Origin of the sequence: Pseudomonas sp. Z1-29, from assembly GCF_051131995.1 — a bacterium.
Lineage (GTDB): Bacteria > Pseudomonadota > Gammaproteobacteria > Pseudomonadales > Pseudomonadaceae > Aquipseudomonas.
In genome coordinates, this window is record NZ_CP071645.1 from 284,098 (window position 1) to 339,300 (window position 55,203).

At 61.5% G+C, this 55,203-nt stretch carries 56 protein-coding genes and 1 other RNA gene (2 of these 57 cut by a window edge); 33 read left to right on the top strand and 24 right to left on the bottom strand.

Annotated elements, in window-relative coordinates; all coding sequences use genetic code 11:
* On the top strand, positions 1–619 hold the 3' portion of the coding sequence (rhtB, locus tag J3P84_RS01355) for a homoserine/homoserine lactone efflux protein (RefSeq protein WP_305497986.1). It extends 14 nt beyond the left edge of the window; 619 of the gene's 633 nt are visible here — the last part of the coding sequence; its start codon lies beyond the left edge, outside the window; its stop codon occupies positions 617–619.
* Positions 620–759: 140 nt separating this feature from the next.
* Here the strand turns inward: rhtB and J3P84_RS01360 are convergent, their stop codons facing one another.
* The 4 genes from J3P84_RS01360 to J3P84_RS01375 all read right to left on the bottom strand — a co-directional run bounded on the left by J3P84_RS01360 (position 760) and on the right by J3P84_RS01375 (position 3,977).
* Positions 760–1,503 (bottom strand): penicillin-binding protein activator LpoB, encoded by a 744-nt coding sequence (locus tag J3P84_RS01360; RefSeq protein ID WP_434627185.1) that lies wholly within the window; start codon positions 1,501–1,503, stop codon positions 760–762.
* 3 nt (positions 1,504–1,506) lie between these two features.
* Positions 1,507–2,094 carry a penicillin-binding protein activator LpoB gene (gene lpoB / locus J3P84_RS01365; protein ID WP_305497989.1) on the bottom strand — a complete coding sequence of 196 codons (588 nt, stop codon included), beginning with the start codon at positions 2,092–2,094 and terminating at the stop codon, positions 1,507–1,509.
* 98 nt (positions 2,095–2,192) lie between these two features.
* Positions 2,193–2,564, bottom strand: a complete 372-nt coding sequence (locus J3P84_RS01370; protein ID WP_434627189.1) for a DUF1425 domain-containing protein — start codon at positions 2,562–2,564, stop codon at positions 2,193–2,195.
* A gap of 18 nt (positions 2,565–2,582) precedes the next feature.
* The gene (locus tag J3P84_RS01375; protein ID WP_434570992.1) at positions 2,583–3,977 is read right to left on the bottom strand and encodes a COG3014 family protein; all 1,395 of its coding nucleotides are present in this window, start codon (positions 3,975–3,977) and stop codon (positions 2,583–2,585) included.
* A 313-nt stretch (positions 3,978–4,290) separates the two neighbouring features.
* On the opposite strand from J3P84_RS01375, the gene J3P84_RS01380 reads away from it, so the two are divergent.
* Positions 4,291–6,189 carry an FTR1 family protein gene (locus tag J3P84_RS01380; RefSeq protein WP_434627191.1) on the top strand — a complete coding sequence of 633 codons (1,899 nt, stop codon included), beginning with the start codon at positions 4,291–4,293 and terminating at the stop codon, positions 6,187–6,189.
* A 110-nt stretch (positions 6,190–6,299) separates the two neighbouring features.
* A complete protein-coding gene (locus J3P84_RS01385; protein WP_434627193.1) occupies positions 6,300–6,755 on the top strand; it encodes a YaiI/YqxD family protein in 456 nt (151 codons plus the stop codon).
* A gap of 119 nt (positions 6,756–6,874) precedes the next feature.
* Here the strand turns inward: J3P84_RS01385 and elbB are convergent, their stop codons facing one another.
* Complete coding sequence (elbB, locus tag J3P84_RS01390; RefSeq protein WP_434570998.1) at positions 6,875–7,543, bottom strand: isoprenoid biosynthesis glyoxalase ElbB; 669 nt, start codon at positions 7,541–7,543, stop codon at positions 6,875–6,877.
* Positions 7,544–7,665: 122 nt separating this feature from the next.
* On the opposite strand from elbB, the gene J3P84_RS01395 reads away from it, so the two are divergent.
* Positions 7,666–8,901, top strand: a complete 1,236-nt coding sequence (locus tag J3P84_RS01395) for a sterol desaturase family protein (RefSeq protein ID WP_434627196.1) — start codon at positions 7,666–7,668, stop codon at positions 8,899–8,901.
* On the opposite strand, the gene J3P84_RS01400 is transcribed toward J3P84_RS01395, so the two are convergent.
* Positions 8,882–9,505 carry a DedA family protein gene (locus J3P84_RS01400; RefSeq protein ID WP_305498000.1) on the bottom strand — a complete coding sequence of 208 codons (624 nt, stop codon included), beginning with the start codon at positions 9,503–9,505 and terminating at the stop codon, positions 8,882–8,884. The two genes, J3P84_RS01395 and J3P84_RS01400, sit on opposite strands and share 20 nt — an antisense overlap.
* A gap of 204 nt (positions 9,506–9,709) precedes the next feature.
* On the opposite strand from J3P84_RS01400, the gene hemB reads away from it, so the two are divergent.
* Both hemB and ppk1 read left to right on the top strand, forming a co-directional pair.
* Positions 9,710–10,723 (top strand): porphobilinogen synthase, encoded by a 1,014-nt coding sequence (gene hemB / locus J3P84_RS01405; RefSeq protein ID WP_434571002.1) that lies wholly within the window; start codon positions 9,710–9,712, stop codon positions 10,721–10,723.
* 17 nt (positions 10,724–10,740) lie between these two features.
* A complete protein-coding gene (gene ppk1 / locus J3P84_RS01410) occupies positions 10,741–12,957 on the top strand; it encodes a polyphosphate kinase 1 (RefSeq protein WP_434602202.1) in 2,217 nt (738 codons plus the stop codon).
* A gap of 183 nt (positions 12,958–13,140) precedes the next feature.
* Here ppk1 and ppx read toward each other — a convergent pair whose 3' ends face one another.
* From ppx to J3P84_RS01435, 5 genes are all read right to left on the bottom strand, one after another.
* A complete protein-coding gene (ppx, locus tag J3P84_RS01415) occupies positions 13,141–14,643 on the bottom strand; it encodes an exopolyphosphatase (RefSeq protein ID WP_434627199.1) in 1,503 nt (500 codons plus the stop codon).
* Between the two features lie 258 nt (positions 14,644–14,901).
* Positions 14,902–15,636: an amino acid ABC transporter ATP-binding protein gene (locus tag J3P84_RS01420; RefSeq protein ID WP_039590243.1), complete on the bottom strand. Its 735-nt coding sequence runs from the start codon at positions 15,634–15,636 to the stop codon at positions 14,902–14,904.
* Entirely contained in the window at positions 15,623–16,273 is a 651-nt protein-coding gene (locus J3P84_RS01425) for an amino acid ABC transporter permease (RefSeq protein WP_434627201.1), read from the bottom strand. The genes J3P84_RS01420 and J3P84_RS01425 overlap by 14 nt, the downstream gene beginning before the upstream one ends.
* Positions 16,270–16,938 (bottom strand): amino acid ABC transporter permease, encoded by a 669-nt coding sequence (locus J3P84_RS01430; protein ID WP_181288088.1) that lies wholly within the window; start codon positions 16,936–16,938, stop codon positions 16,270–16,272. Before J3P84_RS01430 ends, J3P84_RS01425 begins: the two co-directional genes overlap by 4 nt.
* Positions 16,939–16,959: 21 nt before the next feature.
* The gene (locus tag J3P84_RS01435) at positions 16,960–17,745 is read right to left on the bottom strand and encodes a transporter substrate-binding domain-containing protein (protein ID WP_305498011.1); all 786 of its coding nucleotides are present in this window, start codon (positions 17,743–17,745) and stop codon (positions 16,960–16,962) included.
* Positions 17,746–17,999: 254 nt separating this feature from the next.
* On the opposite strand from J3P84_RS01435, the gene J3P84_RS01440 reads away from it, so the two are divergent.
* From J3P84_RS01440 to J3P84_RS01465, 6 genes are all read left to right on the top strand, one after another.
* A complete protein-coding gene (locus tag J3P84_RS01440) occupies positions 18,000–18,707 on the top strand; it encodes a FadR/GntR family transcriptional regulator (RefSeq protein WP_434627203.1) in 708 nt (235 codons plus the stop codon).
* A 121-nt stretch (positions 18,708–18,828) separates the two neighbouring features.
* Positions 18,829–19,158, top strand: a complete 330-nt coding sequence (gene trxA, locus J3P84_RS01445; RefSeq protein ID WP_003206727.1) for a thioredoxin TrxA — start codon at positions 18,829–18,831, stop codon at positions 19,156–19,158.
* A 241-nt stretch (positions 19,159–19,399) separates the two neighbouring features.
* A complete protein-coding gene (gene rho / locus J3P84_RS01450) occupies positions 19,400–20,659 on the top strand; it encodes a transcription termination factor Rho (RefSeq protein ID WP_003206716.1) in 1,260 nt (419 codons plus the stop codon).
* Positions 20,660–20,778: 119 nt separating this feature from the next.
* A complete protein-coding gene (gene ubiD / locus J3P84_RS01455; protein WP_434571014.1) occupies positions 20,779–22,245 on the top strand; it encodes a 4-hydroxy-3-polyprenylbenzoate decarboxylase in 1,467 nt (488 codons plus the stop codon).
* Positions 22,245–23,213: a CDP-6-deoxy-delta-3,4-glucoseen reductase gene (locus J3P84_RS01460; protein ID WP_434627205.1), complete on the top strand. Its 969-nt coding sequence runs from the start codon at positions 22,245–22,247 to the stop codon at positions 23,211–23,213. The genes ubiD and J3P84_RS01460 overlap by 1 nt, the downstream gene beginning before the upstream one ends.
* Positions 23,214–23,522: 309 nt before the next feature.
* Complete coding sequence (locus tag J3P84_RS01465) at positions 23,523–24,191, top strand: gamma-glutamylcyclotransferase (RefSeq protein ID WP_434602199.1); 669 nt, start codon at positions 23,523–23,525, stop codon at positions 24,189–24,191.
* On the opposite strand, the gene glpT is transcribed toward J3P84_RS01465, so the two are convergent.
* Complete coding sequence (gene glpT, locus J3P84_RS01470) at positions 24,167–25,516, bottom strand: glycerol-3-phosphate transporter (protein WP_434627207.1); 1,350 nt, start codon at positions 25,514–25,516, stop codon at positions 24,167–24,169. The genes J3P84_RS01465 and glpT overlap by 25 nt on opposite strands.
* A gap of 215 nt (positions 25,517–25,731) precedes the next feature.
* Positions 25,732–26,709, bottom strand: coding sequence for an NADPH:quinone oxidoreductase family protein (locus J3P84_RS01475; protein ID WP_434627209.1), 978 nt, complete (start codon positions 26,707–26,709; stop codon positions 25,732–25,734).
* A gap of 150 nt (positions 26,710–26,859) precedes the next feature.
* Here J3P84_RS01475 and J3P84_RS01480 point away from each other — a divergent pair, with 150 nt between their 5' ends.
* Positions 26,860–27,276 carry a flagellar basal body-associated protein FliL gene (locus J3P84_RS01480; protein ID WP_434571024.1) on the top strand — a complete coding sequence of 139 codons (417 nt, stop codon included), beginning with the start codon at positions 26,860–26,862 and terminating at the stop codon, positions 27,274–27,276.
* A gap of 167 nt (positions 27,277–27,443) precedes the next feature.
* On the opposite strand, the gene J3P84_RS01485 is transcribed toward J3P84_RS01480, so the two are convergent.
* Complete coding sequence (locus J3P84_RS01485) at positions 27,444–27,896, bottom strand: EVE domain-containing protein (RefSeq protein WP_434627211.1); 453 nt, start codon at positions 27,894–27,896, stop codon at positions 27,444–27,446.
* Between the two features lie 194 nt (positions 27,897–28,090).
* Here J3P84_RS01485 and J3P84_RS01490 point away from each other — a divergent pair, with 194 nt between their 5' ends.
* Positions 28,091–28,237, top strand: coding sequence for a hypothetical protein (locus tag J3P84_RS01490; RefSeq protein WP_305498028.1), 147 nt, complete (start codon positions 28,091–28,093; stop codon positions 28,235–28,237).
* 32 nt (positions 28,238–28,269) lie between these two features.
* On the opposite strand, the gene J3P84_RS01495 is transcribed toward J3P84_RS01490, so the two are convergent.
* The 4 genes from J3P84_RS01495 to J3P84_RS01510 form a co-directional block, all read right to left on the bottom strand.
* Positions 28,270–28,875 carry a 5-formyltetrahydrofolate cyclo-ligase gene (locus tag J3P84_RS01495; RefSeq protein ID WP_434627214.1) on the bottom strand — a complete coding sequence of 202 codons (606 nt, stop codon included), beginning with the start codon at positions 28,873–28,875 and terminating at the stop codon, positions 28,270–28,272.
* A gap of 119 nt (positions 28,876–28,994) precedes the next feature.
* Positions 28,995–29,174, bottom strand: a non-coding RNA gene (gene ssrS / locus J3P84_RS01500) — 6S RNA.
* 30 nt (positions 29,175–29,204) lie between these two features.
* Complete coding sequence (locus J3P84_RS01505) at positions 29,205–29,522, bottom strand: cell division protein ZapA (protein ID WP_039590276.1); 318 nt, start codon at positions 29,520–29,522, stop codon at positions 29,205–29,207.
* Positions 29,519–29,728 carry a TIGR02449 family protein gene (locus J3P84_RS01510; protein WP_003177365.1) on the bottom strand — a complete coding sequence of 70 codons (210 nt, stop codon included), beginning with the start codon at positions 29,726–29,728 and terminating at the stop codon, positions 29,519–29,521. Before J3P84_RS01510 ends, J3P84_RS01505 begins: the two co-directional genes overlap by 4 nt.
* Positions 29,729–29,858: 130 nt before the next feature.
* On the opposite strand from J3P84_RS01510, the gene J3P84_RS01515 reads away from it, so the two are divergent.
* From J3P84_RS01515 to gcvH, 8 genes are all read left to right on the top strand, one after another.
* Positions 29,859–30,413: a YecA family protein gene (locus J3P84_RS01515; protein ID WP_047226083.1), complete on the top strand. Its 555-nt coding sequence runs from the start codon at positions 29,859–29,861 to the stop codon at positions 30,411–30,413.
* A gap of 27 nt (positions 30,414–30,440) precedes the next feature.
* Complete coding sequence (gene pepP / locus J3P84_RS01520; RefSeq protein ID WP_434627216.1) at positions 30,441–31,775, top strand: Xaa-Pro aminopeptidase; 1,335 nt, start codon at positions 30,441–30,443, stop codon at positions 31,773–31,775.
* Positions 31,772–32,959 (top strand): 2-octaprenyl-6-methoxyphenyl hydroxylase, encoded by a 1,188-nt coding sequence (ubiH, locus tag J3P84_RS01525; RefSeq protein WP_434627218.1) that lies wholly within the window; start codon positions 31,772–31,774, stop codon positions 32,957–32,959. The genes pepP and ubiH overlap by 4 nt, the downstream gene beginning before the upstream one ends.
* A gap of 61 nt (positions 32,960–33,020) precedes the next feature.
* The gene (locus J3P84_RS01530; RefSeq protein WP_434631127.1) at positions 33,021–34,238 is read left to right on the top strand and encodes a 2-octaprenyl-3-methyl-6-methoxy-1,4-benzoquinol hydroxylase; all 1,218 of its coding nucleotides are present in this window, start codon (positions 33,021–33,023) and stop codon (positions 34,236–34,238) included.
* 216 nt (positions 34,239–34,454) lie between these two features.
* Positions 34,455–35,459, top strand: a complete 1,005-nt coding sequence (locus tag J3P84_RS01535) for an extracellular solute-binding protein (protein WP_434627220.1) — start codon at positions 34,455–34,457, stop codon at positions 35,457–35,459.
* 187 nt (positions 35,460–35,646) lie between these two features.
* Positions 35,647–37,269, top strand: coding sequence for an ABC transporter permease (locus J3P84_RS01540; protein ID WP_434627222.1), 1,623 nt, complete (start codon positions 35,647–35,649; stop codon positions 37,267–37,269).
* A gap of 161 nt (positions 37,270–37,430) precedes the next feature.
* Positions 37,431–38,513 carry a glycine cleavage system aminomethyltransferase GcvT gene (gene gcvT, locus J3P84_RS01545; protein ID WP_305498035.1) on the top strand — a complete coding sequence of 361 codons (1,083 nt, stop codon included), beginning with the start codon at positions 37,431–37,433 and terminating at the stop codon, positions 38,511–38,513.
* Between the two features lie 52 nt (positions 38,514–38,565).
* Positions 38,566–38,949, top strand: a complete 384-nt coding sequence (gcvH, locus tag J3P84_RS01550; RefSeq protein WP_434627224.1) for a glycine cleavage system protein GcvH — start codon at positions 38,566–38,568, stop codon at positions 38,947–38,949.
* Positions 38,950–39,119: 170 nt separating this feature from the next.
* Here the strand turns inward: gcvH and J3P84_RS01555 are convergent, their stop codons facing one another.
* From J3P84_RS01555 to J3P84_RS01565, 3 genes are all read right to left on the bottom strand, one after another.
* Positions 39,120–39,440 (bottom strand): DUF2388 domain-containing protein, encoded by a 321-nt coding sequence (locus J3P84_RS01555; protein WP_186707601.1) that lies wholly within the window; start codon positions 39,438–39,440, stop codon positions 39,120–39,122.
* Positions 39,441–39,526: 86 nt separating this feature from the next.
* Positions 39,527–41,311, bottom strand: coding sequence for a GspE/PulE family protein (locus tag J3P84_RS01560; protein ID WP_305498037.1), 1,785 nt, complete (start codon positions 41,309–41,311; stop codon positions 39,527–39,529).
* A 151-nt stretch (positions 41,312–41,462) separates the two neighbouring features.
* Complete coding sequence (locus J3P84_RS01565; RefSeq protein WP_434602191.1) at positions 41,463–41,801, bottom strand: hypothetical protein; 339 nt, start codon at positions 41,799–41,801, stop codon at positions 41,463–41,465.
* Between the two features lie 126 nt (positions 41,802–41,927).
* On the opposite strand from J3P84_RS01565, the gene J3P84_RS01570 reads away from it, so the two are divergent.
* On the top strand, positions 41,928–42,398 hold the full coding sequence (locus J3P84_RS01570; protein ID WP_434627227.1) for an Lrp/AsnC family transcriptional regulator: 471 nt from the start codon (positions 41,928–41,930) through the stop codon (positions 42,396–42,398).
* Between the two features lie 105 nt (positions 42,399–42,503).
* Here J3P84_RS01570 and J3P84_RS01575 read toward each other — a convergent pair whose 3' ends face one another.
* A complete protein-coding gene (locus J3P84_RS01575) occupies positions 42,504–43,871 on the bottom strand; it encodes an inorganic triphosphatase (protein ID WP_434627229.1) in 1,368 nt (455 codons plus the stop codon).
* Between the two features lie 159 nt (positions 43,872–44,030).
* Between J3P84_RS01575 and argE the strand changes: the two genes are divergently transcribed.
* The 3 genes from argE (at position 44,031) to J3P84_RS01590 (ending at position 48,366) form a co-directional block, all read left to right on the top strand.
* Positions 44,031–45,188, top strand: a complete 1,158-nt coding sequence (gene argE, locus J3P84_RS01580) for an acetylornithine deacetylase (protein WP_434627231.1) — start codon at positions 44,031–44,033, stop codon at positions 45,186–45,188.
* A gap of 132 nt (positions 45,189–45,320) precedes the next feature.
* Positions 45,321–46,619, top strand: a complete 1,299-nt coding sequence (argA, locus tag J3P84_RS01585) for an amino-acid N-acetyltransferase (protein ID WP_434571047.1) — start codon at positions 45,321–45,323, stop codon at positions 46,617–46,619.
* A 418-nt stretch (positions 46,620–47,037) separates the two neighbouring features.
* Positions 47,038–48,366, top strand: coding sequence for an OprD family outer membrane porin (locus J3P84_RS01590; RefSeq protein ID WP_434602188.1), 1,329 nt, complete (start codon positions 47,038–47,040; stop codon positions 48,364–48,366).
* 84 nt (positions 48,367–48,450) lie between these two features.
* Here J3P84_RS01590 and hepT read toward each other — a convergent pair whose 3' ends face one another.
* Together hepT and mntA are read right to left on the bottom strand one after the other, a co-directional pair.
* Entirely contained in the window at positions 48,451–48,879 is a 429-nt protein-coding gene (hepT, locus tag J3P84_RS01595; protein WP_434627234.1) for a type VII toxin-antitoxin system HepT family RNase toxin, read from the bottom strand.
* Entirely contained in the window at positions 48,869–49,264 is a 396-nt protein-coding gene (gene mntA, locus J3P84_RS01600; RefSeq protein ID WP_434627236.1) for a type VII toxin-antitoxin system MntA family adenylyltransferase antitoxin, read from the bottom strand. Before mntA ends, hepT begins: the two co-directional genes overlap by 11 nt.
* A 335-nt stretch (positions 49,265–49,599) precedes the next feature.
* Here mntA and J3P84_RS01605 point away from each other — a divergent pair, with 335 nt between their 5' ends.
* The 7 genes from J3P84_RS01605 to J3P84_RS01635 all read left to right on the top strand — a co-directional run.
* On the top strand, positions 49,600–50,238 hold the full coding sequence (locus tag J3P84_RS01605; protein ID WP_434627238.1) for a peroxiredoxin: 639 nt from the start codon (positions 49,600–49,602) through the stop codon (positions 50,236–50,238).
* 311 nt (positions 50,239–50,549) lie between these two features.
* The gene (ssuE, locus tag J3P84_RS01610; protein ID WP_305498044.1) at positions 50,550–51,143 is read left to right on the top strand and encodes an NADPH-dependent FMN reductase; all 594 of its coding nucleotides are present in this window, start codon (positions 50,550–50,552) and stop codon (positions 51,141–51,143) included.
* Between the two features lie 91 nt (positions 51,144–51,234).
* The gene (locus tag J3P84_RS01615) at positions 51,235–52,200 is read left to right on the top strand and encodes a sulfonate ABC transporter substrate-binding protein (protein ID WP_434627240.1); all 966 of its coding nucleotides are present in this window, start codon (positions 51,235–51,237) and stop codon (positions 52,198–52,200) included.
* 24 nt (positions 52,201–52,224) lie between these two features.
* Positions 52,225–53,373, top strand: coding sequence for an FMNH2-dependent alkanesulfonate monooxygenase (ssuD, locus tag J3P84_RS01620; RefSeq protein ID WP_434627242.1), 1,149 nt, complete (start codon positions 52,225–52,227; stop codon positions 53,371–53,373).
* A gap of 7 nt (positions 53,374–53,380) precedes the next feature.
* Positions 53,381–54,163, top strand: coding sequence for an aliphatic sulfonate ABC transporter permease SsuC (gene ssuC / locus J3P84_RS01625; RefSeq protein ID WP_434571056.1), 783 nt, complete (start codon positions 53,381–53,383; stop codon positions 54,161–54,163).
* The gene (ssuB, locus tag J3P84_RS01630; protein WP_434627244.1) at positions 54,160–54,966 is read left to right on the top strand and encodes an aliphatic sulfonates ABC transporter ATP-binding protein; all 807 of its coding nucleotides are present in this window, start codon (positions 54,160–54,162) and stop codon (positions 54,964–54,966) included. The genes ssuC and ssuB overlap by 4 nt, the downstream gene beginning before the upstream one ends.
* 24 nt (positions 54,967–54,990) lie before the next feature.
* Positions 54,991–55,203, top strand: the 5' portion of a protein-coding gene (locus J3P84_RS01635; RefSeq protein WP_003177394.1) for a TOBE domain-containing protein. Its footprint extends 3 nt past the window's final position; 213 of the gene's 216 nt are visible here — the first part of the coding sequence; its start codon is at positions 54,991–54,993; its stop codon lies off the right edge, out of view.

Sequence of the window (55,203 nt, forward strand, 5' to 3'; positions counted from 1 at the left end):
GTGGCTGGCGTTCTTCGCCGCCTGCTGGGTCATCAGCCTTTCGCCGGGCGCCGGTGCCATTGCATCGATGTCCAGCGGTCTGCAATACGGTTTCTGGCGTGGCTACTGGAACGCCCTGGGCCTGCAATTGGGCCTGGCGTTGCAGATCGTGATTGTCGCCGCCGGTGTTGGCGCGATTCTCACCGCGTCAGCTACCGCCTTCTACGCAATCAAGTGGTTCGGCGTGGCGTACCTGGTCTATCTGGGCGTCAAGCAATGGCGGGCCATTCCCGCAGACCTTAGCGACGACGCGGCGGTGCGCCCCATCGGCAAACCCCTGGCCTTGGTGTTTCGCGGTTTCCTGGTGAACATCAGCAACCCCAAGGCGCTGGTATTCATGCTCGCGGTGCTGCCGCAGTTCATCGATCCTCATGCCCCGTTGGTCAAGCAATACCTGATCCTGGGCGTGACCATGATCTGCGTCGACCTCATTGTCATGGCCGGGTACACCGGGCTGGCATCCAAGGTCTTGCGCCTGTTGCGTACCCCGAAACAGCAACGGCGGATGAACCGGACCTTCGCCGGGCTGTTCATCGGCGCGGCAGGTCTGCTGGCGACGATTCGCAGGGCTGCGGTGTAGTTACCGTGGCGAAGGCGAGCTCTTGTGGCGAGGGAGCTTGCTCCCGCTGGGCTGCGTAGCAGCCCCAAAAGAGGCGGTCGCTACGCAACCGAGCGGGAGCAAGCTCCCTCGCCACGAAAGCACTTACCTGGCAATGCGCTTCAGCGCAGGATTACCGGCGCGGTATCCCTCGGCAGGTTATTGCGCTGCACCGGCTCGCCAGGCTGTTCATGGCTCGGGCCACCGAGCTGCTCGCTCAACTGCCGCGCCACGTCTTCACCCAACGCCTTGGACACTTCGCGCACGACCCGTGGGCGATTGAGGCTGATACGCACGTCCCGGTGGTTCAACAGCTTGGTGTCCTGGCCCTCGCCCATGGCGGTGAAGGCCGAGGTGATTTCATAGGTCTTGGTGTTGATCAGGCTGAAATCCGCCACCAGCGACAGTGCGAGCACCGCCGAGTAGCTGTCGGCAGTGCCCAGCTCGTTGATGTCCCGAGTGAAATCGATGTCCGACACGGTGCCGAACAGCACATAGTCGGCGCCCTTGAAATGCCCGGCCTTGATTCGCTTGATCACGTCATAGACATCGCCCGTGGACGATGCGGTGTGCGGCGTGCCCTGCACCAGCTGGAACATACCGCTGCGCAGGATCTCGCCCTTGATGTCGCCAGTGAACTTGCGCAGTTCGCCTTGCTCGATGTAGCTGCTGGTCGCTTCCATCTCTTCGTAGCTCGACGACGCGCTGACGCTGTACGGGTTCGCCTGGAAGTTGCTCTGGGCCGAAACGGTGTGGATGTATTCTTCCACGCGTTGCTGGTACGCCAGGTCAGTCACTGCGACTCTTGGGGCCGCCTGCGCACCGAATGCGCAGGCCAGGGCCATGATGCCGATCCATGTACGCATGGCTTAACGCTCCGTGGTCTTGCGGATTTCTTTCTCGTCCATCCATTCGGCCAGACCGCTTTCGACATCGATCAGTTGCAGGCTGAATTTGTAGAAGACGTCCTTGTAGTCTTCGCTGCGCTTGACGATCGAGCTGATGGAACCCTCGATGCGGTACTTGGCGGCGATCATGTTGCCGGTCTTGGCCACTGTGCTTTTTTTGTACAGACCGCTCTGGTTCTGCAGCTTGAGCTGGTCGACCTGGCTGTCCATGGCATTGTTGTCACTGGCAAAGCGTGCCGCGCCGGTTTTCATCAGTTGGGTCTTGATGCTGGTAGTGATCTCGCGAGTATCGATGTACTCGCTGGTCTTGTTCTTCACGTCGTAGACCTGCACCACCGGACGGCCCTGCAGGATGCCGGACTGGGCGAGGGAGCGGGTCATGGACTCGGCGATCATCTGCAGGTCGGTGGAACCGAATTCGTTGGTGACGGTTTCCACGGCCTTGGTGTCGCCATAGCTGATGTTCTTGTTGCCCAGGACCGGCGAGTTGTTGGCGCAGCCGCTGACCAGCAGGGCGGCGAGGGCGAGGGAGGAGATGCGTAGGAACATTTAGGTGCTCTCTAAAGGAATAAATGAATTAGTCGCAGTGCCAACCAGGGCAGGCCGTGCCACGGGGCTGGTGCTGACCTGATCGACTGGAACAGGGCTCAAGGGGTATTGATTTCCAAACGGAAGTCCACGGCCTTGGGCGTCGGTGCGATGGCCGGCAGGAAGCGGGTCTGTTCGCCATACAGCGTCAGGGTTTTCCAGCTTTCCTCTTCGGCGATCGGGAAGCCTTCCGGTCCCAGCCAGGCGAAGCGGTAATACATCGTCTTGTTATTGAAACTGGTGTTGCTCAACTGCACGTTGACGGTCATGTAGCCGTTTTCGCGGGCGACGCGCATGGCGCCGACCACGATGTTTTTTGTCTTGCCCATCGCCACGACCTTGCTGGCGGCAGTGCCCTGCTCCGGTGGTGGTGGGGTGGCGCAACCGGCCAGCAAGGCCAGGGCGCCGACGGCGATCAGTTTTAAACGCATGTGAACAAGACTCCGTTCTTAAGGTTGCTTGAGGGCGATGGCGGTCGGGTTGGCGCTCGGGATCACCTGGGCCGCGAGGCCGCCGGCGAAGACCTGGCTGCCCACCGCCCGCAGGCTGATGACCTGGTAACGCTGATCAACCTTGACCTTGACCACCGAGCCGCCTACCGCGCTTGGCAGGGTGACCTGGTGTTCGCCCTTCTTCAGGCGCAGGCGCACCACTTGGGTGTAGTCCGGCAAGGTGCGCCAGGTCCGGGTGTCGGCGCCTTCGAGCACGGCCGAGGTGATGCCCACGGCCAGGCCGGCCAGCGGGTTGGTTTCGTTGATCTGTTTCTGTGCGACGCCACGGGTGATGGCCCGCACGGTCGTGCGCAGGATGATCCCCGGCATGTCGTCGCGCAGGGCCCGGCGCGACATGGCGGTGGTGCTGTTGAGCTGGGTCAGGTCCAACTGGCGGCCGTCGACGCCGATCTGGGCGAAGGTCGCGGTGGAGGTGTCCGGCTTGATCAGCGGGAAGGACAGTGGCGTGATGACCACATTGCCGCTGATCGGCAAGGGCAGCGGGATTCGCATCGAGTCACGGGATGGCGCCAGGCCGCTCTGCACCACAATCAGGACGTCACTGTCGTCGTCCTTCGCGGCAGGCTTGTCGAGGTTGAGCAGCGCCTGTTCCAGCAGCGGGGTGTTGGGGCGCAGTTCGGCGGCCTTGCGATAACCCGGCGCGGCCAGATCTTTCTCGCCCAGGGCTTCGTAGACGAAACCTGCCAGGTAATGGCTGAACGCGCTCTGGTAACTGTTTTTCAGGCTGACCACTTCAGGGGCGTCAAGGCTGGCGACCGGATAACCCTTGAGGTCCTTGTATTCGGTCTTGACCCCCTGTTTCTCGGCGTCTTCCTCGCGCTTGAGGTATTCCTTGTCGCGCAGGTCGGCGATCACGGCTTCGCGCTCGTGGGTCTTCTTGATCTGCATCCGTGCGCCGTCGAAGTCATTCACCGCCAGCAGGTTCAACGCCATCTGAGTGGTGAGCATGACCTTTTCATAGTCATAACCCTCATAGCGCCGGACTTTGTCGTTGACCAGGAAACTGCCGAACTGCGCAACGTACTTGGCGGTATCGAGCTTGACGGCGTCTTCCCACTGCCCGACTTGCTGGTCGGCGCTGGTCCAGGCGGTCTGGCTGCCGGACAGGTCGCCCTTGGCACGCAGCAGCTCACCCTTTTCGAAGAAATAGAGCAGGTCTTTGTCTTTGCTGGTGTTGTTTTTTTCCAGCAGGGTCAATGCCGCGTCGACGTTGCCCGAGGCCAGTTGCTGATTGGTCTGGGCCAGTTCGCTGTCGTAGTTGCGAAACGCCGAGCAGCCGGACAGCAAGGTGATCGCGCCGAGGGCGACCGAGAAAAGAGCACGGGATGCCATGAACACTTCTTCCCTGAGTATCAGCCGGGGGGTGCGGGTCGGGCTGGGGCGATCCACGGACAGGCGCTTTTGCGCCGTCGGTTCCTCAAGTCCAGAGGAGCTTTTATGCCTTCTTCTAATAAGTAGGCGGCGCATTATAAGCAGTGGATTTGCTTATGTAGTGGCTTTTTAGTTTCTAAATGATGTTTTTGTGATGTCATCTTCAAAGCATGAAGATCCGATGAAAATGCTTGGCCGGAACACATCGGTGCTTGAGCCAAGCGCATTGGAAGTGAACAATGTGTTACTTCTTATTTCCAATCGAGAGTCATTCATGACTGCCCCGTTTCGTTTTCTGGCCTGGATTGCGCTGCCGATGCTTGCGCTTTGCAGTGCCGATCTGCTGGCTGACACTGTTGAAGGCGCGCCCCAGGCGCTGCACTTGCTGGATTACATCGGGGCGGATTACCCGGCGACCGTCGACGCGGGGAAGGTCATCGACGATGCCGAATATCGCGAGCAACTGGAATTCACTCAAGTGCTGGAAGGGCTGGTCGCCGCGCTGCCAGGCAAGCCGGAGAAAGCTGAGCTGACGCAAGGCATCGGTACGTTGCGCAGTGCGATCAGCCAGCGCCAGGACGGCGCTGACGTGGCCCGTCTGGCGCGGCAGCTGGGGGCCAGGCTGGCCGTAGCCTATGAGGTCAGCCAGGCGCCGGTGATCACGCCGGACCCGACGCGCGGGGCGCCGTTGTATGCCCAGAACTGCTCGGTGTGCCATGGTGACAGCGGTGCCGGCGACGGTCCGGCGGGTGTCGGCCTGGAGCCGCCGCCCTCGAACCTGCGCGATGGGCAGCGCCTGGATCGCCTGAGCCTCTACGCGATCTACAACGCCCTGGGCATGGGCGTCGAAGGCACCGATATGCCGGCCTTCGCCGATCAGCTCGACGACCGTCAACGCTGGGACCTGGCGACCTACATCACCAGCTTCAGCGCCGACCCGGCTGCGGCCAAGGGCGAGCAGACCTTCAACCTCGCCGACCTGGCCCGCCAGACCCCGGCCGAAGTCCTCGCCGCCCAGGGGCCCGCGGCAGCGGCGACGTTCCGCGCCCAGCGCGCCCAGCCACCGCAGGTGCAGCGCGGCCCGGCGCAGTTGCTTGACTACACCGCCGCTACCCTGGACAAGAGCATCGCGGCGTATCGCACAGGTGACCACGACCAGGCCTACGACTTGTCGGTGGCGGCGTACCTGGAAGGCTTCGAGCTGGTGGAGAGCTCACTGGACAATGTCGACGCCAACGTGCGTAAAGATACCGAGAAGGCCTTGATGGCCTACCGTCAGTCCTTGCAGGACGGTTTGCCGGTCGAGCAGGCCGAGCAACGCCTGGACGCGGCCAAGGCCAAGTTGAAAGAGTCCGCCGGCCTGCTCGGTGGCGATGGCTTGAGCTGGTCGCTGAGCTACATTTCAGGCTTGCTGATCCTGCTGCGCGAAGGCCTGGAAGCGATCCTGGTCCTGGCGGCGATCCTGGCGTTCTTGCGCAACACTGGCCAGCAGTCGGCGGTCCGCAGCGTCAACGTTGGCTGGGGCCTGGCGCTGCTGGCCGGCCTGGCGACCTGGGCGCTCGCCGCATACGTAATCGATGTCAGTGGCGCGCAGCGTGAATTGCTCGAAGGCGCGACGGCGTTGTTCGCCAGCGTGATGGTGCTGTGGTTGGGTGTGTGGATGCACGACCGGCGCCACGCAGCGGCCTGGCAGGATTACATCAAGAGCAGCCTGGTCGGCGGCGGAGGCCGTTTCGGTTTCGCGATCCTGGCATTTTTCTCGGTCTATCGAGAGCTGTTCGAGGTGATCCTGTTCTACGAAACCCTGTGGCTGCAGGCCGGCCCGGCCGGCCATGACGCGGTGTTGGCCGGTGGCGCGACGGCGCTGGTGCTGCTGGTGGGACTGGCCTGGGTGATCTTGCGCGGCTCGGCGAAATTGCCGCTGGCGCTGTTCTTCAGCATCAACGCCGGTTTGCTGTGTGCGTTGTCGGTGGTATTTGCCGGTCATGGCGTGAAGGCCTTGCAGGAAGCCGGAATCTTCGGCACGCGGCCGGTGGCGTTCTTCGAGTTCGACTGGCTGGGCATCCATGCCGATGCTTATTCACTGGCGGCCCAGGCGGTAGCGATCATCGCGATCGTTGTGCTGTACGGGCGCAGCTGGGTGGCGGAGAAACGTCGGGTGCAGGTTTCCTGAAAAAGCATTCGCTGCGCTCATAATCGCGAGCAAGCTCGCTGCCACAGGAGGTAGGCTATCCATTGTGGGAGCGAGCCCGCTCGCGAAGCTCTTTGAAGAGGAATAACCCGATGCGTGTATGGATCGACGCCGACGCCTGCCCCAAGGCCGCTAAGGAACTGGTGGTCAAGTTCGCCTTGAAGCGCCAGTTTGAAGTAGTACTGGTGGCCGGGCAGCCGCAGATCAAGCCGGGCCTGGCTCTGGTGAAGCTGATCGTGGTGCCCAGCGGGCCTGATGCGGCGGATGATTATCTGGTGGAGCATGCCGTCCCGGGTGAACTGGTGATCTGCAGCGACGTGCCGCTGGCCGACCGCCTGGTAAAGAAAGGCGTCGCAGCCCTTGACCCGAGGGGCAAGGAGTTCGACGCGCAGAACATGGGCGATCGACTGGCGGTGCGCAACCTGTTTACCGATTTGCGGGAACAGGGCCACATGGGCGGTGGCCCGGCGGCGTACAGCGAGCGGGACAAGCAGGGATTTGCCAATGCGCTGGATCGGATATTGACGCGGTTGTCTCGAATCTCCTGAATGTGTCCGATTCCCTGTGGGAGCGAGCTTGCTCGCGATAGCGGTGTGTCAGTCAGCACTTATGCGACTGAGTTGACGCCATCGCGAGCAAGCTCGCTCCCACAGTTGATTGTGTGTGGTCACTCATCATTCTCGTGCGTCAGCTCCAGCACCCGGTCCACCAGCTTGTTGATCCCCGAAGCCGCTTCGCTGATGTTCTGCGCCAGCATGTAGGCGGGGGTGCTGACCAGCTTGCGCGCGGTGTCTTCGACGATATCGGTGACCAGGCACTCTTCATGAGTCCCGCCCATCTTGGTCACGGCAGCGGCGGTGTCGGCGTCCGTGCCGATGGTGCAGGTCACCCCAGGGCCGTAGATTTTCGCCGCCAGGGCCGGTGAGATGCAGATCAGCCCAACCGGCTTGCCGGCCTCGGCGAAGGCTTCGGTCAACGCCAGGACTTGCGGCTGGACGCTGCAACCGGCGCCTTCGACGGCAAAGTTGGAGAGGTTTTTCGCCGAGCCGAAGCCGCCGGGCACGATCAGCGCATCAAAGTCCTCGGCCCTGGCTTCGCGCAGGTCTTTCACATTTCCCCGGGCGATGCGCGCCGATTCCACCAACACGTTGCGGCTCTCGGGCATTTCCTCACCGGTCAGGTGATTGATGACATGCAATTGGGCGATGTTGGGGGCGAAACACTGGACCTGCGCGCCGCGCTGGTCGAGACGCAGCAAAGTGATCACGCTTTCGTGGATCTCTGCGCCGTCGTACACGCCACAGCCGGAAAGGATCACTGCAACTTTTTTGCTCATGGGCTTTTCTCCAGATTCATGGCGTTAAATGTCTACTAATTTGTCACTCGTTGCCATAGGGGGATCCGGCAGCTACACCTAATCTGCCAGCTCCTTCCTGCCTTGCATGCCCGGGTCGCGTCATGAATTTCATCCTGTATGCCGTGCCGTTTTTCTTCGTGTTGATTGCCGTCGAGTTGCTGGCCGATCGCTGGCGTGGCGTGAGCCACTATCGCCTGGCGGACGCGATCAACAGCCTGAGCACCGGTGTGCTGTCGACCACGACGGGGTTGTTGACCAAGGGCGTGGGCCTGGTGACCTATGCCTTTGCCCTGGAGCATCTGGCGGTCTTTCAATGGCCGACCGACCAGGTCTGGACCTGGGTATTCGCCTTTGTGCTCTATGACTTCTGCTACTACTGGCTGCACCGCTTGGGCCACGAGCGCAACATCCTCTGGGCCGCCCATTCGGTGCACCACCAGAGCGAGGACTACAACCTCTCCACGGCGTTGCGCCAGACCAGCAGCGGTTTCCTGCTGAGCTGGATCTTCTACCTGCCGCTGGCGGTGCTGGGCGTGCCGCTGCTGGTGTTCGTCAGTGTCGCGGCGTTGAACCTGCTGTATCAGTTCTGGGTGCATACCCAGCACATCCCCAAGCTCGGCTGGCTGGAGTGGTGCTTCGTCACGCCATCCAATCATCGTGCCCACCATGCACAGAACCCTCTCTACATGGATCGCAACTACGGCGGCGTGTTCATTATTTGGGACCGTCTGTTTGGCACCTTCCAGGAAGAGGACGACAACGAGCCGGTCATTTTCGGCGTGACCACGCCACTGGCGAGCTGGAATCCGTTGTGGGCCAATCTGCAATTCTATGCGCAACTGTGGGCCGATGCCCGGCGCGCCGAGCGCTGGTGGGACAAGCTGCGGATCTGGTTCATGCCCACCGGTTGGCGGCCAGCCGATGTGGCCGCCAGGTACCCGCTGAACAAGCCGGACCTGAGCCGGTTCCGCAAATTCGAAGTGCCCCTGGCCGGACGCCAACAAGGGTACGTGGCGCTGCAGTTTTGCTTCTACATCGCCCTGGGCAGTTATTTGATGAACCTGGAAAACAGCCTGCCGTCCACTGCCCTGGTGTTGGGGTGGGGAGCGGTAGCGTTGGGTCTGTTCGTGTTGGGCGCGGCTCTGGAGAATCGCCCGTGGGCGCTGAGGCTCGAGCTTTTGCGCCTGGCTGCGAACCTGCCGCTGGTGTGGCTGGCGCCGCTGGCCGGGTTATGGCCGGCCAGCCCGGTGGCCTGGGTTGGCTTGCTCAGCTACAGCCTGATCAGTGGCATCGGCTTGTACTGTTGCCGCAACCGTCTTACTCGCCTGGCGTCGTAGTTTCGGCGGACTTGGCTTGTTCGAGACGTTCTGCCGCAAGGACTTGCCTGGCCAGCCGAGCGTTCTTGATGCGTCGACGCAGCCATAGGCCCAAGCCCAGCACCAGCAGGGCGCCAAGTACCCACAGTTCGTATTTCTTGATGCTGCCCAGCATGCCTTCGAGCACCGCGCCAAAGTGGTACGCGGCGGCCGCCAGGGCCGTGGCCCAGATCGCCGCGCCGATACCGTTGAGCAGCAGGTAGCGACCCGGTGGATAGCCAGAGAGGCCGATCGCCACCGGCATCACCGTGCGCAAACCGTAGACGAAGCGAAAGCTCAGTACCCAGATGTCCGGATGGCGGCGGATGTGCTCCAGCGCGCGATCCCCCATCAACTGCCAGCGCGGCTTGCGCGCCAGGAGCTTGCGACCATGTTTGCGGCCCAGGAAGTACCACAGCTGATCGCCCGCGTAGCTGCCGCAAAATGCCACGACCACCACCAGGTTGATGTCCATATAGCCACGGAACGCCAGGAAGCCTGCGAGCACGAGGATGGTTTCGCCTTCGAAGAACGTGCCGATAAACAGGGCCAAGTAGCCGAAGTCATGCAGAAATTGTTGGAGCATTGTCTGGGTGCTGGCGAAATGAACGCGCAGCCTAACCCTTCAGACACATTCAGGAAAGTATCGAAATGTGTCTCGACGTGAACATTTCCTACAGAAGACAATCGCTGCGACTAGTGGTCGCGCTTCAGCACAACTGTCATGTGTTCGTCATAATGACCGCTTATAACTGTCACGCTCGCCCGTCTGCGGGCTCAGGAGTCTGCCGTGAGCTTTACCCCCGCCAATCGTCTGTTCCCCGCCACCCGTCTGCGCCGCAACCGCCGTGATGAGTTCTCCCGTCGGCTGGTGCGTGAAAATGTGCTGACCACCAATGACCTGATCCTGCCTGTGTTCGTGCTGGACGGGGAAAACCGCCGTGAAGCGGTGGCGTCGATGCCTGGCGTGGAGCGCCTGACCATCGACTTGCTGCTCGAAGCGGCGGCCGAGTGGGTGGAACTGGGTATCCCGGCGCTGGCGCTGTTCCCGGTCACCCCGCCAGCGCTCAAATCGCTGGACGCCGCCGAAGCCTGGAACCCCGAGGGTATTGCCCAGCGCGCGACCCGTGCCCTGCGCGCGCGCTTCCCGGAGCTCGGTGTGATTACCGATGTGGCGCTGGACCCGTTCACCACCCACGGTCAGGACGGCATTCTCGACGAAGAAGGCTACGTGCAGAACGACATCACCGTCGATGCGCTGGTCAGGCAAGCGTTGTCCCACGCCGAAGCGGGGGCCCAGGTCGTGGCGCCATCCGACATGATGGACGGTCGCATCCAGGCGATCCGCGAAGCCCTGGAAGTGGCCGGCCATGTCAACGTGCGCATCATGGCCTACTCGGCCAAGTACGCCAGCGCCTACTACGGTCCGTTCCGTGACGCGGTCGGCTCGGCCCTGAACCTGGGCAAGGCCAACAAGGCCTCCTATCAGATGGACCCGGCCAACACCCACGAAGCCTTGCACGAAGTGGCTGCCGACTTGTCAGAAGGCGCAGACATGGTCATGGTCAAGCCGGGGATGCCTTATCTCGACATTCTGTGCCGGGTAAAGGAAGAATTCAAAGTACCGACCTTTGTTTATCAGGTCAGCGGCGAGTATGCGATGCACATGGCCGCGATCCAGAACGGCTGGTTGAGCGAAGGGGTGATTCTCGAGTCCCTGACCGCTTTCAAACGTGCGGGTGCTGATGGCATCCTGACCTACTTTGCCGTGCGCGCCGCCCAATTGTTACGAGAGCAGAAATAGCCTCCCAGGAACTTGCGATGAATACCGAAGGACTCACAGAAGTTGCCGTAAAAGACGCCCAGCCCGTGGTCGAGCAAGCCGCCGAAACGCCGCCGGAGCTGGAGTCGGCTCCAGCGGCCGTGCCCGAGCCGGCCCCTGCTCCGGCGATCGCGATCACCAACCTGGATGACAGCAGCTTGTACATCCATCGCGAGCTGTCGCAACTGCAATTCAACATCCGCGTGCTGGAGCAGGCACTGGATGAGTCCTATCCACTGCTGGAGCGGCTGAAGTTTTTGCTGATCTTTTCCAGCAACCTGGACGAGTTCTTCGAGATTCGCGTCGCCGGCCTGAAAAAACAGATCACCTTCGCCCGCGAGCAGGCCGGTGCCGATGGTTTGCAACCGCACCAGGCCCTGGCGCGCATCAGCGAGCTGGTACACGGCCACGTTGACCGCCAGTACGCGATCCTCAACGACATCCTGCTGCCGGAGCTGGAAAAACATCAGGTCCGCTTCATCCGTCGCCGCTACTGGACGACCAAGCTCAAGACTTGGGTACGCCGTTACTTCCGCGACGAGATCGCCCCGATCATTACCCCGATCGGCCTCGACCCGACGCACCCGTTTCCATTGCTGGTAAACAAGAGCCTGAACTTCATCGTCGAGCTGGAAGGCATCGATGCCTTTGGTCGCGATTCCGGCCTGGCGATCATTCCGGCGCCGCGCCTGCTGCCGCGCATCATCCGCGTGCCGGAAGATGTCGGCGGGCCAGGCGACAACTATGTGTTCCTGTCGTCAATGATCCACGCCCATGCCGATGACCTGTTCCAGGGCATGAAGGTCAAGGGCTGCTATCAGTTCCGCCTGACCCGTAACGCCGACCTGTCGGTAGACACCGAGGACGTCGAAGACCTGGCCCGCGCCCTGCGCGGCGAGCTGTTCTCCCGCCGTTACGGCGATGCGGTGCGCCTGGAAGTGGCCGACACCTGTCCGAAACATCTGTCCGACTACTTGCTCAAGCAGTTCAACCTGCACGAGACCGAGCTGTATCAGGTCAATGGTCCGGTGAACCTGACGCGGCTGTTCAGCATCACCGGCCTGGACAGCCATCCGGAGCTGCAATACTCGCCCTTTACGCCGCAGATTCCGAAACTGCTGCAAAACAGCGAGAACATTTTCAGTGTGGTCAGCAAGCAGGACATCCTCCTGCTGCACCCCTTCGAGTCGTTCACGCCGGTGGTCGACTTGCTGCGCCAGGCCGCCAAGGATCCCCACGTATTGGCGGTGCGCCAGACGTTGTACCGCAGCGGCGCCAACTCGGAGATCGTCGACGCCCTGGTGGACGCGGCGCGAAACGGCAAGGAAGTCACCGCGGTGATCGAATTGCGCGCGCGTTTCGATGAAGAATCCAACCTGCAACTGGCCAGCCGCCTGCAAGCGGCCGGCGCGGTGGTGATCTACGGCGTGGTTGGCTACAAGACCCACGCCAAGATGATGCTCATCCTGCGGCGCGAGGCCGGCGAGATTGTGCGCTACGCGCACTTGGGCACCGGCAACTATCACGCCGCCAACGCTCGGCTGTATACCGACTACAGCCTGCTGACCTCGGATGATGCGCTGTGCGAGGACGTCGGCAAGCTGTTCAGCCAACTGATCGGCATGGGCAAGACGCTGCGCATGAAAAAATTGCTGCATGCGCCGTTCACCCTGAAAAAGGGCATGCTCGACATGATCGCCCGGGAAACCCAGTTCGCCCTGGACGGCAAGCCCGCGCACATCATCGCCAAATTCAACTCGCTGACTGATCCGAAGATCATTCGCGCGCTCTACAAGGCCAGCCAGTCGGGCGTGCGCATCGACCTGGTGGTACGCGGCATGTGCTGCCTGCGGCCTGGCATTCCGGGGGTGTCCCACAACATCCATGTGCGCTCGATCATCGGGCGCTTCCTGGAGCACACGCGGGTGTTCTATTTCCTCAATGGCGGCGAGGAGCAAATGTTCCTCTCCAGTGCCGACTGGATGGAGCGCAACCTCGACAAGCGTGTCGAGACCTGCTTCCCGGTGGAGGGCAAGAAGCTGATCCTGCGGGTCAAGAAGGAGCTGGAAAGCTACCTCACCGACAACACCCACAGTTGGAGCCTGCAGTCGGACGGTCGTTACATCCGCAACACGCCGACCGGCAACCAGAACCCGCGCAGTGCCCAGGCGACCTTGCTGGATCGGCTTAGCAGCCCGGTGTTGGCGGTTCGTTAACGCCTGGAGGCGGGATCGGCTTTTCGTGGCGAGGGAGCTTGCTCCCGCTGGGCTGCGCAGCAGCCCTGAAGCCATTCAGCTCGGTGTATCAGGAAAACTTCCATTTCAGGCAGATCCTGCGACTGCTGCGCATTCGAGCGGGAGCAAGCTCCCTCGCCACGGGGGAGCGTGCCGTGGCGCCGATCAGTGAATATTCAACACAATCCCGACCCGGGTCAGCCATTCCGCTTCCTGGGCGAAGTCGGCCTGGGTCAGTTGGTTTTCTTCCAGCCAGCCGTCCGGGAATATCACATCCAGTTGATCACCATTGGCATGCAGGGTTACCTGGGGCATTTCCTGGGTGCCGCGGATGTGGTGGAAGAGGATTGCGAAGCGCAACAGCACGCACAAGCGGATCAGCTTGATGCCGTCATCGCCGAACTCGGCGAATTTATCCTTGGGAATATTGCGCCGGTGACCACGCACCAGTAGCGCAAGCATCTGCTGGTCCTCGCGAGAGAAACCCGCCAGGTCCGAGTGCTCGATCAGGTAGGCGCCGTGCTTGTGGTAATGGTAGTGGGCGATGTCCAGGCCGACTTCGTGCACCTTGGCGGCCCAGCCCAGCAGTTCGCGCCAGACACCGTCGTTCAGGTCCCAGTCGTCGGCTACCTGGTCGAACGCGTGGAGGGCCTTGCGCTCGACCCGCGCCGCCTGTTCCTGATCGACGTGGTAACGCTCCATGAGCGAGCCGAGGGTGCGCTCGCGGACGTCTTCGTGATGATGGCGCCCCAGCAGGTCGTAGAGCACGCCCTCACGCAGGGCACCTTCGCAGTGATCCATGCGTTGCAGTTCGAGGGCGTCAAAAATCGCCTCGAGAATCGCCAGGCCCGCCGGGAAAATCGCCCGGCGATCAGGCTTGATACCTTCGAAGTCGATCTTGTCCGATTCGCCCAGCTTGAACACTTTGCGCTTGAGCCAGGCCAGGCCTTCGGCGTTGACCTCGCCACTGCCATGGCCGCCAGCCTTGAGTGCCAGGCCGATGGCGCGAATGGTGCCCGAGGAACCGATGGCTTCATCCCAGGTCAGGCGGTGCAGCGCGTGCTCGATGCTCATGATTTCCAGGCGCGCCGCCGTGTAGGCCTGGGCGTAGCGGGCCGGGGTGATCTTGCCGTCGCGGAAGTAGCGCTGAGTGAAGCTGACGCAACCCATCTGCAGGCTTTCGCGCAACAGTGGTTCGAAGCGCTGGCCGATGATGAATTCGGTACTGCCGCCGCCGATGTCCGCCACCAGGCGCTTGCCCGGGGTGTCCGCCAGGGTGTGGGAAACACCCAGGTAGATCAGGCGGGCCTCTTCACGGCCGGAGATGACTTCCACCGGATGGCCGAGGATCTCTTCGGCGCGCCGGATGAATTCGCCGCGGTTGCGCGCCTCGCGCAGGGCATTGGTGCCGACGATGCGCACCGCGCCCAGGGGCATGCCGTTGATCAGTTGGGCAAACCGTTTGAGGCAGTCGAGGCCGCGCTGGATGGATTCTTCGCTCAGTTGACGTTCTTCGTCGATACCGGCGGCCAGCTGGACCTTCTCGCCGAGTCGCTCAAGAATGCGGATTTCCCCGTTCTGGGCCTTGGCGACGACCATGTGAAAGCTGTTGGAGCCCAGGTCTATGGCAGCGATCAGGGACAGATTCTTGGCTTGGGATAGCGGCATGGTCAAAAAGTCTCGGTCGATAACCTTGCCATCCTGCCACGATCGATCGCTTACGCCAACGCGCCTGATCCAAACCCTTGACCTGGAGCAGCTTGGCTTGGCTTCTGTGGCGAGGGAGCTTGCTCCCGCTGGGCTGCGCAGCTGCCCCAAATGAATCAACCCGATACATCAGGAATAAACCGGCTGGCAGGGCCTGCGACTGCTGCGCAGTCGAGCGGGAGCAAGCTCCCTCGCCACAGAAGGTCTTGCCAGCAAAGTTCAGGCAGGCTCCACCGTCCCGATGAAGTTTGCCAGCTCGGCCGTCTGCGGATCGGCGAACAGTACCTTCGGGTCCCCCACTTCATGCACCTTGCCCTGGTGCATGAACACCAGCTTGTCCCCTACCTCCCGGGCAAAGCGCATTTCATGGGTGACCATGATCAGCGTCATGCCTTCCTTGGCCAATTGCCGCACCACGCTGAGCACTTCATTGACCAGCTCCGGGTCCAGGGCCGAGGTGATTTCATCGCACAGCAGCACCTTCGGCGACATCGCCAGGGCTCGGGCAATCGCTACCCGTTGCTGTTGGCCGCCGGACAAGCGGTCCGGGAAGGCATCGAATTTCTCGCCGAGCCCGACCCGCTCCAGCATCTGCCGCGCCAGCTCGGCCGCCTTGGCCTTGGGCACTTTTTGCACGACTTGTGGCGCGAGCATCACGTTCTCGCCGACCGTCAGGTGCGGGAACAGGTTGAATTGCTGGAACACCATCCCGACTTTCTGGCGCAGGCTGCGCAAGTCGGCGCGTGCCGCGTCGAGGTACTCGCCATCGACTTCGATCACGCCGTCGTTAATCGATTCGAGACCGTTCAGGGTGCGCAGCAAGGTGGATTTTCCCGAACCGCTGCGGCCGATGATCGCTACCACCTGGCCTTCCTCGACACTCAGGTCGATGCCTTTGAGCACGTGGTGATCGCCGTAGTACTTATGCAGGGCGGAAATTCTAAGCAGAGGCATGCAGTCTCCTTTCCAGGTAGCGCGCGCTGAGGGACAAGGGGTAACAAAGGAGGAAATAACCGAGGGCCACCAGGCCGTAGACCATGAACGGCTCGAACGTGGCATTGGCGAGCATGCCGCCGGTCTTGGTCAGTTCGGTAAAGCCGATGATCGACGTCACGGCCGTGCCCTTGACCACCTGCACGGAGAAGCCCACGGTCGGCGCCACGGCAATCCGCAGCGCCTGGGGCAGGATCACGTAGCGCAACTGTTCCAGCGGGTTGAGTGCCAGGCTCGCGGATGCTTCCCATTGACCGTTGGAAATCGACTCGACGCAACCGCGCCAGATCTCCGCCAGGTAGGCACTGGTAAACAGCGTCAGGGCAATCGCCGCCGCCATCCAGGGGGAAATTTCCACCCCGGCCAGGGCCACGCCAAAGAACACCAGGAACAACTGCATCAACAGCGGCGTGCCCTGGAACAGCTCGATATAGGTCCGGGCGACATTACGCGGCAGGGCGCGTTTGGAGATGCGCAGCACCATCACCAGCAAGCCGATCACACCGCCGCCGATAAACGCCACCAGCGACAGCGCCAGGGTCCATTGCAGGCCGGTGAGCAGGTTGCGCACCACGTCCCAGAAAGTGAAATCGCTCATTGGCTGCTCCTGGCAATGTAGCGACGCCCGACCCAGTTGAGAAACTGGCGGATCAACAGCGCCATGCACAGGTAGATCAGCGTCGTCAGCGCGTAGGTTTCGAACGCGCGGAAATTGCGCGACTGAATGAAATTGGCGGCGAAGCTCAGCTCTTCGGTGGCGATCTGCGAACAGACGGCGGAGCCGAGCATCACGATGATGATCTGGCTGCTCAGCGCCGGCCAGACCTTGCCCAGTGCCGGCAGCAAGACTACGTGGCGGAACGCTTCGAAGCGGCTCATCGCGAGTGCCGCGGCGGCTTCCAGTTGCCCCCGCGGGATAGCCTGGATGCCGGCCCGGATGATCTCGGTGGAATACGCGCCGAGGTTGATCACCATCGCCAGCACCGCCGCCTGCCACTCGGAAATCTGCAGGCCCAGGGACGGCAAGCCGAAGAAGATGAAAAACAGCTGGACCAGGAACGGCGTGTTGCGGATCAGTTCCACGTACACGCCGAATATCGCCGCGAACGGACGGATATTCCACGCCCGAACCACCGCCCCGACGATGCCCAGGCCGACCCCGAGCAACGCGCCGATGGCCGTCAGTTCAAGGGTGAACAGCGCGCCGCGCAACAGCAGCTCGGTGTTTTGCACCACCGGCAGGAAATCGAACTGATAAGCCATGCTCAGCCTCTCAAGCGACGGTCAGAGGTCGGCCGGCAGTGGCTGCTTGAGCCAGGTCTGGGCGTTTTTCTCCAGGCTGCCGTCGGTCTTGGCCGTAGCGAGGATCTGGTTGACCTTGTCCAGCAGCGCCGGCTCGTTCTTGTTCACGCCCACGTACACCGGCGAGTCCTTGAGTTTCACTTTCAACGCCGGAACGCGCTTGGGGTTGCGCTCGCTGATGGCGACCATCACCACGTTGCCACTGGCGATCAGGTCCACCTGGCCGGCCAGGTAGGCGGCGATGGTCGAGTTGTTGTCTTCGAAGCGCTTGATGGTGGTGCCTTCGGGGGCGACCTTGCTCAGCTCGATGTCTTCGATGGCGCCACGGGTGACGCTGATGGTCTTGCCCTTGAGGTCGTCCAGGCCGTTGATGGCGGCATCAGGCGGGCCGAATACGGCCAGGTAGAACGGCGCGTAGGCGCTGGAGAAGTCGATGACTTTTTCACGCTCAGGGTTCTTGCCCAGGCTGGAAATCACCAGGTCGACCTTGCCAGTGGTCAGGAATGGAATGCGGTTGGTGCTGTTGACGGGCGTCAGTTCAAGCTTGACCTTGAGCTGGTCGGCCAGCAGTTTCGCCGTATCAATGTCCAGGCCGCGTGGCTTCATGTCCGGACCCACGGAGCCGAACGGTGGAAAATCCTGAGGCACCGCAACCTTGAGCGTACCGCGCTTGACCACGTCTTCCAGGCCATCGGCGTGGGCGGGCAATTGGCAAAGCATCAGGCTGGCAAACAGGGCAGTGAGCAGGACGCTGCAACGCTGGATCATGGTGAATCTCCGCAGTCGATGATGTGATTTCTCTGATCGGACAGAGCACAGGCCATGCCAAAGGCCTTGCTGATCCACCAAAGCCGCGATTTTGCTGGTGGGCATCGGTCTGACTGGTCTGAACAGTTGCGTCGCGTTTCGCACCTTTATCGAGCGTTGATACAAGCCGCCGAACCCTGCTGGGGCACGACTTGCCGAGGGCTTCGAATAGCTTTACAACTAGCCGCTCATTGACTCGGTTTCCCTGAAAAACCATGAATTCCATTTCTCGTGCCGTTCCGGAAGTCGCCCTGCAAGGCATCCGCAAGCTGATCGCCGATCAAGGTTTCGGCCCGGGGGATGCGCTGCCGTCACAACGGGACCTGGCCTTGCAGCTGGGGGTGAGCCGGGCCTCACTGCGCGAGGCGCTTTCATCGCTCAGTGCCTTGGGCATGATCAGCGTGCAGCCGGGCAGGGGGGTATTCGTGCAATCGCCGGCGCAAGCCCCACGCAGCGAACCAACGCCGGGTTGGCCCTTCGCCGCGCAGGCCTCGCCGGTGGATATCTTTCAGTTGCGTTATGCCCTTGAGGGGTTCGCGGCCGGGTTGGCGGCCGTCACGTTGAGCGCCGATGAGCTCGATGCCCTGGATGACAACGTCGAGGCCATGCGCCGAGAGTTGAAAGCGGGGGATTTCGACGCGGCGGCGCGGCTCGATTTCGAGTTCCACCGGCGGATCCTGCTGGCCAGCGGCAACCAGGCGATGCTGGGCATTCTCACCGCCAGCGCCGATATCTTCCTGGAAAGCCAGAAACTACCGTTCATCAGGGCGGAGCGGGCGATGGAGACGTGGCAGGAACATCGCAAGATCCTTCGCGCCCTGGCCCGCCGGGCATCGGTTTCGGCGCAAAAAACCATGCAGGAACATGTACGTAATGCGGCGTTGCGTACCGGTATCTCATTCATCGCACCGGCCGCTTCATGAAGCGGGCCATACCCAAAGCCATCAATCTCCATAGCGAGACTCAATCAACTGCGGCTTCCTGAACCTGGGAAGGGCAGCTATGATGGGCCACGTTTTTTTGCTGATTACCCCGGAGATTTCCATGAGCAGCGATCTGATCAAACACGTTAGCGACGCTAGCTTCGAAGCTGACGTACTCAAGGCCGAAGGCGCAGTGCTGGTCGACTATTGGGCTGAGTGGTGCGGTCCTTGCAAAATGATCGCTCCGGTCCTGGACGAAATTGCCGAGACCTACAAGGGCAAACTGACCGTCGCCAAGCTGAACATCGACGAAAACCAGGAAACCCCGGCCAAGCACGGCGTGCGTGGTATCCCGACCCTGATGCTGTTCAAGAACGGCAACGTCGAGGCCACCAAGGTCGGCGCGCTGTCGAAGTCGCAACTGGCAGCTTTCCTCGACGCGAACATCTAAGCGTCGAATGTTCTGCCAAAAGCCCCGCAAATCGCGGGGCTTTTTCGTTATCCAGGGCTAGACGCTCGTAAATCGAGGTGTTACATTCGGCCCCGCACTGGTTTCTCCATTGCCCCCTGCAAGCCGTCGCCGACGCTCTCCTTTCGAACAAGTACGCGATCCTGTCGCCTTCTCTGCGGCGCGGCCTCATTAAGCCAAAAGCTTAATTTCCCCCCTCCATAAATGATTACGTCATTCCTATATGAATCTGACTGAACTCAAGCAAAAGCCGATTACCGAACTGCTCGAATTGGCCGAACAGATGGGCATAGAAAATATGGCCCGTTCGCGCAAGCAGGACGTGATTTTCTCCCTGCTCAAGAAGCACGCAAAAAGCGGCGAGGAAATCTCCGGTGATGGCGTGCTGGAGATTCTCCAGGACGGCTTCGGCTTCCTCCGCTCCGCGGACGCTTCCTACCTCGCCGGCCCGGACGATATCTACGTCTCGCCGAGCCAGATCCGTCGCTTCAACTTGCGCACCGGTGACACCATCGTTGGCAAGATCCGCCCTCCAAAGGAAGGCGAGCGTTACTTCGCGCTGCTCAAGGTCGATACGATCAACTTCGACCGTCCGGAAAACGCGAAGAACAAGATTCTCTTCGAGAACCTGACCCCGCTGTTCCCAACCGTGCGCATGAAGATGGAAGCCGGCAACGGTTCCACCGAAGACCTCACTGGTCGTGTCATCGACCTGTGCGCACCTATCGGCAAAGGCCAGCGCGGTCTGATCGTGGCGCCGCCGAAAGCGGGCAAGACGATCATGCTGCAGAACATCGCGGCCAACATCGCTCGTAACAATCCTGAAGTTCATCTGATCGTGCTGCTGATCGACGAGCGTCCGGAAGAAGTGACCGAGATGCAGCGCACCGTGCGCGGCGAAGTGGTCGCCTCGACGTTCGACGAGCCGCCGACCCGTCACGTGCAGGTTGCCGAAATGGTGATCGAGAAGGCCAAGCGCCTGGTCGAACACAAGAAGGACGTGGTGATCCTGCTCGATTCCATCACCCGTCTGGCCCGTGCCTACAACACCGTGATCCCGAGCTCCGGCAAGGTATTGACCGGTGGTGTCGATGCCCACGCCCTGGAGAAACCGAAGCGTTTCTTCGGTGCCGCACGGAACATCGAAGAAGGCGGCTCGCTGACCATCATCGCCACCGCGCTGGTTGAAACCGGCTCGAAGATGGACGAAGTGATCTACGAGGAGTTCAAGGGTACCGGCAACATGGAACTGCCCCTGGACCGTCGCATCGCCGAGAAGCGTGTGTTCCCGGCCATCAACATCAACCGTTCCGGTACCCGTCGCGAAGAATTGCTGACGGCCGATGACGAGTTGCAGCGCATGTGGATCCTGCGCAAGCTGCTGCATCCGATGGATGAAGTCGCGGCCATCGAGTTCCTGGTCGACAAGCTGAAAACGACCAAGACCAACGATGAGTTCTTCCTGTCGATGAAGCGCAAGTAAGTCGAGCAGGCCAGCAAGAGCCGGGGAAACCCGGCTTTTTGCTGTCTGTGCATTCACTATTGCGAACGGGCGGCGTTAAACTCGGGCCCCCGAACGCCACGGTCACCATGAGGCTTTGCATGCAGTATCGCGACTTGCGCGACTTTATCAGCGGTCTGGAACAGCGCGGCGAACTCAAGCGCATCCAGGTGCCGGTGTCCCCAGTGCTGGAGATGACCGAGGTCTGCGACCGCACCCTGCGGGCAAAGGGCCCGGCACTGCTGTTCGAAAATCCGACCGGCTATGACATCCCGGTGCTGGGCAATCTGTTCGGCACACCGGAGCGTGTAGCCCTGGGCATGGGGGCCGAAGCTGTCAGCGAACTGCGCGAGATCGGCAAGCTGCTGGCGTTCCTCAAGGAGCCGGAGCCGCCGAAGGGCCTGAAGGACGCCTGGTCGAAGCTGCCGATTTTCCGCAAGATCATTTCCATGGCGCCGAAAGTCGTCAAGGACGCGATCTGCCAGGAAGTGGTGATCGAGGGCGACGCTGTCGACCTCGCCATGCTGCCGGTGCAGACCTGCTGGCCGGGCGACGTGGGGCCGCTGATCACCTGGGGCCTGACCGTCACCAAAGGGCCGAACAAGGATCGCCAGAACCTCGGTATCTACCGCCAGCAGGTGATTGGCCGCAACAAGGTCATCATGCGCTGGCTGAGCCATCGGGGTGGCGCGCTGGATTATCGTGAGTGGTGCGAAAAACACCCTGGCCAGCCGTTCCCGGTTTCGGTGGCCCTGGGCGCGGATCCGGCGACTATCCTTGGCGCCGTCACGCCCGTGCCGGACAGCCTTTCCGAATATGCCTTCGCCGGCCTGCTGCGGGGCAACCGCACCGAGCTGGTGAAATGCCGTGGCAACGACCTGCAAGTGCCGGCCACCGCCGAGATCATTCTCGAAGGCGTGATCCACCCCGGCGAAATGGCCGATGAAGGTCCTTACGGCGACCACACCGGTTATTACAACGAGGTGGACAGCTTCCCGGTGTTCACCGTCGAGCGCATCACCCATCGGATCAAGCCGATCTACCACAGCACCTACACCGGACGTCCGCCCGATGAGCCGGCTATCCTCGGCGTGGCGCTGAACGAAGTGTTCGTGCCGATCCTGCAGAAGCAGTTCCCGGAGATCACCGACTTCTACCTGCCACCGGAAGGCTGCTCGTACCGCATGGCCGTGGTGACCATGAAGAAGTCGTATCCGGGGCATGCCAAGCGGGTGATGTTGGGCGTCTGGTCGTTTTTACGACAATTCATGTACACCAAGTTCGTTATTGTCACTGATGACGATATCAACGCACGGGACTGGAACGACGTGATCTGGGCCATCACTACGCGCATGGACCCCAAGCGCGACACGGTGATGATCGAGAATACGCCGATCGACTACCTCGACTTCGCCTCGCCGGTGTCCGGCCTGGGGTCGAAGATGGGGCTCGATGCCACGCATAAATGGCCCGGTGAAACCACCCGTGAATGGGGCCGGGTTATCGTCAAGGATGAAGCCGTTACCCAACGGATCGATGCCATCTGGAATCAGTTAGGAATAGATTGATGCGTGTAACCTTGCAGCCTTCCGGCGCGGTGCTGGAGATACAGCCGGCGGAGCGGATTCTCGATGGCGCCCGGCGCCTGGGCTACGAATGTCCGCAGAGCTGCCGCAATGGCAATTGCCACGTCTGTGGCGCGCTGCTGGTAGAAGGTCGCGTGACGCAGGCCGGTGAGGTGCGTGATCACGGCGAGATCTTCACCTGCATTGCCGAGCCGCTGGAGGATTGCGTGGTGCTCTGGGATGGCGTGCTGGCGCCGGGTGAACTGCCGGTGCGCAACCTGGCGTGCCAGGTTACCGAATGCAGTGACGTCGGCGGCGATGTCTGGCGGGTGCGCCTGCGGGCGCCGGCGGGCAAGCCGCCGCGCTATCACGCTGGGCAATACTTGATGATCGAGCGCGAGAACGGCGAAAAATCGGCGTTCTCCCTGGCCTCGGCGCCGCATTCGGGGCGGGACCTGGAGCTACATGTACTGGCGCGCGAAAGCAGTGCGCTGGCGCTGCTGGAGCAACTGCGGCGCAATCCTACCGTGCGCATCGAAATGCCGTTCGGTGATACCCACTTGTCCGAGTTGCCGGATGGCCCGCTGGTGCTGATCGCCGCTGGAACCGGCATGGCGCAGATGCATAGCCTGATCGAGCACTGCCGGGCCGCCGGTTTCAAATACCCGGTGCATTTGTATTGGGGCGTGCGGCGGCCGGAGGATTTCTATGAAATCGAGCATTGGGATGAATGGAAAAAACTGCCGAACCTGTTCCTGCACAAAGTCGTCAGCGACTTGTGCGGCTGGGAAGGGCGCTGCGGGATGCTCCATGAAGCCGTGTGCGAGGACATCAGCGATCTTTCCAGCGTCCACGTCTACGCCAGCGGCTCACCAGCGATGATCTACGCCACGCTTGATGCGCTGGTGGAGGCCGGGATGGATGCTCATCAGATGCGTGCGGATGTGTTTGCGTACGCGCCACGGGCTTGAACCGCGTTCGTCCAACCTAGGCTCGGTGAGTTCTTCGTGGCGAGGGAGCTTGCTCCCGCTCGGTTGCGCAGCGACCGCCTCATCTGGGACTGCTGCGCCGTCCAGCGGGAGCAAGCTGCCTCGCTACAAGAACGAATGCCGATCGATATAACGGCCCATATTTCGTTTCGGTATTTAGTTCTGTCAGCTAGATACCGATAACGTATATGGAAGCCCGATGGCATCCAACTTGCCTTCGTTCCTTCAAACGCCAGTACCTTGGCGTTGCCAAGCCATTCACAATCAGCGAGGAGCCATCCGCTACCGGCCATGACCGCTATCGAATCCGCCATCACCTGCGCGCTGTATCCGCCAAGACTCGAGTTGGGGCCACAGCTGACCCGGGAACAACTGCTTGCATCGATGCACTCGACGATGAGCCTGCACCAGGGCGGCCCAGTCTGGCTGTTCGCCTACGGCTCGTTGATCTGGCGGCCCGAATGCACGGCGGTGGAGCGTATGCGCGGGCGAGTGCACGGTTATCATCGCGGGTTGTATCTGTGGTCCCATGAACACCGTGGCACCCCGGAATTGCCAGGGCTGGTGTTCGGGCTGGATCGCGGCGGCTCGTGCAGCGGTTTCGCCTACCGGTTGCCGGAAGAAAACCTGCAGGATTCGCTGTTGGCCCTGTGGCAGCGCGAGATGCCCGTGCCGTCCTATCGGCCGCACTGGCTCAGCTGTCGGCTGGAAGATGGCAATCGGGTTCAGGCCTTGGGTTTTGTCTTGGAGCGACACCTGCCCAGCTATGCCGGCAATCTGCCGGATCATGTGCTGAGCCAGGTGTTCGAAAGCGCCTGCGGGCGGTATGGCACGACTCGCGATTATGTCGAGCAGACCATCCACGCCCTGCGCAGCCACGCCATGCCAGACCGTAATCTGGAGGCGCGGCTCAAGCGCTGCAAATCAGCGCTGGATCAGGCGATCGCGTCGCGGCTCTGACTGGCGATCTGCTTGTGCCGCAGGGTTGGCGCGAGGAATGCCATGGCCAGCAGGCAGGCACCGACCAGCAGGATGAAGCCGCCATCCCAGCCGAAATAGTCCACCGTGTAGCCCATCATGGCGCTGGCTGCGACTGAGCCACCCAGATAACCAAACAGACCGGTGAAGCCGGCAGCTGTACCTGCTGCTTTCTTGGGCACCAGTTCCAAGGCCTGCAGACCTACCAGCATGACCGGGCCATAGATCAGGAAGCCAATCGCGAACAGCGAGATCATGTCGACCATCGGGTTACCCGGCGGATTCAGCCAGTAGATGATTGTTGCGACGGTCACCAATGCCATGAACACCATGCCCGTCAGGCCGCGGTTGCCCCGGAAGACCTTGTCCGACATCCACCCGCATAGCAGCGTGCCGGGAATGCCGGCCCACTCGTACAGGAAGTAAGCCCAGGACGTCTTGTCGAAATCGAAGTGCTTGACCTCTTTGAGATAGGTCGGTGCCCAGTCCAGAATGCCATAGCGCAACAGGTAGACGAAAACGTTGGCCAGCGCGATGAACCAGAGCATCTTGTTGCGCAGCACGTATTTGACGAAGATGTCCCTGGCGCTGAATTCTTCTTCATGGCTGGCATCGTAGCCTTCCGGGTAATCGTTTTTGTATTTCTCGATGGGCGGCAAGCCTGTCGATTGCGGCGTATCGCGCATGACGATGAAGGCAAATACAGCGACCAGCAAAGCCACCGCTGCCGGTACGTAGAACTTGCTGTGCCAGTCGTTGAACCAGCCCATGCCAAGTATTGCCAGCGGGCCGATCAAGCCGCCGCCGACGTTATGGGCGGTGTTCCATACCGAAACCACACCGCCGCGTTCTTTCTGCGACCACCAGTGCACCATGGTGCGTCCGCTTGGTGGCCAGCCCATGCCTTGCGCCCAGCCGTTGATGAACAACAGGATGAACATCATGGTCACGCTTGAGGTTGCCCACGGTGCGAAACCGAAAATGAACATCACTCCGGCTGACACTATCAGGCCAAAAGGCAGGAAATAACGCGGGTTGGAGCGGTCGGACACGATGCCCATCAGGAACTTGGAAAGACCGTAGGCGATCGCGATTGCCGATATCGCCACCCCCAGCTGGCCCTTTGTATAGCCTTGGGCGATCAGATCCGGAAACGCCAGGGTAAAATTTTTGCGCAGCAGGTAGTAACCGGCATAACCAATAAAAATGCCGGCGAAGATCTGCCAGCGAAGGCGCCGATAGGTGCTGTCTATTTTTTCTTCAGGCAATGGAGCCTGATGTGCGGCGGGACGAAAGAAAGCAAACATTCAAGGGCTCCAGATTTCTTGTTTTGACTGCGGATGCGAATGTTACAGTTTCATTACCGAAAATAGCACCGGTTCGCATCGGCCAAACAGCGGAAATGTGGGAGATCTCATGTTCTTTTACGAACATGTCGCTCAGGTATAAATGGAGGGCGGTATGGGGATGGCGGAACCGGGCCGTAGCGCTGCGACCCGGTTCAGGTAAACAGCTTGGGCAATCAGCGAACCTGCACAACCACCTTGCCCACCGCCTTGCGCTGCCCCAGGTCATTGATCGCCTGGGCGGCGTTGCTCAATGGATAGACCTGCGACACCAACGGTTTCAACTTGCCTTCGGCGAACCAGCCAAACAGTTGTTGGAAGTTGGCGGCGTTGTCCTGCGGCTGGCGTTGGGCGAAGGAGCCCCAGAACACGCCTACCACGGCAGCGCCCTTGAGCAAGGCCAGGTTCACCGGCAGCTCGGGAATGCGCCCGCTGGCGAAGCCGACCACCAGCAGCCGGCCGTTCCAGGCGATGGCGCGGACCGCCTGGTCGAACAGGTCGCCGCCCACCGGGTCGTAGATCACGTCGGCGCCCTGGCCGTCGGTGAGGCGCTTGATTTCATCCTTGAGGCTGGTTTCGGTGTAGTTGATCAGCTCATCGGCGCCGGCGGCCTTGGCTACCGCGAGTTTTTCCGCGCTGCTGGCGGCGGCGATCACCCGGGCGCCCATGGCCTTGCCGATTTCCACCGCCGCCAGGCCGACGCCGCCGGAGGCACCGAGCACCAGCAGGGTTTCACCGGGTTGCAGGTTGGCACGTTGCGTGAGGGCATGCATCGAGGTGCCGTAGGTCATGCTGAAAGCGGCGGCGGTGTTGAATTCCATGGCGGCAGGAATGGGCAGCACATTGTAGCCCGGGACTGCCACCTGTTCGGCGAAACTGCCCCAGCCGGTCAGCGCCATGACCCGGTCTCCGACTTTCAGGTGACTGACCTTTTCTCCCACCTCGCGGACGACACCCGCTGCTTCGCCGCCGGGGGAAAACGGGAAGGGCGGCTTGAATTGATATTTGCCTTCGATGATCAACGTATCAGGAAAATTCACCCCGGCGGCGTGCACGTCCAGCAGCACTTCGTTCTTCTTCACGACGGGGCTGGCGACGTCTTCCAGCACCAGCGATTCGGCGGGGCCGAATTCTTTGCACAGCACGGCTTTCATCAGGGCTATTCCTTTGGGAGTGATGGCCGATAAGTGTAGGTGTGAGAGTGAAGGGGTCAACGAGCATGCCCCGCCCTGATAGCCGGCCATAAGCTTGTGCTGGGACGAGGGGGCGGTATGCTGGGCCGCAAATCGGATGAGGAGTCGAATGTGAAAGCGTGGATCATGTTGATGCTGGCCCTGTCGTTGCCTGTGGCGGCGATGGCCGAAGAAGCCAAGGAAGCCAAAGAAGGCGAGGCGCCGAAGGTCAGTTACATCACGCTCAGCCCGCCATTCGTGGGCAATTATGGCCTGGACGGAACGACTAAGCTGAAGGTCTACAAGGCCGACGTTGCCCTGCGCGTGACCGGTGACGCCGCCGCTGCGGCGGTGAAGGCTAACGAGCCGTTGATTCGCAATCAGTTGGTGGCGCTGTTCGCCCAGCAGACGACCGAAACCATGAACAACCTTGAAGCCAAGGAAAAGCTGCGGCAGGAAGCGTTGAAGCAGACCCAGCAGGTGATGAACGACGAGACGGGCAAGCCGATGGTGGATGATCTGTTGTTCAACAACCTGATCATTCAGTAAGGCATGTAGCGGCGGTTAGTCAGTCATCGCGAGCAAGCTCGCTCCCACAAGGATTGCCGGATCGACGCCAGTCCACTGTGGAAGCGAGCTTGCTCGCGATAGCGGCCGATCGGACGCCGCATGGCTCAGGGCTCAGGGCTCAGGGCTCAGGGCTCAGGGCTCAGGGCTCAGGGCTTCAAAGCAATGACCGCCGCCCACTGCTCAGCTGTCACCGGCATCACCGACAGTCGCGAGCCTTTTTGCACCAGCGGCATTTCGGCCAGGGCGGCCTGCTGTTTGAGGTAGTCGAGCTTCAGCACCCGTGGGAATGTCTCGACATGGGCGACGTCGAGGGCGGTCCAGGGGTTTTTCTCCGGGCTGGCCTTGGCGTCGAAGTAATGACCGTCAGGTTCCAGGGCCGTTGGGTCGGGATAGGCGGCCTTGATGATTTTGCCAATTCCGGCAATGCCTGGCTCCGGGCAGCTGGAGTGATAGAAGAAAAATGAGTCGCCTAGCGCCATGGCTCGCAGGAAATTGCGCGCCTGGTAGTTGCGAACCCCGTCCCAGCGCGCTTGGCCGAGCTTTTCCAGGCCCTGGATGGACAATTCGTCGGGCTCGGATTTCATCAGCCAGTAGGCCATGATTTCTACTCCTGGGTGGTGGCGATAAAAAGGTTCAGCGATTTATGACAAACCGACAGTCGGTTGACGCCAGCATTTGCGTGTCGGTTCACGTTGCCGCAAAATGCCGGCCTTCCAAGCTTGACGCTGCTGCACGGCCAGATAAGAAAACCGCTGCTGTCATCGTGTGTGATATGCCTTGAGGGGGGCAATCGATGAAACGCAAACCGGATTTGTTGTGGGTCCTGGTCATTCTGTTCGGCCTGGGTGTCGTCACCACGGGTTATGCCCAGAGCTTATGGGCCAACAAAAATGATGCACCGATGGAAATCACCCAGCCCGCGCCCGCACTCAAGCGCTGAGCCGTCTTCTGGACGCCGCTGTTTCGCGGCGTCTAGCTCGCCAGATACCATCGCCTGTCACTGACCGTTCCCTGTAACGGTACATCCCAGCTTGCCTGCGCCAATCGTTCGACCTTCTGACACTCATGGGCCAGGCCCAGCAACGTCGGCTTGCGCCATTGTTTGCGTCGCGACAGATACGCCAGGCTGCGGTCATAGAAGCCGCCGCCCATGCCCAGGCGTCCGCCGGCATCGTCAAACCCCACCAACGGCAGCAATACCAGATCCAATGTCCAGACTTTGCGCTGCCGGGCGATATTCTTGCGTGGTTCCGGGATGCGGAAACGATTAGGGCGCATTTTTTCGCCGGGATGGATCCGCTGGAACACCATCCTGGTCTGCGGCCAGGGACTGAGTACTGGCAGATAAGTCGCCTTGCCCCGACGTTGGGCGGCGCGCAGCAGCAGGCGTGGGTCGATTTCACCGTCGTTGGGCAGGTAGAGGGCGATGTGTCTTGCGCGGCGAAACAGCGGATGCTGTGCCAGTTGCCGATATAGCCCGTGGGCGGCTTGCCGTTGCTGGACCGGGGTCAGGGCACGACGGGCCTGGCGTAGCAGGCGGCGAAGTTGTGGGCGGGTCGGCAACGCAGGTTCGGTCATATCGATGCTTCGCGAGACGGTGACATCAGCACAGCGTAACCGCAAACGGCGGGACCGGAAAACGCCAAACGCCAGAAACGACAATGCCAGTCATGATGACTGGCATTGTTTCAAGAATCAGGCTCCCCGGATGAACCGCTGTCGGCTTAGCCCTTGAACCCGAAAGTTCAAGGTGGAAGTTGCAGGAGGCGTTAAGGCTTTCCGTCAAGCGGACATGCACACCGGCCCCAACGTGCAACCCCCGTGGTTGTGCGTATCGGCTCAGGGACATCACCAACTGGCAAGCACCCCAGGGAGTGACGCAAGTATACCCCAGGCTGCCTCGCGAATCAGCCCTTGCTGACGTCCGGATCAGTAGCCAGTACCAGATCCACCCGATCGAGCAGGTCGCGGACCTGTTCGCGGGTCGAGCCGCTGACCTGTACGTCCGGCGTATCCTGGCGGTGGAGCAGGTCGTGGGTAATGTTCAAGGCGGCCATCACGGCGATGCGATCGGCGCCGATGACTTTGCCGCTGCTGCGGATCTCGCGCATCTTGCCATCCAGGTAACGGGCGGCGCTCACCAGGTTGCTGCGCTCTTCCTGGGGGCAGATGATCGAATACTCTTTATCGAGGATCTGCACGGTAACGCTATTGCTTGAACTCATGAGTCTTGCTCCAGGGCCTTGAGGCGCGAAATCATCGATTCGACCTTACGCCGGGCGATTTCGTTTTTTTCAATGAGGTGCGCGCGTTCCTCGCGCCAGGTTTTTTCCTGAGCTAATAGGAGTCCGTTTTGGCTCTTAAGTTGCTCGACCCGGTCAATTAGCAGCTCGAGTCTGGCCATCAGCGCTTGCAGGTCGGTGTCTTCCATTGTGTCCACTGAAGAATGTGTCTGATGGAGGGATTTGGGTCGCACAGCCTTTAATGGTCTTGGCGAGTCTGTCGATGTAGGATACAAGGCCTCCATTCTAGACATAGCGCCGTCTGGCGCCTAGCTGCCCATGCCCATTCAGAATTCTCCGTACCAAGCCTTTGCCACCCTGCTGAGCACCAGCGGCCACCCTGTCTCGCCCGCCGAACTGCATGGCCTGCTGCTCGGCCGCAGCTGTGCCGGCGCCGGTTTTGATGCTGACGGCTGGTTGGCCGACGCCGCCGAACTGCTTGAAGGCGAGCCGGCGGACAACGTGCGCAACGCGCTCATCGGCCTGCAGGAAATGGTCAAGGGTGAATTGACCAGTGACGACATGACCGTCGTCCTGTTGCTGCCCACCGATGACGCGCCGCTGGCTGAACGCGCCGCTGCGCTGGGTCAGTGGTGCCAGGGTTTCCTGGCAGGCTTCGGCCTGACCCGCCGCGAATACGCCTTGAGCGATGAAGCCAAGGAAGTGTTGCAAGACCTGGCGGCCATCTCCCAGGTGCAGGACGCCCTGGAAGAATCCGACGACGGCGAGAGCGACTACATGGAAGTGATGGAGTACCTGCGGGTCGCGCCGTTGCTGCTGTTTACCGAGACCAAAAAAACCGCTGAACCGGCTGCCAAGCCGTCCCTGCACTGATCGCTTGAAAGGGAACACCCTCTGCCCATGATTCATATCCCGAAGTCGGAATACAGTCGTCGCCGCAAGGCCTTGATGGCGCAGATGGAACCCAACAGCATCGCAATCCTGCCCGCCGCCGCCGTTGCGATCCGCAACCGCGACGTCGAGCACGTCTATCGCCAGGACAGCGACTTCCAGTACCTCAGCGGCTTCCCCGAGCCGCAAGCGGTGCTGGTGCTGGTGCCCGGTCGCGCTCACGGCGAGTACATCCTGTTTTGCCGCGAGCGCAACGCCGAGCGTGAACTGTGGGATGGCTTGCGTGCTGGCCAGGAAGGGGCGATCCGGGACTACGGCGCCGACGACGCGTTTCCCATCACCGACATCGACGACATCCTGCCGGGCCTGATCGAAGGTCGCGATCGGGTCTATTCGGCCATGGGCAGCAACCCCGAATTCGACCGGCACCTGATGGAGTGGATCAACGTGATTCGCTCCAAGGCCCACCTTGGTGCCCAGCCGCCGAACGAATTTGTTGCCCTGGATCATCTGCTGCACGATATGCGCCTGTATAAATCGGCGGCGGAAGTGAAAGTGATGCGCGAAGCGGCGCGGATTTCCGCCCAGGCGCACATCCGCGCCATGCAAGCGGCACGCCCCGGGCTGTACGAATACAGCCTGGAGGCCGAGCTCGACTACGAATTTCGCAAGGGCGGCGCAAAGATGCCGGCCTACGGCTCCATCGTCGCGGCGGGGCGTAACAGTTGCATCCTGCATTACCAGCAGAACGACGCGCCGCTCAAGGATGGCGACCTGGTGCTGATCGACGCCGGTTGCGAAATCGACTGCTATGCCAGCGATATCACCCGTACCTGGCCGGTCAGCGGCAAGTTTTCGCCCGAGCAGAAGGCGATCTATGAGGTCGTGCTGGCGGCCCAGGAAGCGGCGTTCGCTGAGATTGGCCCGAACAAGCATTGGAACCAGGCCCATGAAGCTACGGTCCGGGTCATTACTGAGGGGCTGGTGCGTCTCGGGCTGCTGGACGGCGAGGTGGACCAGTTGATCGCCAGCGAAGCCTACCGGGCGTTCTACATGCACCGTGCCGGTCACTGGCTGGGCATGGACGTGCACGACGTCGGTGAATACCGGGTCGGTGGCGAATGGCGCGTGCTGGAGGTTGGCATGGCCTTGACCGTGGAGCCGGGCATCTATATTGCTCCGGACAATCGCAGCGTAGCGAAGAGATGGCGCGGCATTGGCGTGCGCATCGAGGATGACGTGGTAGTGACCAAGACCGGTTGTGAAATCCTGACCCGCGGCGTGCCGAAAACGGTCGCCGAGATCGAGGCCCTCATGGCCGCCGCACGGACTCAAGCGGCATGAGCCGGGTCAACGTGGCGATCATAGGTGGCGGCCTGGTCGGCGCGAGCCTGGCGCTCGCCTTGCAGGCAGGCGCCAAGGCCAGGGGGTGGAAGATCATGCTGATCGAGCCGTTCGCCCCCGGCGACACTTGGCAGCCGAGCTATGACGCGCGCTCATCGGCGCTCTCCTTCGGTGCTCGACAAATTTATCAGCGCCTGGGCCTCTGGCAGGAAATTTCCCGCCGCGCAGAACCGATCAAACAGATTCATGTTTCCGACCGCGGACGGTTTTCCACCGCACGGTTGTCCGCCATGGAGGAGGGCGTGCCGGCCCTCGGCTACGTGGTGGAAAATGCCTGGCTCGGCCAATGCCTGTGGCAAGGGCTGGACAAGGACGTGGTCAGCTGGCGCTGCCCGGCGCAAGTCACCCGGATGGAGCCGCTAGTTGGTGGTTATCGTTTGACGCTGGATGACGAAACCACGCTGGAATGCGACCTCGCCGTACTGGCCGACGGTGGACGCTCCGGATTGCGTGAGCAGTTGGGCGTCGGTGTGCGCAATCGCCCTTACGACCAGAGCGCGTTGATTGCCAACCTCACCCCCAGCGAAGCCCACAACGGCGTGGCTTTCGAACGCTTTACCGATGACGGCCCGATGGCCTTGTTGCCGCTGCCGGAAAATCGTTGTGCGTTGGTCTGGACTCGCCAGGGCATGGATGCGCAACGGCTGGCAGCCCTCGACGAGCGTAGTTTTCTCAGTGAGCTGCAGAGTGTGTTCGGCTATCGCCTGGGCACGTTGAAACAGGTGGGTGCGCGACACCTTTATCCGCTGGCGCTGGTGGAAGCCGAAGAGCAGGTACGTCCGCACCTGGCGATCCTCGGCAATGCTGCCCATAGCCTGCATCCGATAGCGGGCCAGGGCTTCAACCTGTCCTTGCGTGATGCGCAGGCACTGGCCGATGCATTGCTCGGGAGCGACGGCACGCCCGGCGACTTCTCTGTATTGCAAGCCTATCGCGAGCGCCAGCGGATGGACCAGGCCCTGACCGTCGGCTTCTCCGACCAGGTCACGCGGCTGTTCAGCAGCGATCTGCCGCTGGTATCCGTGGGCCGCAATCTCGGCCTGCTGGGCCTTGACCTGCTGCCCCCGGCCAAGCGCTGGTTCGCTCGCCAGGCCATGGGATTGGGGACTCGCCCCGATGCTTGATACGGCTCATTCCTTTCACGGGCGGCTCATGTCGCCAGCAGCACAGGCTTAAAGCATGGAATTGCGCGCAGATCTGTTGATTGTCGGTGCCGGCATGGTCGGCAGCGCCCTGGCGCTTGCGTTGCAGGGCAGCGGCTTGCAGGTATTGTTGCTCGACGGCAGCCCGCTGAGCGTCAAGCCCTTTGATTCCCTGGCAGCGTTCGAACCCCGGGTCAGCGCCCTGTCGGCGGCCAGCCAGCGGATTCTCGATCGTCTGGGCGTCTGGGACGGTATCGTCGCCCGACGCATCAGTCCCTACACCGACATGCACGTCTGGGACGGTAGCGGCACAGGGCAGATTCATTTTTCCGCCGCCAGCCTGCATGCCGAAGTGCTTGGCCACATCGTCGAGAACCGCGTCGTTCAGGATGCCCTTCTGGACCGGTTGCATGACTGCGACCTGGGCCTGCTGGCCAATGCGCGCCTGGAGCAGATGCGCCGCTCCGGCGACGACTGGCTGCTGACCCTGGCTGACGGGCGCACCTTGCGCGCGCCACTGGTGATTGCCGCCGACGGGGCGAACTCCGCCGTGCGCCGCCTGACGGGGGTCGCCACTCGCGAGTGGGACTACCTGCATCACGCGATCGTCACCAGCGTGCGCTGCGCCGTACCTCATCGCCAGACCGCATGGCAACGCTTCACCGACAATGGTCCGCTGGCCTTCCTGCCTCTGGCGCGCGACGGCCAGCAGGACTGGTGCTCGATCGTCTGGTCGACCACGCCTGGCGAAGCGCAGCGCTTGATGACACTGGATGACGGCGCTTTCTGCGCCGAACTGGAGCGGGCTTTCGAGGGCCGGCTAGGCGCGGTGCTCGGCGCCGATCCTCGCGTCTGCGTACCGCTGCGCCAACGCCACGCCAAGCGTTACGTGGCCGAAGGGCTGGCGCTGATCGGCGATGCGGCGCACACCATCCATCCCCTGGCCGGGCAGGGCGTCAACCTGGGTTTCCTGGATGCCGCGGTGTTGGCCGAGGTGCTGTTGCAGTCCTCAGGGCGTGGCGAGCGGTTGGCCGATCTCAAGGTGTTGAGCCGCTATGAGCGGCGGCGCATGCCCCATAACCTGGCGCTGATGGCGGCGATGGAAGGCTTCGAGCGGCTGTTCCAGGCCGATCCATTGCCGGTGCGCTGGTTGCGTAATACCGGTCTGAAGCTGGTAGACCGCATGCCGGAAGCCAAGGCGCTGTTCGTACGCGAGGCGTTGGGGCTGACCGGGGACTTGCCGGATCTGGCCAAGGTCTGAGAGTTGTTTTGGGGCTCATGGCCTCATCGCGAGCAGGCTCGCTCCCACAGGTTTCACCGGATCAAATGTGGGAGCGAGCCTGCTCGCGATGAGGCCGGAACATCCCCCCATCCTATCTGTGCAACATTTGGAAACGTGTCTACCCACTGTTCGATTGTGGTGCTAAATGTGAGTCCTTATCATTTGCGCTCTGTTCACAATCGAGAGACCGCTACCATGTCGGCCACCAAACGCCTGCTGTCCGCCCTCGCACTGACCCTGATCGGCACTTCCGTCGCCCAGGCTGCCGATGAGGTGGTGGTCTATTCGTCGCGCATCGATGAGCTGATCAAACCGGTTTTCGATGCCTACACCAAGAAGACCGGCGTCGCGGTGAAGTTCATCACCGACAAGGAAGCGCCCCTGATGCAGCGGATCAAGGCCGAAGACAAAAATGCCACCGCCGACCTGCTGCTGACCGTCGACGCCGGCAACCTCTGGCAAGCCGAGCAGATGGGCATTCTGCAGCCGTTCACCTCGCCGGTAATCGATGCCAACATTCCCCCTCAGTATCGGGCGTCGTCCCACGCCTGGACCGGCCTGAGCCTGCGTGCGCGGACCATTGCCTACTCGACTGACCGGGTCAAGCCGGGTGAGCTGACTACTTACGAAGCGCTGGCCGGCAAGGAATGGGAAGGCCGCTTGTGCCTGCGGACCTCGAAAAAGGTCTACAACCAGTCGCTGACCGCGACCCTGATCGAAACCCATGGTGCTGAAAAAACCGAGGAGATCCTCAAAGGCTGGGTCAGGAACCTGTCCACCGACGTATTCTCCGACGACACCGCGCTGCTTGAGGCGATCAATGCCGGCCAGTGCGACGTCGGCATCGTCAACACCTATTACTACGGCCGCCTGCACCAGCAGAAGCCAGACTTGAAGGTCAAGCTGTTCTGGCCAAACAAGGCGGACCGTGGCGTGCACATCAACCTCTCGGGTATCGGCCTGACCAAGCACGCGCCGCACCCGGACGCCGCGAAAAAACTGGTGGAATGGATGACCACGCCTGAAGCGCAAAGCATCTTCGCCGACGTGAACCAGGAATTCCCGGCCAACCCGAAAGTCCAGCCGTCCAAGGAAGTCGCCGCCTGGGGCCAGTTCAAGGCCGATACGCTGCCGGTGGAAGTCGCGGGCAAACGCCAGGCCGAAGCCATTCGCCTGATGGATCGTGCCGGCTGGAACTGAGACGATCCCTTTCAGCTCATTGACGACCCGTGGCGAGGGAGCTTGCTCCCGCTGGGCTACGCAGTAGCCCCAAAGCCCCAGATCATGCCCCGGCATATAGGTCCTGGCAGATATCCCGGGAGGGCTTCGCCCTCCAGCGGGAGCAAGCTCCCTCGCCACATGACCGTTTGTCTTACGAGAGTTTTCCTTGACCCACCCCGCCCAACGCCGCTGGTATCCCCTGGTCTTCGCCGTCGCTGCGCTGGTCCTGTTGCCGTTGAGCGTGCTGTTGCTGTCCTGGCAGAGCATCGATGCGCAGATCTGGTCCCACTTGTGGGAGACCCAGATGCCGCGCCTGCTGGGTAATACCCTGACGCTGATCCTGGGTGTGGGCGTCGGCGTGACGTTGTTCGGGGTCAGTCTGGCGTGGCTTACCAGCCTTTGCGAATTCCCCGGTCGGCGCTGGCTCGATTGGGCGTTGATGTTGCCGTTCGCGATTCCCGCCTATGTGCTGGCGTTTGTTTTCGTCGGCCTGCTGGATTTTGCCGGCCCGGTGCAGACCCTGATGCGCGAATGGTTCGGCAGCGGCTTGCGCCTGCCCCGGGTGCGGTCGACCGGTGGGGTTATCCTGGTGTTGGTGCTGGTGTTCTATCCGTATGTCTACCTGCTCGCGCGTAGCGCCTTCCTGGCCCAAGGCAAGGGATTGATGGAAGCGGCCCGGGTACTCGGCCAATCGCCCTGGCAGGCGTTCTGGCGGGTGGCACTGCCGATGGCCCGACCGGCAATCGGCGCGGGCGTGGCGCTGGCGCTGATGGAAACCCTGGCGGATTTCGGCGCGGTGTCGGTGTTCAACTTCGACACCTTTACCACCGCCATCTATAAAACCTGGTACGGCTTCTTCAGTCTTTCCAGCGCCGCCCAACTGGCCAGTCTCTTGCTGCTGGCGGTGATGGTGGTGCTCTACGGTGAACGCCGTGCCCGGGGAGCACAGCGGGCCAGCAACGAACGGCCCCGGGTCAAGGCGCTTTACCATTTGCGCGGTTTCAAGGCGGCGGCGGCCAGCAGCTGGTGCCTGTTGGTTTTCACGTGCGCGTTCGTCATTCCGGTGCTGCAACTGGTGGTGTGGTTCTGGCAGCGCGGTCGGTTCGACCTGGACGAGCGTTATGCCGGGTTGATCATCCATACCCTCTATCTGGGCGGCCTGGCGGCCCTGGTCACCGTCTGCGTGGCTTTGCTGCTGGCGTTCGCCCGTCGCTTGGCGCCGACCCGCCCGATCCGCGCCGGTGTCGGCCTGGCGAACCTGGGTTATGCCTTGCCGGGTTCAGTGCTGGCGGTGTCGATCATGCTTGCGTTCAGCTATCTGGACCGTGAGTTGGTCATTCCGCTATCGACCCTGCTCGGCGGGGCGGGCAAGCCGTTACTGTTGGGCAGTTTGTCGGCGTTGCTGCTGGCCTACCTGATACGTTTCCTGGCCGTGGCCTACGGTCCGCTGGAAAGCAGCCTGGCGCGGATTCGTCCGTCATTGCCCGAGGCCGCACGAAGCCTTGGCGTCAGTGGGCCACGACTGTTTTTCAAAGTGTATCTGCCGTTGCTACTCCCTGGCACGTTGAGCGCGGCGTTGCTGGTGTTTGTCGATGTGCTCAAGGAAATGCCCGCCACCCTGCTGATGCGCCCGTTCGGCTGGGACACGCTGGCAGTGCGGGTCTTTGAGATGACCAGCGAGGGGGAGTGGGCACGGGCTGCATTGCCGGCGCTGACCCTGGTGCTGGTCGGGCTGTTGCCGGTCATCGGATTGATACGGCGCTCGGCTCATCGGCGCGTTCTGAGTTAATTGAGAGCGGCTCCAGGTGCCAGTGCCATGGCATGCGGATACAATGCGCGGCATTCGGTGCGGTCCGTCCGTCGGACCGGGTAGCTGAGGGCGCTTTTTTTCAGGCGTTCGTGCTGTGCAGTACCCGTCCGCACCTTCGCCACGCCCGGAAGGAGAAACCCATGGGACAGCGTACGCCTCTGTATGACCTGCATCTCGCCCTTGGCGCGAAGATGGTCGATTTTGGCGGTTGGGATATGCCTTTGCACTACGGCTCGCAGGTCGAGGAACACCATCAGGTGCGCCGCGATTGCGGTGTGTTCGATGTGTCCCACATGACCGTGATCGACGTTGCCGGCCCCCAGGCCAAGGCCTGGCTGCAGCGCTTGCTGGCCAATGACGTCGATCGCCTCCAGGACACCGGCCGTGCGCTGTACAGCACGATGCTCAATGAGCGCGGTGGCATCGTCGATGACATGATCATCTACCGGGTCGAGTACGGTTACCGGCTGGTGTTCAATGCCTCGACCCGCGACCAGGACCTGGCCTGGATGCAGGCACAGCTCGGTGAATATGATGTGCAACTGCACGAGCGTCCCGAACTGGCGATGCTGGCCATCCAGGGGCCGCAGGCCCGGCACAAGATTGCCGAATTGGTCACGCAATCACGCGGCCAATTGATCCAGCAACTCAAGCCCTTCGAAGGTCGTGCCGACGGTGACTGGTTCATTGCCCGTACCGGCTACACCGGTGAAGATGGTTTGGAAATCGTCCTGCCGGCCCATGAAGCCCCGAGCTTTTTCAACGATCTGGTGGGCGCTGGCATTCCTCCCATCGGCCTTGGGGCTCGCGATACCTTGCGCCTGGAGGCGGGCATGAATCTCTATGGCCAGGACATTCACCAGGATGTTTCGCCGCTGGCCTCCAACATGGCCTGGAGCATCGCCTGGGAACCTGCGAGTCGCCAGTTCATCGGCCGCTCGGCGCTGGAAGCCGAACTGGCGGCTGGCGTGCAGCACAAACTGGTCGGGCTGGTACTTGAGGAGCGCGGTGTTCTGCGCGCTCATCAGGTGGTCCGCATCGCCAATGTTGGCGAAGGAGAGATCACCAGTGGTAGTTTTTCTCCTACGCTTAGCAAGTCGATCGCCCTGGCGCGTGTTCCGATGGCTACCGCCGACCGTGCCGAGGTGGAAATTCGTGGCAAGTGGTACCCGGTACGGGTGGTCAAGCCGACCTTCGTCCGCCATGGCAAAACCCTGATCTAACCTTTTGCGGCGGGCCGCCGGCCGCTGACACTTTCTCTTGAGGACACAGAATATGAGTGATATCCCCGCCGAACTGCGTTTTGCCGAAAGCCACGAGTGGGCGCGCCTGGAAGCCGACGGTACCGTCACCGTGGGCATCAGCGACCATGCGCAGGAAGCTTTGGGCGATGTGGTGTTTGTCGAGCTGACCGAGGTCGGTAAGGTTTTTGCTGCTGGTGATCAGGCTGGAGTGGTGGAGTCGGTCAAGGCCGCTTCCGACATCTACGCCCCCATTGCCGGCGAAGTGATTGCGATCAATGAAGAGTTGAGCGGCTCGCCGGAGTTGCTGAACTCCGATCCGTACGGCGCCTGGATCTTCAAGCTCAAGCCAAGCGACAAGGCCGAGTTGGACAAGTTGCTCGATGCTGCCGGCTATAAGGCTGCTATCGGCGAGTAACACTTGATACCTGTGGGAGCGAGCCTGCTCGCGAAGGCGATAAATCAGCAACATCGAGGTTGGCTGACACACCGCTTTCGCGAGCAGGCTCGCTCTTACGTTGGTTTGTGAGATGTCCGTCGGGCAAAAAAATGCCGCTCAATCGAGCGGCATTTTTTATCGGCCGGAAATCACTCCTGGGCGACGGCGTTTTTCGCCAGGATCGCGTTGGCCAGTTCCATGTCGGTGGCTTGCAGGCCTGGGTTGTCGGCACGGACTTTCTGCATCGCGGCTTCCAGGTAGGGGCCACGGATGCCGCCGTCACTGGCGACGAAGCTGCCGGCGTCGTCCTGGGCGGCGACGATCAGCTTGTTGTCCTTGAAGGTCAGGTAGGTAGAACCGGTGGTCGCACCGGATGAGATGACGTTACGCCAAAACGTGTCGGCCATTGCCGAGCCAACAGGAAGAGAAAGCAAGGCCAGGGTCGCGACAGCAAGTTTGAGACGCATGATAGGTGACTCCACAGGGTTAACTATGACTTTGGATTGCCGCAGCCTCGATTCAGTTCCATGACCCGTCAGTCAGCCCTCGCCACACGCTACTTCTGTTCACTCTGTGGCGTCACCCGCAGCACTTCTTCGACCGTGGTCAGGCCCGCCGCTACCTTTTGCGCGCCCGAGAGCCGCAGGCTGCGCATGCCTTCCTTGAAGGCCTGGCGGCGCACGGCGAGCAGGTCCGTGTCTGGGTGGATCAGGCCTTTGACGCTGTCGCTTAACTGCATGATCTCGTACACCCCGGCCCGCCCCCGATAGCCGGTATCGCGGCATTCCGAGCAGCCGACAGCCTGCTGGGCGTTGGTCGGCAGCGGGGCCTGCCAGGGCCTCGTCAGGGTTTGCCAGTCGTCTTCATCCAGGGTGATGGGCGCCTTGCAATGTGGACACAACGTACGCACCAGGCGCTGGGCCATGACTCCGAGCACTGTGGCCTTGATCAGGTAATGCGGCACGCCGAGCTCCAGCAGGCGGCTGATGGCGCTCGGCGCGTCGTTGGTGTGCAGGGTCGAGAGGACGAGGTGTCCGGTGAGTGCTGCCTGGATTGCCATTTCGGCGGTTTCCAGGTCACGGATCTCGCCGATCATGATGATGTCCGGGTCCTGCCGCATCAACGCACGTACGCCCGCCGCGAAAGACAGCTCGATGTTGTGCTGGACCTGCATCTGGTTGAACGAGGCCTCGACCATCTCGATCGGATCCTCGATGGTGCAGAGGTTCACTTCCGGCGTCGCCAGTTTTTTCAACGTCGTGTAGAGCGTCGTGGTCTTGCCGGACCCGGTGGGGCCCGTGACCAGAATGATGCCGTTGGGCTGGCGGGTCATGTCCTGCCAGCGACGCAGGTCGTCGGCGGAGAAGCCCAGTTGGTCGAAATCCTTGAGCAATACTTCCGGATCGAAGATCCGCATCACCATTTTTTCGCCGAACGCGGTTGGCAAGGTCGACAAGCGCAACTCCACTTCGTTGCCGTCGGGAGTCTTGGTCTTGACGCGACCATCCTGGGGCTTGCGCTTTTCCGCGACGTTCATGCGCCCCAGGCTTTTCAGGCGACTGATGATCGCCATCGTCACCTGCGGCGGGAACTGATAGACGGTGTGCAGCACCCCGTCGATGCGAAAGCGTACGGTGCCCTGCTCCCGGCGCGGTTCGATGTGGATATCACTGGCCCGCTGCTGGAAGGCGTACTGGAACAGCCAATCGACGATGTTGACGATATGGGCGTCGTTGGCGTCCGGCTCCTGGTCGCTGGCGCCGAGGTTGAGCAGTTGTTCGAAGTTGGTCAGGTTGCTCGGTTGCTGATCGACGGTGGTAGCGCCGCTGACGGATTTGGCCAGGCGATAGAATTCCACGCTCAGGCGCTGGATATCCACCGGGTTGGCAACCACCCGCCTGACCGGCAGCTTGAGCACGTGGGTCAGGTCGGCTTCCCAACTGCTGACGTAAGGCTGGGCACTGGCGACGGTGACGGCGTCACGGTCAACCGCCACTGCGAGAATCTTGTGACGTTGCGCAAAGGCATAGGACATCAGCGGCGTAACGGCCGCCACGTTGATCTTCAACGGGTCGATGCGCATGTAGGGCTGGTCGGCCTGCTGGGCCAGCCACAGCGTCAGGTTCTCAAGGTCCAGGCGCTTGCCGGGTCGGCTGAGGTCGTCCAGGTGCTGGTTGGCGATGAACTCCAGCGGGTGCAACTGGCTGTTGGCGTTATGCCGGCGCCGGGCGTTGAGCGCGGTTTCGGCTGAATCCTGGCTGATGAGGCCCTGGGCGACCAGTTGGCGGAGCAGATCGTTAAGGTCCAGCCAGCGGTCCTGAGTGGCGTGTTTGGTGGACATGGGCGTTCGGGTTCCTATTGGACAGTTGCAGCAAAGCCGCGATGCAGACGCTTCGGCGTCCCGGCTTGTTGTGCAAAAGAATAGTCCCGACCTTATGGACCGTTGGGCCACTACCCGACCAATGCGTTTCCAATTCTTGCCTGCGCACCCCTCAACCGGCCGCCAGGACCCGTCCGGCCCGCGTGATATCGGCGTCCTGCAGGTCCACCGAGCACATGCTGATCAGGTTACGTAATTTTTCAGCAATGACCTGGGCACGGTGCCAGCTCAGCCCATCCAGGACAATGTCCAGCGTCAGCAGATCGTCTTGACGCTCGACGTGGACCTGCTGTGGCGTCAGGCCCTGCAAGGCGAACAGATTCAACGCTCGACACAGCACGTCCGGTTCGGCTTCGGCCTGCATCTGATAATGCACGCGGCAATGGGCGTTGGCGGCGTGCCAGGCGTCGGCGCGGGTCGGGGCGGTGGATACGGTTGCGAGTGAATGCATGTTCGGTCTCCTGGAGGTCGGAAGAAATATTTACATGCATAGAAGGGTATTTCTTACCTAAGATGAGCTATTTAGGGCCTATGGTGAATAAATTGATTCGCTTATCGGAAAACTACAGGTTTATTTATGCAAAGTGAGCTGGATAGCTACGACCGCAGAATACTGGCGTTGCTGCAAGAGGATGCTTCGCTGTCCAGCGCGCAGATCGCCGAGCAGGTTGGCTTGTCCCAGTCGCCCTGTTGGCGTCGGATTCAGCGGATGAAGGAAGAGGGAATCATTCGGGGACAGGTGACGCTGCTGGACCGCAAGAAAATCGGCCTGAACACGCAGATCTTCGCCGAAATCAAGCTCAACGCCCACGGTCGCTCGAATTTCACCGAGTTCACCGAGGCGATCCGCGGGTTTCCCGAGGTGCTGGAGTGCTACGTGCTGATGGGGTCGGTGGATTTTCTGCTGCGCATCGTCACGGCGGACATCGAGGCGTATGAGCGATTCTTTTTCGAAAAGCTGTCGATGGTGCCGGGGATTCAGGAGGTGAACTCGATCGTGGCGTTGTCGGAGATCAAGTCGACGACGAGTTTGCCGGTGGTGCGCTAGTTGGATCCGAGGTGTATGTGCCGGCCCCTTCGCGAGCAAGCTCGCTCCCACATTGGGATCTCGACATGATCCAGTGTGAGAGCGAGCCTGCTCGCGAAGGTGGTATCACAGGCGCAGCAAAGTCTTCCAGGCCCGATTCTGGTAAACCGCAATCGCCTGCTGCTTGCGCGCATCCAGGAGCTCGTCGGTGATCGGTTCGTTGGCCAATTGCGCCAGCTTGTTCAATTCGCCGTAGAGCCGGTCCATCTCAGGAATTTCCAGCACCTGGCGGGCATGATGCAGCCAGGCCTGGATACGTTCGATGCGCGGCAGTTGCTCGGCCAGGTCTTCCGGCTGTTGCTGGTAGCGTTGCAGTTGCAGCGACGAAGCTTCTTCGCTGAGCAGGCGCGGCAGCCAGCTGCCCAGTTGCGCCGCGCCTTGGCGATTGCCGCGGGTGTTGCGGTCGGCGGTCCAGCTGCGGGCGAGCAACCAACGCGAAGCTTCAAGAGAGAAGAGGCCCCAGCGCGGGTCCTGCAGCTCTTCGAGGAATTGCTCCGGCGCCGCCTTGCGCACGTCTTCGTCGTCGAGGCCGGCCTGGACCAGCGGACGCCAGTCCTCCAGCAGCGCATCCAGGGCGACGCGCAGATCATGGGTCGATTGGCGCGGCGCGGCCTGGCCGAGGCTGCTGAGCAACGCGCGCAGTTCGGCGAGGTTTTCCACCCAATCCTGCAACAGGCGCCAGTGGCCGTTGAAACGATATTGTTCGGCCAGGCGCTGGCTGTTGCCCAGCAAATGCCAGCTCAATGCGCCAAAAGCATCGTCCAGCGGCGTTTCGGCCGTCAGTTGCGGAGCCGGGAGGCTCAGGGCATAACTGCTCGCATCATGCAGGCGATAGCCACGTTCAGCCTTGCTGATGTCGCAAGGCATCAAGGGCAGGGTCGCGGCCAGTTCGGCGGCCAGTTCCAGCAGGGCGGCGGGTTCGCCTTCGCGCAGTTCCAGTTCCAGCTCGCAGATTTCTTCCTTCTGCTTGCCGACCACCACGTGGCCCAGGTCCAGGGCGGCCTCGATGACCACCTTGCTTTTGCCGCGGCCCCAGGCAATTTCGGCGCGCTCGCGGACGAAATCGGTGGTGAAGATCGCCTTGAGGGTTTTTTTGTCCAGGTCCGCCAGTGCCTCGGGCCAGCATTCGCCGTCGAGCTTCTTCAGGTCGAGCTTGGCCTTGGGCAGGTGCCAGTCGTATTCGTTGCGCTCGGACAGGCCGGCAACGCTCTGGCCACGGGTCTTGAGGGTCTGGATGACTTCTTCGCCATCGCGGCGCAGGCGCAGGGCAACCTTGGCCCGGGCGAGGTCACGTTCCGGCGTGTCGAAGTACTGGTTCATCAATTCGTGGCGTTCCCAGCCACTCTTGTTGCGTTTTTTCAACAGCGGATGCTCGCGCAAGGCTGCCAGGGTCTCGCGGCTGACGCGGAGTTTGATTTCGGTTTCTTTCTGCATGGCCGGAAAATCCAGGAATCGGGTGCGCAGCCGGGGGAAGATGTGGCTGCCAGGGTCGTGCAGTGTACAGGACTCGTCGGTCCTCCGCGCCGAACGGTTCCATCCTTGCTCTCGATGGTTCTATGATGGACCCCATTTTGTAAGCCCCGGGAGCCAGCGATGCCTTTGCCGTCCATGAAAGATCAGTTCGCTGCCCTGATCGCCGCGCCTTCGGTCAGTTGTACCCAGCCCAAGCTGGACCAGTCCAACAGCGCCGTGATCGAGCTGCTGGCAGGCTGGCTGTCGGAACTGGGATTCTCCTGTGATATCCAGCAGGTCAGCCCCGGCAAGTTCAACCTTCTCGCCAGCTTCGGCACGGGGCCCGGCGGGCTGGTGCTGGCCGGGCACAGCGACACGGTGCCGTTCGATGGCGCGTTGTGGCAGACCGACCCGCTCAAGCTCACCGAGGTAGGCGGGCGCTGGGTGGGCCTGGGCAGTTGTGACATGAAAGGTTTTTTCGCCCTGGCCATCGAAGCGGTGCGGCCGTTGCTGGACCAGCCGTTCAAGCAGCCGTTGCTGATCCTCGCCACCTGCGATGAAGAAAGCTCCATGGCGGGCGCCCGTGCCCTGGCCGAGGCCGGGCGGCCGCTCGGACGCGCGGCGGTGATAGGCGAACCGACGGGGCTGAAGCCGATCCGCATGCACAAGGGCGTGATGATGGAGCGTATCGACATCCTCGGGCGCAGCGGCCATTCCTCCGACCCGAGCCTGGGCCGCAGCGCGCTCGAAGCGATGCACGACGCCATGGGCGAGCTGCGTGGCCTGCGCCTGCAATGGCAGCGTGAGTTCCGCAATCCACAGTTCACCGTGCCGCAGCCGACCCTGAATTTCGGTTGTATTCATGGCGGCGACAATCCCAACCGGATCTGCGGCCAATGCTCCATGGAGTTCGACCTGCGCCCACTGCCAGGCATGGATCCAGAGGTGCTGCGGGCGGCGATCCGGCAGAAGCTCGACCCCATCGCCGAACGCCATCAGGTGAAGATCGACTACGCACCGCTATTCCCCGAAGCGCCCCCGTTCGAGCAGGCCGAGGACGCCGAGCTGGTGCGGGTGGCCGAACGGCTCACCGGGCATCGTGCCGAAGCAGTGGCGTTCGGCACCGAAGCGCCTTATCTTCAGCGCCTCGGTTGCGAAACCGTGGTATTGGGGCCTGGCGATATCGCCTGCGCCCACCAGCCTGGCGAATACCTTGAAATGTCACGTTTGCAGCCTACCGTGCAGCTGTTGCGACAGTTGATCGGCCATTACTGCCTGACACCGGCCAGCGCCGGTTAAATTGTCCGCTTGCGGACCCGTATTCATGAGGAGAGCGCGCGTGTCGCCAAGCCTGTTCCGACGATAACCACCAGCCCGCTGTGCGTTCCGCTTCGTCTTTTTTAGGCTGTTATTTATTACAGGCCCAGGTTCATGCCCGAATACGTCAATTGGCTTCGTCACGCTTCGCCCTATATCAACGCCCACCGCGATTGCACCTTCATCGTCATGCTGCCTGGCGACGGGGTGGAGCACCCCAACTTCGGCAACATCGTCCATGACCTGGTGTTGCTGCACAGCCTCGGCGTGCGGCTGGTGCTGGTGCATGGTTCGCGTCCGCAAATCGAGACCCGCCTCGCTGCCCGCGGCCTGACGCCGCACTATCACCATGGCATGCGCATCACCGATGCCGCGACCCTGGAGTGCGTGATCGACGCGGTCGGTCAGTTGCGCATTGCCATCGAGGCGCGCCTGTCGATGGACATGGCCTCCTCGCCGATGCAAGGCTCGCGGTTGCGCGTGGCCAGCGGCAACCTGGTCACCGCGCGGCCGATCGGTGTGCTCGAAGGCGTGGACTATCACCACACCGGGGAAGTGCGTCGGGTCGACCGCAAGGGCATCAACCGGCTGTTGGATGAGCGCTCGATCGTTCTGCTGTCGCCGTTGGGCTATTCACCGACCGGGGAGATTTTCAACCTGGCGTGTGAAGACGTCGCGACCCGGGCGGCCATCGATCTGGCCGCCGACAAACTCCTGTTGTTCGGCGCCGAGCAGGGCCTGATCGGCGAGGATGGGCGGCTGGTTCGCGAGCTGCGTCCGCAACAGGTCCCGGCTCATATGCAACGCCTGGGCAGCGATTACCAGGCCGAGCTGCTCGATGCGGCGGCGCAGGCCTGCCGGGGCGGCGTGGCGCGTAGCCACATCGTCAGCTATGCCGAGGACGGTGCGCTGCTGGCCGAACTGTTCACCCGCGATGGCAGCGGCACGCTCGTGGCCCAGGAACAATTCGAGGTGGTGCGCGAAGCCGCCATCGAGGATGTCGGCGGCTTGCTGGACCTGATCAGTCCTTTGGAGGAACAGGGCATTCTGGTACGGCGTTCCCGCGAGGTGCTGGAGCGCGAGATCGAGCAATTCAGCGTGGTCGAGCGCGAAGGCATGATCATCGCCTGCGCGGCGCTGTACCAGATCGCCGATTCGGATGCCGGGGAACTCGCCTGCCTGGCGGTGAACCCGGAGTACCGCCACGGTGGCCGGGGCGATGAGCTGCTGGAGCGGATCGAAACCCGGGCCCGCGCCCAGGGCCTCAAGACCCTGTTCGTGCTGACGACCCGGACCGCCCACTGGTTCCGCGAGCGCGGCTTCGAGCCCAGCAGTGTCGATCGCCTGCCGGCGGCGCGGGCTTCGTTGTACAACTATCAGCGTAATTCGAAAATCTTCGAAAAATCGCTGTAAACGACCCGCCTGTCCAATCACGCTGCCGCGACTTTCTTGATTTCAGACAATCAGCGTCTAGTCTGGAAAGCCTCAAGATCGCGGCATGCGCACGCATTGGCATGTCGCGCGCGAGCCCCGACGAAACACCATTCAGGAATCCGCGGCGTCGCCGATAAGCCGAGTCAGGGCTTGATGACGCTTTGATGGCAGGCATATGTCGAAACGAGCTGAAAACTGGTGAAACAATTCTTTTTGGATTTATAAAGAATCCTTTATTCTTCCGGCCGGTGTCGCGGGGTTAGACCATGGTCGTAGTCCGAAAGGGTTACGGTTGACTTGCCAGTCACGGTCTGGCGCTAATCGCGCATCCGCGGATTCCGGGCGTTCGAACCGGAACCAAAGACACACAAGAATTAGAAAACGAGAGGAGCGATACATGAAGAAGTCCACCTTGGCCCTGGCTGTGGCCGTTGGGGTAATGGCGCAGCAGGCAGGCGCCGCCGGTTTCATCGAGGACAGCAAGGCGTCCGTCAGTTCTCGCACCATGTACTTTGACAACGACAACCGTGAAGGCGCTGAAGACCAGCGTGAAGCGGCGACCGGCCTGAAGTTCGACTACAAGTCCGGCTTCACTCAAGGTGTCGTTGGTTTTGGTATCGACGCCCAGGCGATGGTTGGTCTTCACCTTGATGGTGGTAAAGGTCAGCGTCCAGACGCCAATAACTCCTTCTCGCCAAGTGACTCCGACGGGTCCGCGGAGCACAGCTGGAGCCGTGGGTCGGCCAACGTGAAGGCGCTTTTCTCCAAGACCGAGGCCCACCTGGGTGGTGCTCTGCAGCCTAACCTGCCGATCCTGGTCGCCAATGATGGCCGTCTGCTGCCGCAAACCTTCGAAGGTGGCACTATCACCTCCAAGGACCTGGACAACGTGACGTTCAACGCCGGTCAACTGGAGCGCGCCGTAGGCCGTGCCGGTACCAACAGTACTGGCTTGGCAGTGGCAGGTGGTACCGAAGACAGCAACCAGTTCCGTTACGCCGGTGCTGACTGGAAGGTCACCAAGGACCTGACCCTGCAGTACTACTACGCCAACCTGCAGGATTACTACAAGCAGCACTTCCTGGGTGCGGTACACGTTTTCCCGATCAGCGAAGGCCAGTCGTTCAAGACTGACCTGCGTTACTTCGACAGCAGCTCGGATGGCCGTAACGGCGACCCAGGCTATCGCTTCAACAACAACGGCGGTTATGCCAAGAACCCGGGCGAGGTCGATAACAAGACCTGGAGCGCCATGTTCACCTACACCCTGGGTGGCAGCGCGTTCCTGTTGGGTCACCAGCAAGTTGGCGACGATGGTGGCTTCGTCTACATGAACCAGGGCAACCTGCTCAATGACAGCGGCCGCAACGAAGGCGCCGGTGGCTCGAGCTTCTACCTGTTCACCGACAGCATGATCCATCAGTTCGTTCGTGCGGGTGAGAACACCACCTTCGGTCAATACTCGTACGACTTCACCGGCCTGGGCGTTCCTGGCTTGAAGGCAGCGATTGCCTACCTGCACGGTGACGACATCAAGTCTGCTACCGGCGGAAGCGAAACTTCCGAGTGGGAACGCGACATGCGCCTGGACTACGTCGTCCAGCAAGGCCCGCTCAAGGGCTTCGGCACTACCCTGCGTCATGGCTCCTACCGTGGCAGCAGCACCGGTATCGCCGACCAGGATCAGACCCGCCTGATCTTCAACTACACTTACAACTTCATGTAAGACGTAGCGAAGTAAAAAAGCCCCGCCCGGCAGCACGCCGGGCGGGGCTTTTGCGTTTTTGGCTCAGCGAGCCGGATAGAGTCTTTATCCCTTGGACTGCGCCGCGTCCTTGCGCAAGATGTACGCGCTGAACCCGAGGAAATCGTCCAAGTGCCCGGTAATGATTGCGATCATGATCGGCAGTTGCAGGGCTTGATAGTCATGCACGGCGATGTTCCTGAAGCCCACCATGTTCTTCAGGTTTTTCACCAGGCCTTCCTCCAGCCAGCCACCTTGCAAAAGCAGCTCGAATGTATCGCGAGCACTTTGCGGAACACCCAGCCGCTCACGTCGAATCAAGTGCTGTCCCATGTCCAGTGCCGCTTCACACGCCCGTTGGATGTTCAGGACTGCCGAGTCCTGGCGAGTGAAATCGGTGGCAAACGTAGCGGGATCTTTCTCGTATTCTTCCCGCACCCTGGCGACGCAACGCTCGATACTTGCTGCCTTGTTGATCAAAACATCATCGGCCATACACGCTGCCTTCTTCCTGAATATCCTTGAGCAAACCTGCCCGAGCCTCATCCAGAGCGGTTTTTTCGCTGAGAATGAAACATTCATACAAACCCGCCTGTACGTCTCTGGCCCAGAGCCGCTGGCCTCGGGTCACGATCTGGTATTGCATGACGGTCGTTGCCGCGCGTAGATCGATCAGATCGACGGGACTGCCAGCGATATCGGCCAAATCTCCTGAGAGCTGCCACAGCGAAACAGGGTCGACCTCGCCGGACACGAGCACCGCCAAATCGATGTCGCTATCAGGTCCCGCGGTGCCCTGTGCATGGCTACCGAACAGGTAAACCGCCAGCAGCCCAGGGAGATGGTGATGCAGATAAGACAACAAGGCTTGAGTGTTCATGCTGCCTATCCTAGCCGCTCATTCTGAAATCGCCGCAATAATTTGCGGAGTGCAAATGCAGAGCAAAAAAAAGCCCCGCCCGGCAGCACGCCGGGCGGGGCTTTTGCGTTTCGGGTCCGGCCCACCCCTGTAGCCTTCCCCGAACCTTCTCCTCTTTTCAGCAACTCGAGGCCTTCTCAAAACCTCGGCGATGATCTTGGTCCGCTATGCACGAGAGCGCCAGTGAACAGTTTTTTATATTCAATAAAGATCTAAATAAATGGGTATTCATTCTTTTTCAAGCAAGGAAAAGCGGTGCACAGTTGGGCCACAACTACTCAACCAGGAGCTGCACCATGAGCCTCAGACTTGGCGACATCGCCCCCGACTTCGAACAGGATTCCAGCGCCGGCAAGATTCGCTTCCATGAATGGCTCGGTGATAGCTGGGGTGTGTTGTTCTCCCATCCAGCGGATTTCACCCCGGTGTGCACCACCGAACTGGGCCTTACCGCCAAGCTCAAGGATGAATTCGCCAAGCGCGGCGTCAAGGCCATTGCCCTTTCGGTAGACCCGGTGGACTCGCATCACAAGTGGATCGAGGACATCAACGAAACCCAGAATGCCGTGGTCAATTTTCCGATCCTGGCCGACGCCGACCGCAAGGTATCCGACCTCTACGACCTGATTCACCCCAACGCCAGCGACACGTTGACCGTGCGTTCCTTGTTCGTGATTGACCCGAACAAGAAGATCCGCCTGACCATCACCTACCCGGCGAGCACCGGGCGCAACTTCAATGAAATCCTGCGGGTGATCGATTCCTTGCAGCTGACCGACAACTACAAGGTCGCCACGCCGGCGAACTGGCAGGATGGCGATGATGTGGTGATCGTGCCGTCGCTCAAGGATGAGGAGGAACTCAAGCAGCGCTTTCCCAAAGGCTATCGCGCCGTCAAACCATACCTGCGCCTGACGCCGCAGCCCAATCGCTGAGGCAAAACCAGAACCAGAACCTGTGGGAGCGAGCCTGCTCGCGAAGGCGGCGGATCAGCCAGTATTAAAGTCGACTGACACACCGCTATCGCGAGCAGGCTCGCTCCCACAGTTGATCTTCTGTGCACCAAGGGTTTTGGCCGTTTCGACGGCCTTTTTTATTGCCTCAAGGAAAGCTGATCGTATATCTCTTAAATGCATAACCAAATGAATAAATATGATTTAAAGATATATAAATGCCCTGTTATGGTTTGCTCCATACAGCGAGATCGCCCACCGCGAATCGCACGTGAATTCAAGGAATGGTTGGCATGTTGGTTGTCTCGCTCGGCGGCAGTCCCAGCCAGCGCTCCCGATCAGGAGTGCTGCTGGAGCGCTCGCAACGTTGGTTGCAGCAGCAAGGTGTGGAAGTGGTGAGCTATCAGGTGCGTGATTTTCCCGCCGAAGATCTGCTCCATGCCCGCTTCGATAGCCCAAAGGTACTGGACCTGCTGGCCCAGATCGAAAACGCCGACGGCCTGGTGATCGCTACGCCTGTCTACAAGGCGTCTTTCTCCGGCGCGTTGAAAACGGTACTGGACCTGCTGCCCGAACGCGCGCTGGCCCATAAGGTAGTGTTGCCCATGGCGACAGGCGGCAGCATCGCCCACATGCTGGCGGTGGACTACGCCCTGAAGCCGGTGTTGTCGGCGCTCAAGGCCCAGGAAATGCTGCACGGGATTTTCGCCGAGGACAACCAGATCGCTTACGGCGAAGGCAGCGCCCAGGCGCAATTGGCGCCGGCCCTGCAGCAGCGTCTGGACGAGGCGCTTGAACAGTTCTACAGCGCCATGGCCCGGCGGCCCAAGCCGCTGGATCCCAGCGTATTGAACGAACGTCTGTTGAGTGCTCGCTGGAGCATCTGACTCGCTACATCCCTGATTCAACTCCACCTTACTCAGCCGTCAACGGCCAAGCAGGTGCAGCCAAAACCCCACAGCAAAAAGGAGAGGCGCCATGCGCACTGTCATTTTGCGTCGCGGGCTGGTCGCTCTGTTTGCTGCGGCTGTGTCCTTCGGCGCCATCACCCAGGCTCAGGCCGAAACCTTGCGGATCGGCTATCAGAAGTACGGCACCCTGGTGCTGCTCAAGGCCAAGGGCACCTTGGAAAAACGCCTCGCCGCCCAAGGCGTCGACGTGCAATGGACCGAATTTCCCGGCGGCCCGCAGCTGCTGGAAGGCCTGAACGTCGGCTCGATCGATTTTGGCGTGACTGGCGAAACCCCTCCGGTGTTTGCCCAAGCGGCAGGCGCGGATTTGCTTTATGTCGCCTACGAGCCACCGGCGCCGAACAGCGAGGCAATCCTGGTGCCCAAGGGCTCGCCGATCCAGTCGGTGCAGGAGCTCAAGGGCAAAAAAGTCGCGCTGAACAAAGGCTCTAACGTCCACTACCTGCTGGTACGCGCGCTGGAAGATGCCGGCCTCGAATATTCCGACATCCAGACGGTTTTCCTGCCGCCGGCGGATGCCCGTGCCGCGTTCGAACGCGGCAGCGTGGACGCCTGGGTAATCTGGGACCCGTACCAGGCAGCCGCCGAACAACAGTTGCAGGCACGCACCCTGCGTGACGGCAAGGGCATCGTCGACAACCACCAGTTCTATCTGGCGACCAAACCTTACGCGCAAAAAAATCCCCAAGTCATCACGACGCTGGTGGAAGAGGTGCGTGCGGTAGGGGAGTGGTCCAAGGCCAACCCTGAAGACGTGACCCGACAGGTCTCGCCGCTGCTCGGCCTGCCGGCGGATATCACCCTGACGTCGGTGAAACGCCAAGGCTATGGGGCTCTGTTCCTGACGCCGGAGGTGGTCGCGGCGCAGCAGAAGATCGCCGACAGCTTCTATCAGCTCAAATTGATTCCCAAGCCCTTGAGCATCAAGGACGTGATCTGGACGCCGCCGGCGGCCGTTGCGAACGCGCAGTAATTCGATCCCTTAGGAGACCACTCCATGAGCCTCAATATTTTCTGGTTCCTGCCCACCCACGGCGACGGCCATTACCTTGGCACCGCTGAAGGCGCCCGCGCCGTCGATCATGGTTACCTGCAACAGATTGCCCAGGCTGCCGATCGGCTGGGTTTCGGCGGGGTGTTGATTCCTACCGGGCGTTCCTGCGAAGACTCCTGGCTGGTAGCCGCTTCGTTGATTCCGGTGACCCAGCGCCTGAAGTTCCTGGTTGCCCTGCGCCCCGGGATCATTTCCCCGACGGTGGCGGCGCGTCAGGCCGCGACGCTGGATCGGCTGTCCGGCGGGCGGGCGCTGTTCAACCTGGTGACGGGTGGCGATCCGGACGAGCTGGCCGGTGACGGGCTGTTCCTGGACCACGAGCAACGCTACCAGGCATCGGTGGAATTCACCCGGATCTGGCGTCGGGTGCTAGAGGGCGAGACGGTCGATTACGACGGTGAACACATCAGTGTGAAGGGCGCCAAGCTGCTCTATCCGCCGATCCAGCAACCGCGTCCGGCATTGTATTTCGGCGGCTCGTCGGAAGCTGCCCAGGATCTCGCCGCCGAGCAGGTGGAAATGGTTTTGACCTGGGGCGAACCGCCCGCCGCCGTCGCGGAAAAAATTGCCCAGGTGCGGGCCAAGGCCGAGAAGCTTGGGCGCACCGTGCGTTTCGGCATTCGCCTGCATGTGATCGTGCGGGAAACCAACGCCGAAGCCTGGCAAGCCGCCGACCGGCTGATCTCCCACCTGGACGACGAAACCATTGCTCGCGCCCAGGCGTCCCTGGCGCGTTTCGACTCGGTGGGCCAACAACGCATGGCCGCGTTGCACGGCGGTCGGCGCGACAAGCTGGAAGTCAGCCCCAACCTCTGGGCCGGTGTCGGCCTGGTGCGCGGCGGTGCCGGAACGGCGCTGGTGGGCGATGGCCCGACCGTGGCTGAGCGGGTCAAGGAATACGCCGACTTGGGTATCGACACCTTCATTTTCTCGGGTTATCCACACCTGGAAGAATCCTATCGGGTGGCGGAACTGTTGTTCCCGCACCTCGATGTGGAGCGCCCGGAACTGCCGAAAACCCAGGGTTATGTGAGCCCGTTCGGTGAAATGGTCGCCAACGATATCCTGCCCAAAGCTGCTTCGCAGAGCTGAGGCGGCCATGAAAAAACTTATCCACAACCTCGCGCCGTGGGCGGTGCCGCTGCTGTTGCTGGCGGTGTGGCAATTGTCGGTATCGGCCGGCTGGTTATCCACGCGGATCCTGCCAGCGCCGGTGGCGGTGATCGAGGCCGGAGTGAACCTGGTGCGCAGCGGTGAAATCTGGACGCACCTGGCTATCAGCGGTTGGCGCGCGGCGGTCGGCTTCCTGATTGGCGGCGGCATCGGCCTGGCCCTGGGCTTTATCACCGGCCTGTCGAAATGGGGTGAGCGGCTGCTGGACAGCTCCGTGCAGATGGTGCGTAACGTGCCTCACCTGGCGCTGATTCCACTGGTGATCCTCTGGTTCGGTATCGACGAGTCGGCGAAGATTTTCCTGGTGGCGCTGGGCACGCTGTTTCCGATCTACCTCAACACCTACCACGGGATTCGCAATGTCGACCCGGCGCTGGTGGAGATGTCCCGCAGCTACGGTTTATCCGGCTTCAGCCTGTTTCGCCAGGTGATCCTGCCGGGCGCCTTGCCTTCGATCCTGGTGGGCGTGCGTTTTGCCCTGGGTTTCATGTGGTTGACGCTGATCGTCGCGGAAACCATCTCGGCCAGCTCCGGTATCGGTTATCTGGCGATGAATGCCCGGGAATTCCTGCAGACCGACGTGGTGGTGCTGGCGATTCTGCTGTACGCCGTGCTCGGCAAACTGGCCGACCTTGCTGCCCGCGGGCTTGAACGCGTCTGGCTGCGCTGGCATCCGGCCTATCAGGTGAACAAGGGAGGTGTCGCATGACCGCCCAACAACCGCCGCGCCTGCTGCGAGGTATCCCGCTGGCGGTGCGCAATCTGCAAAAGACCTTTGGTTCGCGCCAGGTGTTGCGTGACATCGACTTGCATATCCCGGCCGGGCAGTTCGTCGCGGTGGTCGGTCGCAGCGGCTGCGGCAAAAGTACCTTGCTGCGCTTGCTGGCCGGCCTCGATCAGCCTTCGGGCGGTGAGTTGCTGGCCGGTTCGGCATCGTTGAGCGCTGCGCGGGAAGACACGCGCCTGATGTTTCAGGAGGCGCGTTTGCTGCCCTGGAAAAGAGTCATCGACAACGTTGGCCTCGGACTCAAGGGCGACTGGCGACCACAAGCGTTGCAGGCGCTGGATGCCGTGGGCCTGGCTGATCGTGCACACGAGTGGCCGGCGGCGTTGTCCGGCGGACAGAAACAGCGGGTGGCCCTGGCCCGGGCGCTGATTCATCAACCACGCCTGCTGTTGCTGGACGAACCTCTGGGCGCGCTCGATGCGCTGACCCGGATCGAAATGCAGCAACTGATCGAGCGTCTCTGGCAGCAACACGGCTTCACCGTGCTGTTGGTAACCCACGACGTCAGCGAAGCGGTGGCGATCGCCGACCGGGTGATCCTGATCGAAGACGGCCAGATCGGCCTCGACCTGGCCATCGACTTGCCGCGCCCGCGTGCCCGCGGTTCGCATCGGCTGGCGAGCCTGGAAACCGAAGTCCTCAACCGCGTGCTGTCCTTGCCCGGCCAACCGCCGGAACCCGAACCCGTTTCACCCTTGCCCACGCAACTGCGTTGGGCGCAATAACTTCATCCAGACAGGAACGACATCATGACTATCAAAGCCATCAACGTACGCAACCAGTTCAAAGGCACCATCAAGGAAATCGTCGAAGGCGACGTGCTGTCGGAAATCGACGTGCAGACCGCCTCGGGCATCGTTACCTCGGTCATCACCACCCGCTCGGTCAAGGAGCTGGAACTGGCGATTGGCAGCGAAGTGATTGCCTTCGTCAAATCCACCGAGGTGTCTATCGCCAAGTTG

Excerpts from the sequence above, each read along its gene's own strand:
- J3P84_RS01360 (WP_434627185.1), bottom strand. The coding sequence starts at position 1,503 with ATGCGTACATGGATCGGCATCATGGCCCTGGCCTGCGCATTCGGTGCG.
- lpoB (WP_305497989.1), bottom strand. The coding sequence starts at position 2,094 with ATGTTCCTACGCATCTCCTCCCTCGCCCTCGCCGCCCTGCTGGTCAGC.
- J3P84_RS01370 (WP_434627189.1), bottom strand. The coding sequence starts at position 2,564 with ATGCGTTTAAAACTGATCGCCGTCGGCGCCCTGGCCTTGCTGGCCGGT.
- J3P84_RS01375 (WP_434570992.1), bottom strand. The coding sequence starts at position 3,977 with ATGGCATCCCGTGCTCTTTTCTCGGTCGCCCTCGGCGCGATCACCTTG.
- J3P84_RS01380 (WP_434627191.1), top strand. The coding sequence starts at position 4,291 with ATGACTGCCCCGTTTCGTTTTCTGGCCTGGATTGCGCTGCCGATGCTT.
- J3P84_RS01385 (WP_434627193.1), top strand. The coding sequence starts at position 6,300 with ATGCGTGTATGGATCGACGCCGACGCCTGCCCCAAGGCCGCTAAGGAA.
- elbB (WP_434570998.1), bottom strand. The coding sequence starts at position 7,543 with ATGAGCAAAAAAGTTGCAGTGATCCTTTCCGGCTGTGGCGTGTACGAC.
- J3P84_RS01395 (WP_434627196.1), top strand. The coding sequence starts at position 7,666 with ATGAATTTCATCCTGTATGCCGTGCCGTTTTTCTTCGTGTTGATTGCC.
- J3P84_RS01400 (WP_305498000.1), bottom strand. The coding sequence starts at position 9,505 with ATGCTCCAACAATTTCTGCATGACTTCGGCTACTTGGCCCTGTTTATC.
- ppk1 (WP_434602202.1), top strand. The coding sequence starts at position 10,741 with ATGAATACCGAAGGACTCACAGAAGTTGCCGTAAAAGACGCCCAGCCC.
- ppx (WP_434627199.1), bottom strand. The coding sequence starts at position 14,643 with ATGCCGCTATCCCAAGCCAAGAATCTGTCCCTGATCGCTGCCATAGAC.
- J3P84_RS01420 (WP_039590243.1), bottom strand. The coding sequence starts at position 15,636 with ATGCCTCTGCTTAGAATTTCCGCCCTGCATAAGTACTACGGCGATCAC.
- J3P84_RS01425 (WP_434627201.1), bottom strand. The coding sequence starts at position 16,273 with ATGAGCGATTTCACTTTCTGGGACGTGGTGCGCAACCTGCTCACCGGC.
- J3P84_RS01430 (WP_181288088.1), bottom strand. The coding sequence starts at position 16,938 with ATGGCTTATCAGTTCGATTTCCTGCCGGTGGTGCAAAACACCGAGCTG.
- J3P84_RS01435 (WP_305498011.1), bottom strand. The coding sequence starts at position 17,745 with ATGATCCAGCGTTGCAGCGTCCTGCTCACTGCCCTGTTTGCCAGCCTG.
- J3P84_RS01440 (WP_434627203.1), top strand. The coding sequence starts at position 18,000 with ATGAATTCCATTTCTCGTGCCGTTCCGGAAGTCGCCCTGCAAGGCATC.
- trxA (WP_003206727.1), top strand. The coding sequence starts at position 18,829 with ATGAGCAGCGATCTGATCAAACACGTTAGCGACGCTAGCTTCGAAGCT.
- rho (WP_003206716.1), top strand. The coding sequence starts at position 19,400 with ATGAATCTGACTGAACTCAAGCAAAAGCCGATTACCGAACTGCTCGAA.
- ubiD (WP_434571014.1), top strand. The coding sequence starts at position 20,779 with ATGCAGTATCGCGACTTGCGCGACTTTATCAGCGGTCTGGAACAGCGC.
- J3P84_RS01460 (WP_434627205.1), top strand. The coding sequence starts at position 22,245 with ATGCGTGTAACCTTGCAGCCTTCCGGCGCGGTGCTGGAGATACAGCCG.
- J3P84_RS01465 (WP_434602199.1), top strand. The coding sequence starts at position 23,523 with ATGACCGCTATCGAATCCGCCATCACCTGCGCGCTGTATCCGCCAAGA.
- glpT (WP_434627207.1), bottom strand. The coding sequence starts at position 25,516 with ATGTTTGCTTTCTTTCGTCCCGCCGCACATCAGGCTCCATTGCCTGAA.
- J3P84_RS01475 (WP_434627209.1), bottom strand. The coding sequence starts at position 26,709 with ATGAAAGCCGTGCTGTGCAAAGAATTCGGCCCCGCCGAATCGCTGGTG.
- J3P84_RS01485 (WP_434627211.1), bottom strand. The coding sequence starts at position 27,896 with ATGGCCTACTGGCTGATGAAATCCGAGCCCGACGAATTGTCCATCCAG.
- J3P84_RS01490 (WP_305498028.1), top strand. The coding sequence starts at position 28,091 with ATGAAACGCAAACCGGATTTGTTGTGGGTCCTGGTCATTCTGTTCGGC.
- J3P84_RS01495 (WP_434627214.1), bottom strand. The coding sequence starts at position 28,875 with ATGACCGAACCTGCGTTGCCGACCCGCCCACAACTTCGCCGCCTGCTA.
- J3P84_RS01505 (WP_039590276.1), bottom strand. The coding sequence starts at position 29,522 with ATGAGTTCAAGCAATAGCGTTACCGTGCAGATCCTCGATAAAGAGTAT.
- J3P84_RS01510 (WP_003177365.1), bottom strand. The coding sequence starts at position 29,728 with ATGGAAGACACCGACCTGCAAGCGCTGATGGCCAGACTCGAGCTGCTA.
- J3P84_RS01515 (WP_047226083.1), top strand. The coding sequence starts at position 29,859 with ATGCCCATTCAGAATTCTCCGTACCAAGCCTTTGCCACCCTGCTGAGC.
- pepP (WP_434627216.1), top strand. The coding sequence starts at position 30,441 with ATGATTCATATCCCGAAGTCGGAATACAGTCGTCGCCGCAAGGCCTTG.
- ubiH (WP_434627218.1), top strand. The coding sequence starts at position 31,772 with ATGAGCCGGGTCAACGTGGCGATCATAGGTGGCGGCCTGGTCGGCGCG.
- J3P84_RS01535 (WP_434627220.1), top strand. The coding sequence starts at position 34,455 with ATGTCGGCCACCAAACGCCTGCTGTCCGCCCTCGCACTGACCCTGATC.
- gcvT (WP_305498035.1), top strand. The coding sequence starts at position 37,431 with ATGGGACAGCGTACGCCTCTGTATGACCTGCATCTCGCCCTTGGCGCG.
- gcvH (WP_434627224.1), top strand. The coding sequence starts at position 38,566 with ATGAGTGATATCCCCGCCGAACTGCGTTTTGCCGAAAGCCACGAGTGG.
- J3P84_RS01560 (WP_305498037.1), bottom strand. The coding sequence starts at position 41,311 with ATGTCCACCAAACACGCCACTCAGGACCGCTGGCTGGACCTTAACGAT.
- J3P84_RS01565 (WP_434602191.1), bottom strand. The coding sequence starts at position 41,801 with ATGCATTCACTCGCAACCGTATCCACCGCCCCGACCCGCGCCGACGCC.
- J3P84_RS01570 (WP_434627227.1), top strand. The coding sequence starts at position 41,928 with ATGCAAAGTGAGCTGGATAGCTACGACCGCAGAATACTGGCGTTGCTG.
- J3P84_RS01575 (WP_434627229.1), bottom strand. The coding sequence starts at position 43,871 with ATGCAGAAAGAAACCGAAATCAAACTCCGCGTCAGCCGCGAGACCCTG.
- argE (WP_434627231.1), top strand. The coding sequence starts at position 44,031 with ATGCCTTTGCCGTCCATGAAAGATCAGTTCGCTGCCCTGATCGCCGCG.
- argA (WP_434571047.1), top strand. The coding sequence starts at position 45,321 with ATGCCCGAATACGTCAATTGGCTTCGTCACGCTTCGCCCTATATCAAC.
- J3P84_RS01590 (WP_434602188.1), top strand. The coding sequence starts at position 47,038 with ATGAAGAAGTCCACCTTGGCCCTGGCTGTGGCCGTTGGGGTAATGGCG.
- hepT (WP_434627234.1), bottom strand. The coding sequence starts at position 48,879 with ATGGCCGATGATGTTTTGATCAACAAGGCAGCAAGTATCGAGCGTTGC.
- mntA (WP_434627236.1), bottom strand. The coding sequence starts at position 49,264 with ATGAACACTCAAGCCTTGTTGTCTTATCTGCATCACCATCTCCCTGGG.
- J3P84_RS01605 (WP_434627238.1), top strand. The coding sequence starts at position 49,600 with ATGAGCCTCAGACTTGGCGACATCGCCCCCGACTTCGAACAGGATTCC.
- ssuE (WP_305498044.1), top strand. The coding sequence starts at position 50,550 with ATGTTGGTTGTCTCGCTCGGCGGCAGTCCCAGCCAGCGCTCCCGATCA.
- J3P84_RS01615 (WP_434627240.1), top strand. The coding sequence starts at position 51,235 with ATGCGCACTGTCATTTTGCGTCGCGGGCTGGTCGCTCTGTTTGCTGCG.
- ssuD (WP_434627242.1), top strand. The coding sequence starts at position 52,225 with ATGAGCCTCAATATTTTCTGGTTCCTGCCCACCCACGGCGACGGCCAT.
- ssuC (WP_434571056.1), top strand. The coding sequence starts at position 53,381 with ATGAAAAAACTTATCCACAACCTCGCGCCGTGGGCGGTGCCGCTGCTG.
- ssuB (WP_434627244.1), top strand. The coding sequence starts at position 54,160 with ATGACCGCCCAACAACCGCCGCGCCTGCTGCGAGGTATCCCGCTGGCG.